At 75.1% G+C, this 56,300-nt stretch carries 48 protein-coding genes (2 of these 48 running past the window's edge); 30 read left to right on the top strand and 18 right to left on the bottom strand.

The genetic code is table 11. From position 1 onward, the window contains the following. From ABT048_RS10750 to ABT048_RS10735, 4 genes are all read right to left on the bottom strand, one after another. Nucleotides 1-30 carry the 5' portion of a DoxX family protein gene (locus tag ABT048_RS10750; RefSeq protein WP_350520990.1) on the bottom strand. Its footprint begins 495 nt before the window's first position, so the window shows 30 of its 525 coding nt (coding positions 1-30); it begins with the start codon at nt 28-30; its stop codon lies beyond the left edge, outside the window. A 56-nt stretch (nt 31-86) separates the two neighbouring features. Then, complete coding sequence (locus ABT048_RS10745) at nt 87-749, bottom strand: hydrolase (RefSeq protein ID WP_350520989.1); 663 nt, start codon at nt 747-749, stop codon at nt 87-89. Nucleotides 750-931: 182 nt separating this feature from the next. After that, nucleotides 932-2,803: an amidohydrolase gene (locus tag ABT048_RS10740; protein WP_350521080.1), complete on the bottom strand. Its 1,872-nt coding sequence runs from the start codon at nt 2,801-2,803 to the stop codon at nt 932-934. Nucleotides 2,804-3,145: 342 nt separating this feature from the next. Then, the gene (locus ABT048_RS10735) at nt 3,146-3,982 is read right to left on the bottom strand and encodes an alpha/beta fold hydrolase (protein ID WP_350520988.1); all 837 of its coding nucleotides are present in this window, start codon (nt 3,980-3,982) and stop codon (nt 3,146-3,148) included. Between the two features lie 321 nt (nt 3,983-4,303). Here ABT048_RS10735 and ABT048_RS10730 point away from each other — a divergent pair, with 321 nt between their 5' ends. Together ABT048_RS10730 and ABT048_RS10725 are read left to right on the top strand one after the other, a co-directional pair. After that, a complete protein-coding gene (locus ABT048_RS10730) occupies nt 4,304-7,708 on the top strand; it encodes a right-handed parallel beta-helix repeat-containing protein (protein ID WP_350520987.1) in 3,405 nt (1,134 codons plus the stop codon). 262 nt (nt 7,709-7,970) lie between these two features. Further along, on the top strand, nt 7,971-8,648 hold the full coding sequence (locus ABT048_RS10725; protein ID WP_350520986.1) for a sigma-70 family RNA polymerase sigma factor: 678 nt from the start codon (nt 7,971-7,973) through the stop codon (nt 8,646-8,648). A 66-nt stretch (nt 8,649-8,714) separates the two neighbouring features. On the opposite strand, the gene ABT048_RS10720 is transcribed toward ABT048_RS10725, so the two are convergent. Next, nucleotides 8,715-11,582 carry an AfsR/SARP family transcriptional regulator gene (locus ABT048_RS10720; protein ID WP_350520985.1) on the bottom strand — a complete coding sequence of 956 codons (2,868 nt, stop codon included), beginning with the start codon at nt 11,580-11,582 and terminating at the stop codon, nt 8,715-8,717. A gap of 259 nt (nt 11,583-11,841) precedes the next feature. Here ABT048_RS10720 and ABT048_RS10715 point away from each other — a divergent pair, with 259 nt between their 5' ends. From ABT048_RS10715 to ABT048_RS10705, 3 genes are all read left to right on the top strand, one after another. Next, the gene (locus tag ABT048_RS10715) at nt 11,842-12,399 is read left to right on the top strand and encodes a hypothetical protein (protein ID WP_350520984.1); all 558 of its coding nucleotides are present in this window, start codon (nt 11,842-11,844) and stop codon (nt 12,397-12,399) included. A 67-nt stretch (nt 12,400-12,466) separates the two neighbouring features. Further along, complete coding sequence (locus ABT048_RS10710; protein WP_350520983.1) at nt 12,467-15,205, top strand: AfsR/SARP family transcriptional regulator; 2,739 nt, start codon at nt 12,467-12,469, stop codon at nt 15,203-15,205. A 391-nt stretch (nt 15,206-15,596) separates the two neighbouring features. Then, entirely contained in the window at nt 15,597-17,918 is a 2,322-nt protein-coding gene (locus ABT048_RS10705) for an ATP-binding protein (protein ID WP_350520982.1), read from the top strand. 94 nt (nt 17,919-18,012) lie between these two features. Here the strand turns inward: ABT048_RS10705 and ABT048_RS10700 are convergent, their stop codons facing one another. Continuing rightward, nucleotides 18,013-19,335, bottom strand: a complete 1,323-nt coding sequence (locus ABT048_RS10700; protein ID WP_350520981.1) for a serine hydrolase domain-containing protein — start codon at nt 19,333-19,335, stop codon at nt 18,013-18,015. A gap of 358 nt (nt 19,336-19,693) precedes the next feature. Here ABT048_RS10700 and ABT048_RS10695 point away from each other — a divergent pair, with 358 nt between their 5' ends. After that, on the top strand, nt 19,694-20,689 hold the full coding sequence (locus ABT048_RS10695) for a phospholipase D-like domain-containing protein (protein WP_350520980.1): 996 nt from the start codon (nt 19,694-19,696) through the stop codon (nt 20,687-20,689). 125 nt (nt 20,690-20,814) lie between these two features. Then, nucleotides 20,815-21,708, top strand: coding sequence for an alkaline phosphatase family protein (locus tag ABT048_RS10690; RefSeq protein WP_350520979.1), 894 nt, complete (start codon nt 20,815-20,817; stop codon nt 21,706-21,708). Nucleotides 21,709-21,718: 10 nt separating this feature from the next. Here the strand turns inward: ABT048_RS10690 and ABT048_RS10685 are convergent, their stop codons facing one another. Beyond that, a complete protein-coding gene (locus tag ABT048_RS10685) occupies nt 21,719-23,110 on the bottom strand; it encodes an MFS transporter (protein ID WP_350521079.1) in 1,392 nt (463 codons plus the stop codon). An 88-nt stretch (nt 23,111-23,198) separates the two neighbouring features. Here ABT048_RS10685 and ABT048_RS10680 point away from each other — a divergent pair, with 88 nt between their 5' ends. Both ABT048_RS10680 and ABT048_RS10675 read left to right on the top strand, forming a co-directional pair. Continuing rightward, nucleotides 23,199-23,726, top strand: coding sequence for a MarR family winged helix-turn-helix transcriptional regulator (locus tag ABT048_RS10680; protein WP_350520978.1), 528 nt, complete (start codon nt 23,199-23,201; stop codon nt 23,724-23,726). Nucleotides 23,727-23,821: 95 nt separating this feature from the next. Then, nucleotides 23,822-24,442, top strand: a complete 621-nt coding sequence (locus tag ABT048_RS10675) for a hypothetical protein (protein WP_350520977.1) — start codon at nt 23,822-23,824, stop codon at nt 24,440-24,442. Nucleotides 24,443-24,479: 37 nt separating this feature from the next. Here the strand turns inward: ABT048_RS10675 and ABT048_RS10670 are convergent, their stop codons facing one another. Continuing rightward, nucleotides 24,480-25,532: a hypothetical protein gene (locus ABT048_RS10670; RefSeq protein WP_350520976.1), complete on the bottom strand. Its 1,053-nt coding sequence runs from the start codon at nt 25,530-25,532 to the stop codon at nt 24,480-24,482. Between the two features lie 233 nt (nt 25,533-25,765). Next, complete coding sequence (locus ABT048_RS10665; RefSeq protein WP_350520975.1) at nt 25,766-26,248, bottom strand: nuclear transport factor 2 family protein; 483 nt, start codon at nt 26,246-26,248, stop codon at nt 25,766-25,768. A 118-nt stretch (nt 26,249-26,366) separates the two neighbouring features. Here ABT048_RS10665 and ABT048_RS10660 point away from each other — a divergent pair, with 118 nt between their 5' ends. The 3 genes from ABT048_RS10660 (at nt 26,367) to ABT048_RS10650 (ending at nt 27,351) form a co-directional block, all read left to right on the top strand. Further along, nucleotides 26,367-26,930 (top strand): TetR/AcrR family transcriptional regulator, encoded by a 564-nt coding sequence (locus ABT048_RS10660; protein ID WP_350520974.1) that lies wholly within the window; start codon nt 26,367-26,369, stop codon nt 26,928-26,930. A 105-nt stretch (nt 26,931-27,035) separates the two neighbouring features. Continuing rightward, nucleotides 27,036-27,179: a hypothetical protein gene (locus ABT048_RS10655; RefSeq protein ID WP_350520973.1), complete on the top strand. Its 144-nt coding sequence runs from the start codon at nt 27,036-27,038 to the stop codon at nt 27,177-27,179. Further along, complete coding sequence (locus tag ABT048_RS10650; RefSeq protein WP_350520972.1) at nt 27,172-27,351, top strand: hypothetical protein; 180 nt, start codon at nt 27,172-27,174, stop codon at nt 27,349-27,351. Before ABT048_RS10655 ends, ABT048_RS10650 begins: the two co-directional genes overlap by 8 nt. Before the next feature lie 7 nt (nt 27,352-27,358). Here ABT048_RS10650 and ABT048_RS10645 read toward each other — a convergent pair whose 3' ends face one another. Both ABT048_RS10645 and ABT048_RS10640 read right to left on the bottom strand, forming a co-directional pair. Then, a complete protein-coding gene (locus tag ABT048_RS10645; protein ID WP_350520971.1) occupies nt 27,359-28,687 on the bottom strand; it encodes a DUF5685 family protein in 1,329 nt (442 codons plus the stop codon). Nucleotides 28,688-28,959: 272 nt separating this feature from the next. Beyond that, the gene (locus ABT048_RS10640; RefSeq protein ID WP_350520970.1) at nt 28,960-29,703 is read right to left on the bottom strand and encodes a class I SAM-dependent methyltransferase; all 744 of its coding nucleotides are present in this window, start codon (nt 29,701-29,703) and stop codon (nt 28,960-28,962) included. 248 nt (nt 29,704-29,951) lie between these two features. Between ABT048_RS10640 and ABT048_RS10635 the strand changes: the two genes are divergently transcribed. From ABT048_RS10635 to ABT048_RS10625, 3 genes are read left to right on the top strand one after another with little or no spacing between them, the layout of a single operon-like run. Beyond that, nucleotides 29,952-30,518, top strand: coding sequence for a helix-turn-helix domain-containing protein (locus tag ABT048_RS10635; protein ID WP_350520969.1), 567 nt, complete (start codon nt 29,952-29,954; stop codon nt 30,516-30,518). Then, on the top strand, nt 30,515-32,029 hold the full coding sequence (locus ABT048_RS10630; protein ID WP_350520968.1) for an MFS transporter: 1,515 nt from the start codon (nt 30,515-30,517) through the stop codon (nt 32,027-32,029). The genes ABT048_RS10635 and ABT048_RS10630 overlap by 4 nt, the downstream gene beginning before the upstream one ends. A gap of 28 nt (nt 32,030-32,057) precedes the next feature. Next, nucleotides 32,058-32,744, top strand: a complete 687-nt coding sequence (locus tag ABT048_RS10625) for an alpha/beta fold hydrolase (RefSeq protein ID WP_350520967.1) — start codon at nt 32,058-32,060, stop codon at nt 32,742-32,744. A 129-nt stretch (nt 32,745-32,873) separates the two neighbouring features. On the opposite strand, the gene ABT048_RS10620 is transcribed toward ABT048_RS10625, so the two are convergent. Continuing rightward, nucleotides 32,874-34,358, bottom strand: coding sequence for a DUF2252 domain-containing protein (locus ABT048_RS10620; protein ID WP_350520966.1), 1,485 nt, complete (start codon nt 34,356-34,358; stop codon nt 32,874-32,876). A 283-nt stretch (nt 34,359-34,641) separates the two neighbouring features. Here ABT048_RS10620 and ABT048_RS10615 point away from each other — a divergent pair, with 283 nt between their 5' ends. Further along, the gene (locus ABT048_RS10615) at nt 34,642-35,064 is read left to right on the top strand and encodes a ribosomal maturation YjgA family protein (RefSeq protein ID WP_350520965.1); all 423 of its coding nucleotides are present in this window, start codon (nt 34,642-34,644) and stop codon (nt 35,062-35,064) included. 7 nt (nt 35,065-35,071) lie between these two features. Here the strand turns inward: ABT048_RS10615 and ABT048_RS10610 are convergent, their stop codons facing one another. Further along, complete coding sequence (locus tag ABT048_RS10610; RefSeq protein ID WP_350520964.1) at nt 35,072-35,854, bottom strand: SGNH/GDSL hydrolase family protein; 783 nt, start codon at nt 35,852-35,854, stop codon at nt 35,072-35,074. Between the two features lie 219 nt (nt 35,855-36,073). On the opposite strand from ABT048_RS10610, the gene ABT048_RS10605 reads away from it, so the two are divergent. Together ABT048_RS10605 and ddaH are read left to right on the top strand one after the other, a co-directional pair. Beyond that, the gene (locus ABT048_RS10605; RefSeq protein ID WP_350520963.1) at nt 36,074-36,967 is read left to right on the top strand and encodes an MBL fold metallo-hydrolase; all 894 of its coding nucleotides are present in this window, start codon (nt 36,074-36,076) and stop codon (nt 36,965-36,967) included. 295 nt (nt 36,968-37,262) lie between these two features. Continuing rightward, nucleotides 37,263-38,102 (top strand): dimethylargininase, encoded by an 840-nt coding sequence (gene ddaH, locus ABT048_RS10600; protein ID WP_350520962.1) that lies wholly within the window; start codon nt 37,263-37,265, stop codon nt 38,100-38,102. Nucleotides 38,103-38,275: 173 nt separating this feature from the next. Here the strand turns inward: ddaH and ABT048_RS10595 are convergent, their stop codons facing one another. Further along, on the bottom strand, nt 38,276-39,457 hold the full coding sequence (locus ABT048_RS10595) for a globin domain-containing protein (protein ID WP_350520961.1): 1,182 nt from the start codon (nt 39,455-39,457) through the stop codon (nt 38,276-38,278). Between the two features lie 108 nt (nt 39,458-39,565). Next, nucleotides 39,566-40,009: an RrF2 family transcriptional regulator gene (locus ABT048_RS10590; protein ID WP_350520960.1), complete on the bottom strand. Its 444-nt coding sequence runs from the start codon at nt 40,007-40,009 to the stop codon at nt 39,566-39,568. Between the two features lie 400 nt (nt 40,010-40,409). Between ABT048_RS10590 and ABT048_RS10585 the strand changes: the two genes are divergently transcribed. From ABT048_RS10585 to ABT048_RS10575, 3 genes are all read left to right on the top strand, one after another. Continuing rightward, nucleotides 40,410-42,023, top strand: a complete 1,614-nt coding sequence (locus ABT048_RS10585) for a choice-of-anchor I domain-containing protein (RefSeq protein WP_350520959.1) — start codon at nt 40,410-40,412, stop codon at nt 42,021-42,023. 167 nt (nt 42,024-42,190) lie between these two features. Then, nucleotides 42,191-42,826, top strand: a complete 636-nt coding sequence (locus ABT048_RS10580) for a helix-turn-helix transcriptional regulator (RefSeq protein WP_350520958.1) — start codon at nt 42,191-42,193, stop codon at nt 42,824-42,826. 64 nt (nt 42,827-42,890) lie between these two features. Further along, nucleotides 42,891-44,021 (top strand): aminotransferase class I/II-fold pyridoxal phosphate-dependent enzyme, encoded by a 1,131-nt coding sequence (locus ABT048_RS10575; RefSeq protein ID WP_350520957.1) that lies wholly within the window; start codon nt 42,891-42,893, stop codon nt 44,019-44,021. A 142-nt stretch (nt 44,022-44,163) separates the two neighbouring features. Here ABT048_RS10575 and ABT048_RS10570 read toward each other — a convergent pair whose 3' ends face one another. Then, the gene (locus ABT048_RS10570) at nt 44,164-44,946 is read right to left on the bottom strand and encodes a glucosamine-6-phosphate deaminase (protein WP_350520956.1); all 783 of its coding nucleotides are present in this window, start codon (nt 44,944-44,946) and stop codon (nt 44,164-44,166) included. A 437-nt stretch (nt 44,947-45,383) separates the two neighbouring features. Then, complete coding sequence (locus ABT048_RS10565) at nt 45,384-45,791, bottom strand: hypothetical protein (RefSeq protein WP_350520955.1); 408 nt, start codon at nt 45,789-45,791, stop codon at nt 45,384-45,386. Between the two features lie 702 nt (nt 45,792-46,493). Between ABT048_RS10565 and ABT048_RS10560 the strand changes: the two genes are divergently transcribed. From ABT048_RS10560 to ABT048_RS10550, 3 genes are all read left to right on the top strand, one after another. Continuing rightward, a complete protein-coding gene (locus ABT048_RS10560; protein ID WP_350520954.1) occupies nt 46,494-47,255 on the top strand; it encodes a serine/threonine protein kinase in 762 nt (253 codons plus the stop codon). Nucleotides 47,256-47,290: 35 nt separating this feature from the next. Then, the gene (locus ABT048_RS10555) at nt 47,291-48,865 is read left to right on the top strand and encodes a serine/threonine-protein kinase (RefSeq protein WP_350520953.1); all 1,575 of its coding nucleotides are present in this window, start codon (nt 47,291-47,293) and stop codon (nt 48,863-48,865) included. Between the two features lie 90 nt (nt 48,866-48,955). After that, on the top strand, nt 48,956-50,056 hold the full coding sequence (locus ABT048_RS10550) for a calcium:cation antiporter (RefSeq protein WP_350520952.1): 1,101 nt from the start codon (nt 48,956-48,958) through the stop codon (nt 50,054-50,056). Nucleotides 50,057-50,707: 651 nt separating this feature from the next. Here the strand turns inward: ABT048_RS10550 and ABT048_RS10545 are convergent. Beyond that, nucleotides 50,708-51,715 carry an LPXTG cell wall anchor domain-containing protein gene (locus tag ABT048_RS10545; RefSeq protein ID WP_350520951.1) on the bottom strand — a complete coding sequence of 336 codons (1,008 nt, stop codon included), beginning with the start codon at nt 51,713-51,715 and terminating at the stop codon, nt 50,708-50,710. A 444-nt stretch (nt 51,716-52,159) separates the two neighbouring features. Between ABT048_RS10545 and ABT048_RS10540 the strand changes: the two genes are divergently transcribed. From ABT048_RS10540 to ABT048_RS10515, 6 genes are all read left to right on the top strand, one after another. Further along, nucleotides 52,160-53,443 (top strand): geranylgeranyl reductase family protein, encoded by a 1,284-nt coding sequence (locus ABT048_RS10540; RefSeq protein WP_350520950.1) that lies wholly within the window; start codon nt 52,160-52,162, stop codon nt 53,441-53,443. Between the two features lie 225 nt (nt 53,444-53,668). Further along, nucleotides 53,669-54,325 carry a TNT domain-containing protein gene (locus tag ABT048_RS10535; RefSeq protein ID WP_350520949.1) on the top strand — a complete coding sequence of 219 codons (657 nt, stop codon included), beginning with the start codon at nt 53,669-53,671 and terminating at the stop codon, nt 54,323-54,325. Nucleotides 54,326-54,489: 164 nt separating this feature from the next. Further along, the gene (locus ABT048_RS10530; RefSeq protein WP_350520948.1) at nt 54,490-55,092 is read left to right on the top strand and encodes a GNAT family N-acetyltransferase; all 603 of its coding nucleotides are present in this window, start codon (nt 54,490-54,492) and stop codon (nt 55,090-55,092) included. Nucleotides 55,093-55,290: 198 nt separating this feature from the next. Continuing rightward, a complete protein-coding gene (locus ABT048_RS10525) occupies nt 55,291-55,734 on the top strand; it encodes an HAD family hydrolase (protein WP_350520947.1) in 444 nt (147 codons plus the stop codon). Between the two features lie 66 nt (nt 55,735-55,800). Next, on the top strand, nt 55,801-56,208 hold the full coding sequence (locus ABT048_RS10520; protein ID WP_350520946.1) for a DUF3040 domain-containing protein: 408 nt from the start codon (nt 55,801-55,803) through the stop codon (nt 56,206-56,208). A gap of 4 nt (nt 56,209-56,212) precedes the next feature. After that, nucleotides 56,213-56,300, top strand: partial view of a PRC-barrel domain containing protein gene (locus ABT048_RS10515; RefSeq protein WP_350520945.1) — the beginning only. 209 nt of this gene lie beyond the right edge of the window; the window shows 88 of its 297 coding nt (coding positions 1-88); the start codon lies at nt 56,213-56,215; its stop codon lies beyond the right edge, outside the window.

Here is a 56,300-nt window from a genome sequence, read left to right as displayed (position 1 = left end):
CACACGGAGGATCAGCAGTCCGGTGTCCATCGTTCCTGTTCCTGTCCCTGGTCGCTGTAGCTGATGCCGAGTCGGTGTGCGCCGGCTCAGCCGGCGGCGTGCTCGCCGATGACGGCCTGCGCGTAGACGACCCCGAGGCCGTACGCACCGGCGTGCTCCTTGACGATCTCCATGACGGCGCCGTAGGTCTCCTGGCGCGCCCAGTCGCGCTGGAGCTCCAGCAGCACCTGGACCCAGGTGACCGGCACCGCGCCGGAGTGCATCATCCGCTGGACGGCGTGCTCGTGGGCCTGCGGGGAGACGCCGCCGGAGGCGTCGGTGACGACGTAGACCTCGTAGCCCTGGTCGATCATGGACAGCACGGGCAGGACCAGGCAGACCTCGGTCCACAGGCCGGCGATGACGACCTTGCCGCGGCCGGTGGCCTTGACGGCCTCGACGACCGCCTCGTCCTCCCAGGCGTTCATCGAGGTGCGGTCGAGGACCTCGGCCTTCGGGAAGACCGCGGCCAGCTGCGGCAGCAGCGGGCCGGAGAAGGACTCGGCGGCGACGGTGGTCAGCACGGTCGGGACGTCGAAGGCCTTGGCGGCCTTGGCGAGGCCGACGGTGGCGTTGATGATGGCGGTGCGGTCGCCGCTGCCGGTGCCGAAGAACATCTGCGGCTGGTGGTCCACGAACAGCACCACGGCGTTGTCGGGGGTCAGCAGGTCGGGGCTGGGGGTGGCGCTGACCTGGGAGACGTCGACCATGAGGGTTCCCTTCGGGTTCTTTCGGTGGATCCTTCGCGCGGTGATCCGCGGAGGAAGTCGGGTGGGTGGTGCGGTGGGTGCTCCGGCGGGCCGCCCGGGGTGTCCGGTGGCCCGACCTGGGTGTCCGGTGGCCCGACCTGGGTGTCCGGCGGGCGGCCCGCCGGAGCACCCGGTGGGGTGCGTCAGAGCAGGAAGCAGGGGTCGAACGGCTGGGACGGCTCCGTCGCCAGGCCGCGGCCGACGCGCCAGCGGCGGTGCAGCTCGGACTCGGCGACGACCTCGCCGAGCAGTTCGGCCTGGCGGGCGCCGGTGCCCCCGCTCCGGTGGGACCGGTAGCCGCCGAAGCGGGCGACCGGACTCCACGCCGGGCTGACCGCGGGAAGCTCCTCGTCCAGGCCCTCGTACTCCGCCGCGGCGTGCACGATCCGGCCGCCGACCACGGTCAGCAGGGACTCGATGTGCGGGATCTCGTGCTCGGGCACCGTGAAGAAGTCGTCGGACAGCACCGCGAGGTCGCCGTAACAGCCCGTCCGCAGCACGCCCTTGACGTCCTGCTCGCCGGTGAGCACAGCGCCAGCCGTGGTGTACATCGCGAGCGCGGTGGCCCGGTCCACCCGGTTCTGCGGGGGCCGGATCGCCGGCCCGCCGACCGTGCGGCCGGAGACCAGCCAGTGCAGCGCGACCCACGGGTTGTACGAGGACACCCGGGTGGCGTCGGTGCCGGCGGCCACGGTCAGCCCGCGGTCCAGCATCGCGCGGATCGGCGGCGCCTCGGCGGCGGCGCCGACGCCGTACCGGCGGGTGAACACCTCGCCCTGGAAGGAGAGCCGGTTCTGCACGGACAGCGCGCCGCCGAGCGCCGCGATCCGGTCGAGGCTGTCCCGGGAGACGGTCTCCGCGTGGTCGAAGAGCCAGCGGTTCCCGGCCGGGAAGAGCCCCTCGGCGGCGAGCTTCTCGAACACCGCGAGGTCCCGCCGGATCGTCTCGTCGTACGTCGCGTGCAGCCGGAAGCCCCAGCCGTGCTCCGTGAGCATCCGGACGGCCTTCTCGAACTCGCCCTCGTAGCCGCCGAGTTCCGGACGCGGCTCGGCGAAGTTCTCGAAGTCGGCGGCGGCCCAGGTGAGGTTCTCGCCGGCGCCGTTCAGCCGCAGCCACTCGTCGCCGTCCCCGGGGCGGACCGACTCGATCCAGCGGGTGAGGTCGTCGAGTTCCTGGCCCGGGGTCTGCGGGAACAGGTGGTAGGCGATGCGCAGGGAGAGCAGGCCCTCCCGGGCGAGCTCGGTCACCGTCGCGTAGTTCTCCGGGAAGTTCTGGAAGCCGCCGGCGGCGTCGATCGCGGAGGTCAGCCCGAAGCGGTTCAGCTCGCGCAGGAAGTGCCGGGTGGACGACTTGCGCTCCTCGGGCGCCAGGGTCGGCGCCTTGGCGAGGGTGGAGTAGAGGATCAGCGCGCTGGGTGCGGCCAGCAGCATGCCGTTGGGCTCCCCGCCGCGGCCCCGGACGATCTGGCCGCCCTTCGGGTCGGGAGTGTCCCGGGTGTAGCCGACGGCCTGCAGCGCGGCGCGGTTGAGGACCGCCGACTGGTAGAGGTGGAGCACGAACACCGGGGTGTCCGGCGCGGCCTCGTTCAGTTCGGCGGGCGTGGGCAGCCGCCGCTCGGCGAACTGCTCCGCCGACCAGCCGCCGACGACCCGCACCCACTGCCCCTTCGGGGTCCGGGCAGCCTGCTCCCGCAGCATCGCCAGGCCCTCGCGCAGCGAGGTCACACCGTCCCAGCGCAGCTCCAGGACGTAGTTCAGGCCGCCCCGGATCACGTGCAGGTGCGAGTCGTTGAGGCCGGGCACCACCCGCCGGCCGAGGGCGTCCACCACGGTGGTGGCGGGCCCGATGAGCGGGGCGACGTCCGCGTCGTCCCCCACGGCCGTGATCAGGCCGTCGCGGATGGCGAGGGCGCCGGCCTGTGGGCGGCGGGCGTCCCCGGTGTGGATCTTCGCGTTGCGGACGACGACGTCGGCAGCGTTCTCGACGGCGCGGGGGACCAGCCCGCCGACCGGCATTGCAGGCACCGCTCCAGCCTCCTGTGAGGGTTCGGACCGCCACCCCGGTTCGGGCGGCGGAGGGGCGTCCGGGCGGGGCGGGGACTCACCGGCCCGGCTCCGCTCCGATCGCCTGAAAGAACGTTAAGTCGCAGGTGGGATGGGTAGTTGGCGCACAGTGCACCGTCTCCGGTCCGCCAGTGAACCGGCCGGGCGGGGCTCCGGGCGGGGCCGGTGGAGCGGGGTCGCGGGGACGCGGGGACGACGGAAGAGCCCCGGGCCTCCCCCCGTCCGGTGGGACGGGGGGAGGCCCGGGGCTCGGTGCCGGGGCGGACGGGCCGCCCCCGGGTCACGACGCGTCGGTCACTTCGCGAGGAAGGCCAGCAGCGCCGCGTTCACCTCCTCGGCGTGGGTCCACAGCAGGCCGTGCGGCGCACCCTCGATCTCCACGTACTCGGCGGAGGGCAGGGCCCGGTGGAAGACGCGGGCGGTGTTCTCGATGGGCAGGGTGCGGTCGCCGGTGCCGTGCAGGATCAGGGCAGGCACGTCGATGCGGGGGATGTCGGCGCGGAAGTCGGTGTACCAGGTGGTCGGTGCGGCCGAGGCGGCGAAGGAGCCGCCGGAGGCCGCGGTGTTCCAGCTGTTGCGGACGGCCTCCTCGCTGATCCGGGTGCCGAGGTTCTCGTCCAGGTTGTAGAAGTCGTTGAAGAAACCGGTGTAGAAGGCGAACCGGTCGGCCTTCACCGCGGCGACGATGCCGTCGAAGAACTCCTGCGGGGCGGCGCCGTCCGGGTTGTCGTCGGTCTTGAGCAGGAACGGCTCCAGGGAGGCCAGGAAGGCGACCTTGGCGACCCGCTCCGAGCCGTACGAGGACACGTAGCGGGCGACCTCGCCGGTGCCCATCGAGAAGCCGACCAGCACGGCGTCCCGCAGGTCCAGGGTCTCCAGCACGGTGTTCAGGTCGGCGGCGAAGGTGTCGTAGTCGTAGCCGGTGGTCGGGTGCGAGGACCGGCCGAAGCCGCGGCGGTCGTAGGTGATCACCCGGTAGCCGGCGTCGAGCAGCGCGGCGCTCTGCCGCTCCCAGGAGCGTCCGTCCAGCGGGAACCCGTGGATCAGCACGACCGGCTGACCGGTGCCGTGGTCCTCGTAGTAGAGGTCGACGGGCGTGGTGTTCTCCTGGCCGACGGTGATGAACGGCATGGGGGTCCTTCTCTCTTGCGTGCTCTTGGTGCCGATGTCTGCCGGCACAGCGTGCGGGCTGCGCCGGGCCACCCACGCTAGGACCGGGTGTGCGCGGGTGTTTGCCGCCGAGAGCACCGCGTCTCGTCCGAGAGTGACTGACGGTCCGTCCGCTCCCGGGCGGAACCCGTCCCGGTGCCGGCGTGCCGGCGCGCGGGCTCCCGCCGGGCGGACACCCCGTGAACCGGCCCGGCCCGGACGGCCGTAGCACCGGAGAGGACGCGCCGCCGGTGCGTCCCCCGACCGGGCCCACCCCGCCCCACGACGAAGGGAACCCCAGGCATGTCGCGCCCGGTGCTGACGGTCTGCGCGGAGCAGCGGGAGCCCGGCTCCCACCGCACGATCGGCGCAGCCCTCCAGGCCGCCCGCAGCGGCGCGGTGATCTCGGTACGCCCCGGCCACTACGACGAAAACCTGGTGCTCACCAAGGCGGTCACCGTCACCGCCGAGGGCGGCCGGGGCAGTGTGCGGATCGGTCCGCGGCACGGCTCGGTGGTCCACGTGCTCACCGACGACGTCCGGCTGACCGGGCTGGTGCTGCACGGGCAGGACGACGAGCTGCCCGCCGTGGACGTCCCGCGCGGCCGGCTCGCCCTGCAGGACTGCGACGTGACCGGCAACGCCTGGACCGCCGTGCTCACCCGCGAGCAGGGCGAACTCGCCATGCACGCCTGCCGGGTGGTCAACCCGGTCGGCGCCGGGCTGGTCGAGACCTCCACCGGTGGCAGCGTCATCGAGGACAGCGTCATCGAACACCTCGGCACCTCCGCCCTGGTGATCGGCGAGCGGGCCGACCCGACCGTACGGCGCTGCGTGCTGCGCGACGCCCGGGGCAACGGCGTGTGCGCCAACGGCGAGGCCCGCGGCACCGTCGAGGACTGCGAGATCTCCGCCACCGACCGGCCCGCCGTGGCCCTGGAGGAGCGGAGCACCACCCGCCTGCTGCGCACCGAGATCCGCGACAGCGCCCTGGGCGTGTACGTCGGGTCCACCGCCCGGGTCGTGCTGGAGGACTGCACCGTCACCGCCGTCCGCGGCCACGGCTACGTGCTCGCCGACGGGACCGACCCGCTGCTGCGCCGCTGCCGCGCCGTACGCCCCCAGGGCCACGGCCTGCACATCGCGGGCCGCTCCCGGGGCACCCTGGAGGACTGCGAGGTGAGCTCCCCCGCCGGGGCCGGCATCCACGTCGGCGAGTCGGCCCGTCCCGTCCTGGTCCGGACGGTGGTGCGCAACGCCGAGGCCGACGGCGTCGAACTCACCGGGGAGAGCGCCGCCGAGTTCGACCGGCTGGAGGTCCGGGACCCGGCGGGCACCGGCATCGTGGTGCGCGACGGCGCCGACCCGCTGCTGCGCCGCACCGCCGTCACCGCCGCGGGCGGCCACGGGATCGAGGTGCTGCGCGACGGGCGCGGCCGGATCGAGGACGCCATCGTGCTCGACTCCGGCAGACACGGCGTCCGCGTCGCCGACGGCGCCGACACCCACCTCGCCGGCAGCCGGGTGCACGGCAGCGGGGCCTGCGGCATCTCGGTCGGCGCCGAGGGCGCCGCCACCCTGAGCGACGTCGAGAGCGCCGACAACGCCCTCGACGGCGCGAGCGTCGAACGCGGCGGCGAACTGACCGCCACCCGCACCGTGCTGCGGGCCAACCGCCGCCACGGGCTGCACCTGGCGGCGGGCGCCCGCGCCGCGCTGACGGCCTCCCGGCTCACCGGCAACACCGTGGACGGGCTGCGCTGCGACTCGGCGGAGCCCGTCCGGCTCACCGGCTGTCTGGCCGCCGGGAACCGGGGCGCGGGCCTGCGGCAGACCGGGCCGACCGACCGGCTCGCGGTCGAGGACCTCGACAGCCGGGACAACGGGTCGCCCGACGCCGTCGGCCCGGTGGTGGTCGCCGGGGTCGGTGGTGCGCCCGGGGCCGCCGCTGTTCCGGATGCCGCCGCCGCCGACCCGGGACCTCGGGGGGCACCGGGGGCGGAGGGGGCGCAGGGGCCGCAGGGGCTGCAGCAGGGGCCGCAGGGTTCGCGGGGTCCGCAGGCCGTCCTGCAGACCCTGGTCGGGTTGGAGGGTGTCAAGGAGCAGGTCGCCACCCTGGTCAACCTCAACAAGCTGACCCGGCGCCGCGAACAGGCCGGCCTGCCGGCCCTCCCGATGAGCCGGCACCTGGTCTTCGCCGGGCCGCCCGGCACCGGCAAGACCACCGTCGCCCGGCTGTACGGCGAACTCCTCGCCGAACTCGGCGTGCTGCGCAGCGGCCACCTGGTCGAGGTCGCCCGCGCCGATCTGGTCGCCCCGGTCATCGGCGGGACCGCCCTGAAGACCACCGAGGCGGTCAGGGCGGCCCTCGGCGGCGTGCTGTTCGTCGACGAGGCGCACACCCTCTCCGGCGGCACCGGCACCGGCACCGGCCCCGACTTCGGCCGCGAGGCCATCGACACCCTGGTCAAACTGATGGAGGACCACCGCGAGGACCTGGTGGTGATCGTCGCCGGGCACGAGGCCGAGATCCGCGGGTTCCTCGCCGCCAACCCCGGCCTGGCCTCCCGGTTCAGCCGCACCGTCGAGTTCCGCGACTACAGCGTCGACGAGCTCACCACGATCGTCGAGCACGCCGCCGCCGGCCACGGCTACGAACTCGCCGAGGGCACCCGTGCGGCGATCGCCGTGCACTTCGAGCGGTTGCCCAGGGGCGCCGCCTCCGGCAACGGCCGGGCGGCCCGCAGGGTGTTCGAGGAGATGGTCGACCGGCAGGCCTCCCGCCTCGCCGGACTGGAGCACTTCGACAACGCCGCACTCACCCGGCTGCTGCCCGCCGACGTCGGCGGGCCGGCCGCGGCCGGGGCCCGGGCGGCCGATCCCGGGGAGCCCGGTCTGCTCGACCGGCTGCGCGCCATGGTCGGCCTCGCCGCCGCCAAGGAACAGGTCGAGGACCTGCTCAACCTCACCCGGCAGGCCCGCCGCCGCACCGACGCCGGGCTGCCCGCCGCCGCCATCGGCCACCACCTGGTCTTCGCCGGGCCGCCCGGCACCGGCAAGACCACCGTCGCCCGGCTGTACGGCGAACTCCTGGCCGAACTCGGCGTCCTGCCCGGCGGCCGGCTCGTGGAGGTCGCCCGCCCCGACCTCGTCGGGCGCTACATCGGCCACACCGCGCAGCTCACCCGGGACGCCTTCGAACGCGCCCGCGGCGGCGTGCTGTTCATCGACGAGGCCTACACGCTGACCCCCCGCCACGGCGCCGCCGGCGACTTCGGCCAGGAGGCCGTCGACACCCTGATGAAACTGATGGAGGACCACCGCGACGAGGTCGTGGTGATCGCGGCCGGCTACCGGGAGGAGATGCAAGGCTTCCTCGCCTCCAACCCCGGCCTCGCCTCCCGCTTCTCCCGCGAGATCACCTTCGACCACTACGCGGACGACGAACTCGTCACCATCGTCCGGCGGCAGGCCGAGGCGGCCGGCTACGACTGCACCCCGGAGACCCTCACGGCGCTCGGCACGCTGTTCCGGGGCGCCCGGCGCGACCGCTCCTTCGGCAACGGCCGGTTCGCCCGGCAGGTGCTGGAGGCGATGATCACCCGGCAGGCCGGCCGGCTGTCCCGCGTGGACGTGGTGGACCTGGACGAACTCGGCCTCCTGCTGCCGACGGACATCCCGACCGAACGGATCGGCGGCCTCGCCTGACGGACGCGCCCTCCGAGGGCAGCACCCTGCCCCTCGCTCCGTGCCCCCCGTGCCACCGCCCCACGCGGCACCGGCGGGCGGCGCGGGTGCCGTGGGCGGGGCGTTGGCGGATCGTTGGCGAGGACTTGGCGGGGTCCGGCAGTGTGCTGTTGCAGTCGCCGCCGGGCCCGTCCGGTCGGCGCCCAGCGGTGCCCTGCCCGTACCGCGCCCCCCTGCCCGACCTGAGAGGTAGCGCGTGTCGAAGCCGTTCGTTGCTCAGCCCATGCCCGTCACCGAGCCCGCCGCGGGCCCGTCGGACGCGGCGGCGGCTGCCACAGACCAGGCGCACCAGGACGGCCGGGACCGCCGCGCCCGCCAGGACCGCCAGGACCGTCCGACCCTCGACCCGGACACGCTCGCCGAGATCCACCGGCTGCACGGCGGCTACCTGCTGCGCTCGCTGCTGCGGGCCACCGGCGGGGACCGCGGCAAGGCCGAGGACATCCTGCAGGAGACCCTGCTGCGGGCCTGGCAGCACCCGGAGGCGCTGAGCAACGGCCCCGAGCAGAGCCGGCCCTGGCTGTTCACGGTGGCCCGGCGGATCGCGATCGACCACTACCGGATGGCCGCCGCCCGCGCCAAGGAGGTGATCGGCGAGCCGCTGGAGGACCGCCCGCTCGCCGAGGACCCGTACGAGCAGGTCGTGGCCGCGCGGGACATCGCGCTGGCGCTGCGCCGGGTGCAGAAGCACCACCGCGAGGTGCTGGTCGAGCTCCACCTGAAGGACCGGTCGGTGCTGGAGGCCTCGGCCAAGCTGGGGGTGCCGCCGGGCACGGTCAAGTCCCGCAACTTCTACGCGATCCGGGCGCTGCGCCCGGTCCTGGCGGCGGAGCACGGGTACGCCCCGGCCGGGAGCCCGTCGTCGTCGGCGGAGAGCGGCGCCGCCTCGGCGGCCCGGTGACGCCGGGGCGCCTCGGCCTCCCGGCGGCGCCCGGCGGTCTCGGCGGGCCGGTGACCGTCCGGCGTCTCAGCGCCCCGGTGACCAGTCCGCCGAGCGGAGGTTGAGCTCCTCCAGGGCGGCGGTGAACTCGCTCCGGTAGCCCGCCTGCCGGTCGTGGGAGCGGAAGCGGTCCAGCGCGGTGCGCAGCCGGCCGCTCACCTCCCGCTGCCGGCCGCGGGCCAACAGGTGGGCGGCGTAGGACTGTTCGGCGAGCGCGTGCAGGTAGAGCAGGCCGGCCTCCTCGCAGGCGGCGAGCAGCCGGTGCCAGGCGAGGTCGGCGGTCTCGTCGCGGACGGTCGGCGGGAGGGCCTGGGCCTCGGTCAGCAGCGACCAGAGGTGGACCTGGGTGACGGGGGTGGGCGGCAGCAGTTCGCGGGCCTCCCGGGAGTGGTGCTGCGCGCCGTCCCGGTCGCCGGTCGCCAGGCTCACCCAGCCCTGGTGGACCTTGGCGTCGACGAGCCGCCGGCGGTTGCCCGAGGCGAGGGCGAGGGCGGTGGCGGAGGCCGCCAGCCGCTCGGCCTCGGCGGAGCTGCCGAGCATGGCGGTGACCAGCGCGAGGGTGGCGAGCGAGCGGACGCGCGCGGACGCGGCCCGCGGCCCGTCGGCGGAGTCGATGGAACCGATGGCGTCGGTGGCGGCCACCGCCTTCCGGGCCGCCTCGGCCGACTCGTGCCGCCGTTCGAGCGCGACGAGGGCCTGCGCCCGGCAGTTGTGCAGCAGCGCGACCGCGACCGGGTCCCCGCACCGCTCGGCGGCCTCCTGGCCCACGACGGCGCGGGCGAGCCAGTCGGCGAAGCGGCTGGCGCCGTAGTAGAGCGAGCCGCTGGTCAGGGCGAGCCGCCAGGCGCGGGCGGGGTCGGTGACGGCGGTGGCGTCGACCAGCGCGCGGACGGCGGGTTCCTCGGCGCGGAACCAGTCGAGCGCGGTCCGGATGTCGCCGACGGACGGGAGGGCCTGCGGTGCGTGGACGGGCGGCTCGGCGTCCTCCTGGCCGGGGTCGAGGAGGAGGCCGCAGCGCTGGAGGGCGGCGAGGTAGTAGTCCGCGAGGCGTTCGCGGAGCAGGCGTCGGCGCGCCTCGGGCAGCTCGGCGAGCAGTCCGACGCCGTACAGGCGGACCAGGTCGGTGCGGCCGTAGCGGGCCGGGGCGGTGCCGGTGAGCAGGTGGTGGGCGGCCAGTTCGCCGAGCGCCCGGTGGGCGGTGGCGGGGTCGGTGCGGAGCAGGGCGGCGCTCGCCAGGGCGTCCACCTCGTCGCCGGGGTGGACGGCCAGGGCGGTGAGCAGTTCTGCGGCGGACGAGGAGAGTTGACGATGCGTCAGATCGAGCTGCGGGCCGATGCCGAGGCCGTCGCCGGCATCCAGGACGGCCAGCCGGCGCTGTTCGTCGTCGAGTTCGGCGACCAGCCCGGCGATCGTCCACTCCGGCTGGGCGGCCAGGCGGGCGGCGGCGATCCGCAGGGCGAGCGGCAGCCGGTCGCAGCGGCGGACGAGGCGGGCGGCGGCGTCCGGCTCGGCGCGCACCCGCGCGGGCGTCAGGGCGCGTTCCAGGAGGTGCCGGGCGTCGCCTTCGGGCAGTGCGGCCAGCCGCAGCAGGGTGGCCCCGTCGAGGGCGACCAGGGCCTCCAGCGATCCCCGGCTGGTGACGACGGCGGCGCAGCCGGTCCCCTCGGGCAGCAGGTCGGCGACCTGGTCCGGGTCGGCGGCGTCGTCCAGGACCACCAGCAGCCGCCGGTCCCTGGTGTGTTCGCGGAAGAGCGCGGCGCGTCCGGCGCGGTCGGCGGGCAGGGCGTCGGCGGGGACGCCGAGCGCGTGCAGGAAGTCGGCGAGGACGGCGTCGGGGTGCGCCGGGCCGGCCGGGGCGAGGCCGCGCAGATCGGCGTGCAGCCGGCCGTCGGGGAACCGGTCACCGGCCCGGTGGGCCCAGGCGGTGACCAGCGCGCTCTTCCCGACGCCGGCGGGGCCGACCACCAGCACCGGGCCGTCCGCGGCGCGGTCCGGGGCGCAGGCCTCGTCGAGCCGGTCGAGCTCGGCCTGCCGTCCGACGAAGTCCACCATGCGGCGGGGGAGTTGCTCCGGGACGCGGGCGGCGGCAGCCGTCGGCGGCAGGGGAGCCGGGGCCGGCCCGTCGTCGGCCAGCACCTCGGCCAGGGCCGCCTGCAGGGCCGGACCGGGCCGGATCCCCAATTCGCGGTCGAGCCGCAGCCGCGCCTGGTGGTAGGCGGCCAGCGCGTCCGCGGGGCGTCCCGCCTGGTGCAGGCAGCGCATCAGCAGCGCCACCAGCTCCTCGCGCAGCTCGTTCGTCCGGACGTGCTGCTCCAGCACCGGCACCGCCGCCGCGCCCATGCCCTGGCGCAGCCGCAGCGACGCCCAGCGCAGCAGGGCGGCGGTGCCGGACTGCTTCAGGTGGTCCACCGCGGCGGTGCGCAGCGGGGTGTCGGGCAGGTCGGCCAGGGCCTCGCCGCGCCACAGCCGCAGCGCCTCCTCCAACAGGGCGATCGCCTCGGCGTCGCCGGAGACGGTGCCGGTGGCACCGGCGAGGTCGAAGGCATCGGCGTGCCCGGCGTGATCTGCGGCCAGGGCGGTCAGCGACTCGAAGCGCAGCGCGTCCACCTCGTCGGCCGGCCCGGTCAGCAGGTAGCCGGACGCCCGGGTGTGCAGCTCGAACGGCGTGTCGGCGAGCACCTTGCGCAGCGCGGCGACGTGCCCCTGCACCGCCGCCCGCGCGCTGGCCGGCGGCCGCTCGCCCCACAGCGCCTCGCAGAACCGGTCCACGGTGACGACGCGTCCGAGCCCCAGCGCCAACAGTGCGAGGACGGCCCGGCGCTGGGCCCCCGCCAACGTGCTGAAGCCGTCCGCCCCGGCCCGCAACTCCACCGGGCCGAGCAGCCGAATCCGCACCAGGTACCCCCACGATCGCCGCTCACCCCACCCGGAGTGGGCTCGGGGTGGAGCAGTGTAGTGCGCGAACCGGTCCGGTCCGCGGCAGGTCGTCGCCCCTGCCCCCGGTTGACGTGGTCGGGGCCCGGACCGGTTGCGTCGGTCGCCGAGGGGCGCCACTCCTCGGCCCACGCCGATCCCGGGCCCACGAGGGGCGCCAGCGCCGGCCCCGGTCCCGGTCCGGACCGTTCGTGTCGGACCGGCCGGGTACCGTGCGGCCATGGTGGAACCACGGAGCACGGACCCACGCGCCCGGTTCGAGTACCTGGCGCAGCAGGTGCGGGACGAACTCGCCGCCGCCGGGCTGCCGGTGGCGGTCCCGGGGGCGGCCCCGGAACTGTCCGTCGGCGCGGACGTCGGCGTGTCCGGGAACGGCACGTGCTCCAGGAGCGGCACGCGCTGCGACGACGACACGCGCTGCGACGACGACACGCGCTGCGACACCGGCACGGGCTGCGACGACGAGGAGCCGAGGGTGCTCGTGCTCTGGCGGGTGAGCCCCCGGCTGCGGCACTGCGTGCAGGCGGACGTGAAACGGGTCGGCGAGGTCACCCCGGCGATCCGGCAGTCCGGAGAGGTCAGGATCGCGATGGCCGCCGCGATCACCGCGATCCTGTCCGCGGCCGGCTTCACCGCCCGGGACACCGCCGACGAGTTCGTACCGTTCACGGTGCGGGTCCTCGCCGGGCCGGAGCCGGGCCCGGAGTCGGACGTGTGGCCGGCCTGGTCGGAGCACCGGGCCCCGCCCGGCGGGGCGGAGCGGTCCGCAGGATCATGAACGGCCGGGGCCGGCCGTCGGGCCTATCCTCGGACCGGAGTCCGCAGGTGGGGGAGGGGAGGGACGCGTGCACATCGATCTGCTCGGGCCGATGCTCGTGCGGCGGGAGGACGGGACGGAGGTGACGCCCTCGGCCCCCAAGCGGCGTGCCCTGCTGAGCGCGCTGGCCGTACGGCTGAACCAGACGGTGGCCACCGAGGAACTGATCGAGCTGGTCTGGGACGGCGCGGCGCCGCCCACCGCGCGGGCCGCACTGCAGGGGCACGTCGCGGCGCTGCGCCACCTGCTGGACGACCCGGCGCTGGTGCTGGACACCCGGGGCTCCGGGTACCTACTGGCCGGTGATCCGGAGCGGGTCGACGCGCTGCGCTTCGTCCGCCTCTGCGAGGAGGCCGACGTGCTGCTGCCCGGGCCCGGAACCCCCGGGGAACCGGCCGCGGAGGACCCGGTGCTGCCCCTGCTGCGCGCCGCCCTGGACCTGTGGCGCGGCCCGGCGCTCGCCGACTGCGGCTCCGTCCGGCTGCGCGAGCGGGCCCTCCCGCACCTCACCGACCTGCGGCTGCGCGCCCTGGAACGGCTGGCCGACGGGCGCCTGCGGGCGGGCCGCGGCGGCGAGTCGGCCGCCGAACTGGCCGAGGCTGCCGACGCCCACCCGCACCGGCAGACGCTGACCGCCCGGCTGATCCGCTGCCTGGAGCAGGACGGTCGGCGCGCGGAGGCCCGCGAGCGGTACGAGCGCGCGCTGGCCCGGCTGTCCGGCCCGCCCGGACCGGAACTGCGCCGCGCCGGTGAGCCGTTCGGGGCCCGGCCGGACCCGGTCGACCGCCGCTTCGTCGGCCGGGGCGCCGAGCTCGCCCGGCTGGACGAGGCCCTGCCCGCCGCCCGGGCCGGCCGCCCGATCCTGGTCACCGGCCCGGCCGGGGTCGGCAAGACCGCCCTGGTCCGGCAGTGGGCGGCTCGGCACGGCGCCGGGCACTTCCCGGACGGTGTCCTCCGGGCCGAGCTGCGCGGCTTCGACCCGGACGGGCCGCGCGAACCCGCCGACGTGCTGGGCGAGTTCCTCACCACCCTGGGTGTCGCCCCGGACGCCCTCCCCGCGTCGACCGCCGAACGATCCCGCCGGTACCGCGAGTTGGTCGCCGGTCGGCGGATGGCGATCCTGCTGGACGACGCCGCCTCCTACGAGCAGCTCGCCCCGCTGCTGCCCGACCCGCCACCGCCGACGGACCCCGGGCGCGGGAGGCCAGGGCTCGGCGCCGGGGATCCGGATCGCGAGGGCGGGGGTCCCGGGCCCGTCGCCGTCGTCACCAGCCGTGGCCGCCTGCTGCGGCTGCTCGTCCGCGAGGGCGGCCTTCCGCTGCCGCTGGGCCCGCTCACCTGCGAGGACGCCACCGCGCTGCTCGCCCGCACGCTCGGACCGGAGCGGACTGGGGACGACCCGGACACCGCCGCGGAACTCGCCGAACTGGCCGAGCACTGCGACCGCCTGCCGCTCGCGCTGCGCCTGGCGGCCGCCCGGCTGGCCGCCCGGCCCGACTGGTCCCCGGGCGACCTCGCCCGTGAACTCGCCGGTGAGGAAACCTGGTTGGCCACGCTCGCGGGCACCGGCGCCATCTCCGCGCGCGGCCCGATCGGCCTCATCGCCGCCCTGGACCGGACGTGCCGGACCCTGCCGCCCGACGCCGCCCGGCTGTTCACCCTGCTCGGCCTGCACCCCGGCGCGGTGATCGACACCGACACCGCCGCCGCCCTCGCCGACCTCCCGCCCGCCGCCACCCGCACCCTGCTGGCCGGGCTGGACGCTGTCCACCTGCTGGAGGAGACGGCCCCCGGCCGCTACGCCCGGCGCGAGCTGGTGCGCCGCCACGCCGCCCGGCAGGCCGCCGAACTCACCTGCGACGAAAGGTTCGTGGCGCTCGACCGGCTGATCGCCCACTACCTGGACGTGACTGCAGACCGGACGGCCGGGTGCACGTCGGCGGGGTGCCCGACGGCCGGCGCCGGTGAGCGGGCGGCGGCCTGGTTCCGCCGCGAGGAGAGCGCCCTGCGCGCCGTCGTGGTCAGCGCCGAGCAGTACGGGCGGACCACCGGATCCTGGCAACTCGCCCACCGCATCTCGCTGTTGTACGAGACCACCGGTCACGAGCCGAGGCACTGGCGGGCCGTCGTCGAGGCCGGGCTGAGCGCCGCGCACGCCGACGGGGACGAGTCGGCCGTGGCCCGGCTCGGCACCGACCTCGCCGTCCTGCACATCGCCCGCGCCGCCCACCGCACGGCCGCCGAGCAACTGGACCTCGCCGTCGCCGCGGCCGATCGGGCCGGCGACCCGGCGCTGCGCCACCACTGCCGCAGCCGGGTGGCCGCCGCACTGCTGCGGGCCGGCCGCTACGAGCGGGCGCTGCCCCTGCTCACCGACCTGGTGGCCGCCGCCCGGACCCCGGCCACCGACCATCTGCTGGTCCCCTCGCTCACCGGCCTCGCCGACGCCCTGGTCCTGGCGGGCGACCCCGGCCCGGCCCTCGCCCACGCGGACGAAGCCGTCCGGGCGGCCACCGCCCGCTCCGGCGGCGCCCCGGCCGTCCTCGCCACCCACAGCCGCGCCCGCGCCCTGCACGCGCTCGGCCGTCGCGACGCCGCGCTCTCCTCGGCCCGGCTCGCCGTCGCCCTCGGCCGCACCGTGGGCGATCCCGCGCTGGAGGCCCGCTCGTACGGCCTGCTCGCGGACCTGCTGGACGAGCTGGGCCGCAGCGCGGAGGGCGCCGAGACCCGGCGCCGTGCCGAGCCGCCGACGGCGGGCGGCAGCTGACGGACGGCCCGGAGAGCAGCCCGGCGGCGGGGAACGGGAACCCGGAGTGAACCGCGCCCCGCCGTCGAGCCGTTGTCCAAGGAGCGGAACCACAGGCGGAACTACCGGCAGTTCCGGCGGGTGGAGCCGCCCGCGCACCGGGCCGTCCGGCCCCCGGGCAGTGCGCCCGGACCGGCGTGGGACGCCGACGAACGATCGGGTGCGAGGATTTCTGCCGCCCGGCCGTACTTCTGCCCGGCGGTTCCCGTCGGGCGCGGGGGCCAGGCGGAAGTGCGAAACGCGCGGACGCGTGAACGGGCGAACGTACGAACGCGCGGACGCACGGACGGGCGAACGCGCGGACGTGCGGAACCGGCAGGACCGGCAGGACCGAGTGAGTGAGGTGGCGGGCATGGCGACCGGGGTCGACGGGACGGGCACCGACGTGGGCGGGTTCAGCCGCCTGCTGGCCGGGCACCGGGTGGCGGCCGGCCTGACCCAGGAGGAGCTGGCCGCAGCGGCCGGGGTCAGCCTGCGCGCCCTCGGGGACATGGAGCGCGGCCGCACCCGCGGGCCGCAGCGGCGCACCGTGCAGGCCCTGGCCGTCGCCCTCGGGCTGGACGGCGGGCAGGCGCAGGAGCTGGACCGTGCCGCGCAGTCCGGGCGCCCGCGCGGGGTCCGGCCGGGCCGGGCGGGCGTCCCGGCCCAGGCCGCGCCCCGGGAGCCGGTCCACCGGGCGTCACCCGGCGTTGCGGGCCAGAGCGCCCTCGCCCTGCCCCGCGACATCGCCGACTTCACCGCCCGCGAGGGCGCCCTGGCCGCCCTCGTCGGCCTCGCCTCGGACGACCGGCCCGCCCACCCCCGGGTGGTGCTGGTCAGCGGTCAGCCCGGCCTCGGCAAGACGGCCTTCGCGCTGCACGCCGCCCACGTCCTGGCCGGGCGCTTCCCGGACGGCCAGCTCTCCCTCGACCTCGGCGGCATGTCCGCGCAGCCGCTGTCCGCCCGCGACGCCCTCGGCCAGGTGCTGCGCGCCCTCGGCGTCGAGGATGCGGCGGTGCCCGCGGGGACGGAGGAGCGGGCCGGCCTCTACCGGGCGCTGGTGCGTGAGCGGCGGTTGGTCCTGGTGCTGGACGACGCCGCCGACGAGAGCCAGGTGCGCCCGCTGCTGCCCGGCTCCGGACCGGCCGTGACCATCGTGACCAGCCGCAACGCGCTGCCCGGCCTGGAGTCGGTGCACCGGCTGGGCCTGGACGTGCTCGCCCCGGCCGAGGCGGCCGGCCTGCTGGCCCGGATCGCCGGCCGGGAGCGGATCGAGGCCGCGCCCGACGCCACCGCCGAACTGGCCCGGCTCTGCGGCTACCTGCCGCTGGCGCTGCGGATCGCCGGGCAGCGGCTGGTCGCCCGGCCGCAGCAGTCGGTCGCCCACCTGGTGCGCCAGCTGGCCGTCGAGGAGAACCGCCTGGACCTGCTGGAGACCGGGGACCTGGCGGTCCGCCCGGCCTTCGAGCTGTCCTACCGCCGCCTGCCCGCCGAGTCCCGGCTGGTCCTGCGGCGCTGCGCGCTGACCGCGGGCCCGGACTTCACGGCGGTCGTCGCCGCCGCCTACGCCGGCCGGGCGCCGGGCCGCACCGAGCTGGTGCTGGAGCAGCTGGTCGACGCCGGGCTGGTGCAGCCGGCCACCCCGGACCGCTACCGCCTGCACGACCTGGTGCGGCTCTACGCGAGCGAGCGGCTGGCCGTCGACGAGACGGCCGGGGAGCTGGCCGAGGCCCGTAACCGGGCCGGGCGCTGGATCCTCGACCGGGCCGCCGGCTACGGGCTGCGCTTCGACCCCGAGCACGGCGGGGCCGCAGCCGCGACCGCCGGTTCCGCGCACCTCACCGAGGCGGCCCGCTGGCTGGAGGACGAGCACGCGGAGTGGCTGGCCGCGCTGTACCAGGCGGAGCAGGCCGGCCGGTACCGGGAGGTGGTGGACACCGCCGAGGCCATGCACTGGTTCTCCGACCGGCTGCTCAGCTGGGGCATCTGGGCGGAGGTGTTCCAGCTCTCGGTGGACGCCGCCCGCGCGCTCGGCGACCGGCGCGCCGAGGGGGTGCACGTCAACTACCTGGCCTGGACGTACGTCACCTGTCTGCACCGCTACCAGCGCGGCATCGAACTGGCCGCCGAGGGGCTGGAGCTGGCCCAGGAGTCGGGTGACCGGGAGCAGCAGGGGTGGGCGCTCACCTACCTGGCCTCCGGCCTGCGCTACCTGCGGCGGCACCGCGAGGCGACCGACGCCTTCCACCGGGCGGCGGACGCCTTCGCCGAGCTCGACAGCCGCGCGGCGATGATCGGCCGGCTGGTCACCCTGCGCGGCGCCGCCAACTGCCTGCGGGACTCCGGCCGGGCCGAGGAGGCGGTGGACGTCCGCAGGCGGGCGCTGGCCGGTGCGCTGGAGCTGGTGGAGCGCTGGTCCGCGCCGCTGATGAACCTGCTGGCGGCCATGACCGCCCACGAACTGGGCCTGGACCGCGCGGCGTTGAAGCGCTGGCCGGCCGCCGAGAAGGCCTACCGGCAGGCCCTGGTGCACTACGAGGCCGTCGGGCGGCCGGACAGCATGACCAAGACGCTGACCGAGCTCGGCACCGCGCTGATCGAACAGGGCCGCCCCGAGGAGGCCCGGGAACTGCTCACCGAGGCGCTCACCGACCTGAGCGCGGACGGCCCGCGGCCGGCGCCGCCCCGGCACTGACCCCGGGTGCCCGTTCCCTGCCCGCAGTCGGAGGGAACGGGCACCCGGGGGATCGGGCCGCCGGGGGATCGGGCCGCCGGGGTCGGATCCGGGGTCAGATCCGGGTGTCCTCCACCACGGGCAGCTGCGCCACCGGGGCGCTGCCCGGAGCACCGGCACCGTTGGCGTCGGCAGCCGGGAGGTCGGCACTCGGAAGGTCGGCACGCGGCGCGAAGGCCGTCCGCGGTGCGACCGCCGGCTTCTTGCCGCAGAAGGCCGGCTCCAGCGTGTTCATCAGCCCCTGGGTCACCGCGCCGTTGTTGGAGGCGTTGGCGAAGACCACCACGCTGCGCCGCCCGTCCTGGGTCACGAAGGACTGGGTCTGGAAGCCCTGCACGATGCCGCCGTGGCCGTACACGTCCCCGCAGGACAGCGAGATGCGGCGCAGGCCGAGCCCGTAGGAGATCTTCGCGGTGGGCGTCGGCAGGGCGGCGGTCATCTGGCGCACCGAGTCGTCCGAGACCAGCCCTCCCGCGCCGCCGGCCAGCAGCGCGGTGAGGAAGCGGTCGAGGTCCCCGGCGTCGGAGATGACGGCGCCGGCGCTCCAGACCCAGGAGCCGTTCTGCTCGGTGGAGTCCAGCAGCGGCTTGCTGCGGTCGTCGTTGGTCAGGTAGCCGGTGACGTGGGCTCCCTGGATCCGCTGGTCGGGCACCACGAAGGAGGTCTTGCGCAGGTGGAGCGGCTGGATGATCCGCTCGTTCAGCACCTCGGCGTACGGCTGCCCGGTGAGGTGCTCGACCGCCAGGCCCATCAGCACGAAGTCGGTGTTGGAGTAGGAGTAGCGGCTGCCGGGGGTGTACTGCGGGCCGTGCTTGACCGACATCGCCACCAGCTCGCGCGGGTCGTACTCCTTGGTGCGGATGCGCGCCTCGAACGCGCTGGTGGTCTCCTCACCGGCCTGCTCCAGCAGGTCGTTGGTGTGGTCGTAGATGCCCGCCCGGTGCTCCATCACCTGACGGCCGGTCATGGTCCAGCCCTCCGGCAGGGTGCCCTCGGGCAGGTAGTCGCGCAGCGGCTTGTCGAGGTCGATCCGGCCCTCCTCCGCCAGCTGCATCACGAGAACGGCGGTGAACATCTTGCTGTTGCTGCCGACCCGGAACCTCCACGAGGAGTTCATCGGGGTCCCGTCCAGGTCGGCCTTGCCGACCGACACCGAGCGGGTGCTCTCCTTGTCGCCGTGGTCGCGGATCACCGCGAAGGCACCCGGGGCGCCGGCCCCGGTGGTGGCCTGGAGGGCGGCGAGCACGCCGGGGACGTCGGAGGCGGGCGCGTCGGCGGTGCCCCGGTCGGCGGCCACGGCGTGGGCGGCACCGGTCGCCACCAGGACGGCAGCGGTGGCGGCCACCGCGAGGGGACGCAGAAGGCTGGTCTTCGCCATGTTCCTCGGTTCTCTCGTCAGCTGACGCGGCGTCGGGCCGCGCCGATCGAAGATCACTATCACCGGCCGGGACGGTCGAAGGCAACGTGAACCGGTTCGCCCGCATCGCCCGTTACGGACACCGGCGTGTCGGCCGCACCGTTCGTTTCCCGCTCCGGGGCCAAGGTTTCACCTGCTGTCGTCTACCCGCGTTGACGGCTGCACATCATGCTGTTCGGGCGCCTGACGCGCGTTCCGGTGCGCTCCCCGCGCCGGCCCCCTGCCCGCCGGAACCCCTCACCCGACGCCCCGCCCCAGCGCCGCCCTGCCCCGCCCCAGCTTCCGCTCGCCAGCCCCTCGCCGACCACGGAGCTTCCCCATGCCCCTGTCCTCCCTGGCGCGCCGCGCCGGCGCCCTGCTGCTCGCCACCGCCGGTCTGATACCGCTGTCCGGCAACGCCCACGCGGCCACCACGGCCTCCGCCGGGTTCACCGTGATCGTCTTCCCCGACCAGGACCACACCGTGGTCGACAACCTCATCAGCTCGGCGACCCGGTCCGTCGACGTCACCATGTACGAGCTGCGCGACACCACCGCCGTCAACGCGCTGATCGCCCGTCAGCGGGCCGGGGTGAAGGTCCGGGTGATCCTGGACGGCGCGCACACCTCCGTCAACGGCTCCGCCTTCTCGGCCCTGCGGGCCGCCGGGGTCGGCGTGACGTACTCCTCCACGGCCTTCGTCTACACCCACCAGAAGACCGTGACGGTGGACGGCGCCACGTCGTTGATCATGACGGGCAACCTGGACTCCACCTACTACGCGAACGACCGCGACTACGGAGTCGTCGACACCGACGCCAACGACGTCGCCGCGATCGAGCGGGTCTTCGCCGCCGACTACGCCAAGACCGCCGTCACCCCGACCGACGGCGACAACCTGGTCTGGTCGCCCACCGACTCGCAGTCCCGGCTGCTGGCCCTGATCAACGGCGCGCGGACCAGCCTCGACCTGGAGCAGCTGGAGTTCGGCGACCCTGCCCTGGTGGACGCCGTCGCCGCGGCCGCCGCGCGCGGCGTCAGGGTGCGCGTGGTCGGCATGAACCCGAGCTCGTACGCCGACGACTTCGACCAGGTGACCGCGGCGGGCGGCGCGGTCGTCACCTACTCGTCGACCACCGGTCTGTACGTCCACGCCAAGGCGATCGTCGCCGACTACGGCACGGCCTCGGCCAGGGTGTTCGCGGGCTCGGAGAACTTCTCCGACAACTCGCTGAACCACAACCGCGAGCTGGGCCTGATCACCACGGACTCCGGGGTGCTCGACACCATCGAGTCGACCGTCGCCCGCGACTTCGCGAACGGCACGCCGTACTAGACGTCACCAGCCGTCCTCACGCGGGCGGTTGCGCCGGCAGCGATGCGCGCACCCGCCGTACGGGAGACGTTCCCACACCCCAGGCCGAGCGGCTCGCCGGGCCGCTCCTCACCCAAGGATTTGTCATGACTTCGTCCACAAAGCCCAAGAGCCCCCGCTCCCGCCGCACCGCCACCGCGATCGGCTCCGCCGTCGCCCTGGTCGCCGCCTCCGCCGGCCTGTGGGCCGCGACCGCCACCACCGCGCAGGCGGCCGCCCTGCCCACGCCCGACCACATCATCGTCGTGGTGATGGAGAACCACGCCTACACCCAGGTCATCGGCAGCAGCAGCGCCCCGTACCTCAACTCCCTGAAGGCGGGCGGCGCCAACCTCACCCAGTCCTTCGGCATCACCCACCCGAGCGAGCCGAACTACTACGCGCTCTTCTCCGGCTCCACCCAGGGCCGCGTCGACGACAGCTGCGTGAAGGTCGGAGGCTTCCAGAGCGCCAACCTGGCCTCCGAGGTCATCGCCGCCGGCAAGACCTGGGCCAGCTACAACGAGACCCTGCCCAGCCAGGGCAGCACCGTCTGCAGCAGCGGCAAGTACGCCCAGAAGCACAACCCGTGGTTCGGCTTCGGCAACGTCCCGCTCAGCAGCGCCAAGACCTTCGCGCAGTTCCCGACCGACTACAGCACCCTGCCGAACGTCTCCTTCGTGGTGCCGAACCTCTGCAGCGACATGCACGACTGCTCGGTCAGCACCGGCGACACCTGGATCAAGAACAACCTCGGCGCCTACGCCACCTGGGCGCAGACCCACAACAGCCTGCTGGTCGTCACCTTCGACGAGGACAACAGCCTCTCCGGCAACCGGATCCCGACCGTGGTCTACGGCGCCCACGTCACCCCCGGCAGCAGCTCCGCCACCACCTACAACCACTACAACGTGCTGCGCACCCTGGAGGACCTGGCCGGCACCGGCAGCCACGCGGGCAACGCGGCCTCCGCGAGCGACATCACCGGCATCTGGAACTGAGCGGTGGCGGTCAGGGCGTGATCCGGGCCTGTGCCCGATCCTGATCCCGTTCCTGACCCCGCTCCCGTTCCTGATCCTGAACCCGGGCCGGTGGCTGTGCGGCCGCCGGCCCGGGCGCGGTTGCGGCCGCATTGCCGTTCCCGGCTGCGTTCCCGTTGCCGTTCCCGGACACGGGCCCGGACGCGGGCCGCGTGCCGTGCCGGCGGACCCCTGGCACGGCGGCCGTGCCCGCGCAGACCAGCGTCACCAGCGCCGCGGCCGCCAGCAGCGGCACCCGGCTGCCCCAGGCGTCGGCGGCCAGCGGTGCCAGGACGTACCCGACCGGGGCTGCGCCCAGCGAGAGCAGCCAGTCGTACGAGGTGACCCGGGCCAGGGTCGCGGCCGGGAAGTCCTGCTGCACCACCGTCGACCACACCGGGTTGAGGAAGCCCAGCCCGGCCATCGCCACCGCCTGCGCGGCCACCACGACGGGCGCCGGCGTCGGGACGGCGAGCGCGAGCAGCGGCAGCCCGTACAGCGCGAGGGCGAGGTTGCCGGCCAGCACCGGGCGGCGCGGGCGGAGCCGTCCGGCGATCAGCGAGCCCACCAGCAGGCCCACCGCCCCGGCCTGGGTCACCGCCACCCAGGCGCCGTCGCCGCCGAGGCGGGTGGCGGCGATCAGCGGGCCGAGGGTGAGCAGTACGGCGCTGGCGCCGTTCCAGATCCCGTGGGCGATCAGGCTGGTCCAGTACCAGTCCCGGGCGCGCACCTCGCTCCAGCCCTCGGCGAGGTCCCGGCGCAGCGAGCGCGGTCCGCCCGGGGTGCGGTCGGTCTCGTCGGCCGCGCCGGCGGGTTCGACGGTGAGCCGGGTGAGCAGTGCGGCGCTGAGCACGAAGGAGGCGCCGTCCAGCAGGAACGCCCAGCCGGGCCCCGCGGTGTACACCAGCACCCCGGCGAGGGCCGGGCCGGCCAGGCGGGCGGCGCCGCTCGCGGTGCCGAGCAGGGCGTTGGCCCGCAGCCGGTGCTCGCCCGGGACGGTGGCCGCGACCAGCGGCGAGGCGGTGGGCATGGCGAAGGCGGAGGCGGCGCCGCCGACGGCGGAGGCGATCGCGATGTGCGGCAGGCTCGGGTGCCCGCCGAGCAGTTCCAGGCCGACGAGCAGCTGGGCGACGGCCCGCACCAGGTCGGTGGTGAGCGCGACGAGGCGCGGGTCGAAGCGGTCGCCGGCCACGCCGCCGAACGGCAGCAGGAACAGTCGCGGCACCATCGCGCAGCCCAGCACCACGGCGAGCGCGGCCGAGGAGCCGGTGGCCCGGGTGACGGCGATGGCGAGGGCGGCGGGGACGACGGCGTCGCCGAGGGTGGAGATCGTGCGGCCGAGGAAGAGCAGGCGGAAGCCGGGCAGGCGCAAGGGGTGTTCGATCACGCGGCGCACTGTATTTCGGTACCGAAATTTTGGCAACGAATATTTTGGTGCCTACCCGTTGCCTGAGGGTTTGTAGACTCCTGACATGGCCGAACACCTCCACCAGCACGACACCCCGCCCCGCGACTGGACGGACGGCCACGTCGACCGCTGGCAGCCGGTGCTGCCCGACCTCGACCCGGACATCGAGGCCGCCGTCACCCGGATGTCGCGGCTCACCCGTCACCTCGGCCGGGTCCGCGAACAGGGCGTCGCCGACTACGGCCTGCACAAGCACGAGTTCGACACCCTGCACGTCCTCGCCGGCCTCGGCGGCCACGCCGCCCCCTCCGACCTCCGCGCCGACCTCAACCTCGCCCCGGCGTCGATCACCGGCCGCCTGGAGACCCTGGAACGGCGGGGCTTCGTCGTGCGCACGCCCTCGACGGCGGACCGCCGGAAGGTCGACATCGAGCTGACGGACGCCGGTCGCGCCGCCTGGCACGAGGCCCTCGACGTGGTCGGGCGGGAGGAGCGCCGACTGCTCGGCGTGCTCTCCGCCGACGAGCGGCGCACGCTGGCGGACCTGCTGCGGAAGGTGATGCTGGTCCAGGAGGAGGCGGGGGAGGGTTAGGGCCCGCCGCGCCGGCCCCGGCTCGGCTTCGGTCCCTGCGCCGGTCCCGGCCCGGGGGTCGACCCGGCGGGCCCGGGCCTGGTATCGATAGGGCCGTGCGATTCGAACTTGTGCCGATGCCGGACGGTGTGGGGGCGCGGCCCCGGGACGGGCGGGGGTACCCGGTGCCGGCGATCACGCCGTGGCACGGGGGTGAGCCCCAGTTCGCGCTGACCGACCACGGGCGCAGCGCCAACTGTGCGCTGGAGCGCCGCTGTTCGGTGTGCGGCGGGTTCATGGAGCGCGGACCGGTGTGGCGGGTCGTGGGGCCCGCCGAGAGCGCCGCGATCGCCGGGGCGCTGGCGGACGGGCGCCCGTACCGGAACCTCGCGCCGACCATGGAAGGCCCCGGGCACCGCGCCTGCATGCTCTACGCGTCGATGGTCTGCCCCTACCTGGCGCGCCCGAACGCCCGCCGGCAGGTGACCGCCGAGGACACGGCCGACGCGCTGACGTCGGCCGCCGTCCGCGGGGCGGCGCGCGGCGGGCTGGGCGCGGTGGTCGGGTTCGGCGACTACGAGTACGCCGTCACCGAGAGCCGGGTGCTGTTCCGCTTCCTCGACCTGGTCGAGTACCTGCCGCACGAGTCGGCCGACGAGCACCTGGCCGAGCTGCGCGCCGAGTTGGCGCAGCCCGGCCGGGTGCGGCAGCCGGGAGCGGGGCCGGCGACCGGGTGATCGCCGCTGCCCGCTCCCGCTCGCGGCCGGGCCCGGCTCACGGCCGGAAGGCGGGCAGGCCCTTGATGGTGGAGACCTGGGTCGGCGCGGCGGAGCCGTCGGCGGGCAGCGTGCTGACGCCGTCCGGGGTGCGGGCCGCGATGGTCTTGCCGTCGGGGGACCAGGCGGGCTCGGTGTAGTCGGTCGTGGCCGAGGGGGTGAGGTCCTTCTCGGCCTTCTGGTCGAACTGGGTGGAGCGGGTGAACAGGTGGTCGTGCCCGTTCACCGAGCGGACGAAGACCAGGTGCTCGCCGTCGGGGGAGAGGGCGGGCTGGGAGCCCTTGCCCAGGTCGCGGGTCGAGGGCCGGATGTAGTCGTCGTAGATGTACACCTCGCCGGCCGGGGTGTTGGCGTAGGCGATCTCGCCGCGGTGGCCGCCCGCGTTGGCCCAGGTGTTGCCGGTCTGCGGCGGCTGCGGCATGTCCTCGGAGCCGCCCTCGGAGTTGTGCGGGGTGAGCACCTCGGGGGTGGCGCCGGGGGTCTTGGTGGGGACCTTCTCCAGCTTCAGCGCGCCGCCCTTGCTGCTCGCGAAGACGATGGTGTCGAAGCGGTCGAGGGCGCCGGGGACGGTGGTGACGCCGGGGTCCGTGGTGGCGTGCTGCCAGGTGGGGTGGGACCAGGTCTCCCCACCGGGGTTCTTGGCGAGGGTCACCTTCCCGGTGCCGTCCGGGTTGGCGGTCACCAGGTCGCCGTTGCCGTTGACGAACGCGGCCTTCTTGCCGTCGGGGGACCACGCGAGGTCGCGGACGGTGGTGCCGAAGTCGACGGTGGCGCCGTTCATCGCGACGGTCTGGGTGCCCGTGCTGATGGTGAGGTGGTTGGCGGCGGAGGTGCCGTTGACCTCCTTGCCGCCCGGCGCGGGGCTGCCGGGGTGGGAGCCCGTCCCGGGCGAAGCCGTCCCCGGCGCCGCCGAACCGGGGACGGCGCCGGTCGGGGCCGCGGTGGGACCGGAGTCCGGGCTGTCGGGCCCGCAGGCGGAGAGCAGGACCGCGCCGACGGTGGTCATCAGGGCGATCGCGGCGGCGGTGCCGAATCTGTTGCGCACGGACATTCCAGGTCCCCCTCGGGTGCTGTTCGCTTACGAGAAGGAAGCGTCCCAGGGCCAGGTCAATGACCGGTTCGCGGTGTGTCACAGCCGTGGAACAGTGTGGCCGGAGGCCCTGACGCCCTGTTGCGCCGTGCCGCCCCGATGCCCTGCCGGGGCTGCTGCGCCGGGCCGCCGACGCGGCGTCAGCAGCCCCCGGCCGAGGGCCCGTCAGGGCCGTCAGGGCCCGGGTGTGCGCCTCAGAGGCCGAGCGCCGTGAGGCCCGGGTGGTCGTCGGGGCGGCGGCCGGGCGGCCAGTGGAACAGGCGCTCCTCGGGCGTGATCGGCAGGTCGTTGATGGAGGCGTGGCGGTGCGCCATCAGTCCGTCCGGGGCGAACTCCCAGTTCTCGTTGCCGTAGGAGCGGTACCACTGCCCGGCGTCGTCGTGCCACTCGTAGGCGAAGCGGACGGCGATGCGGTCGCCGTCGTACGCCCAGAGCTCCTTGATCAGCCGGTAGTCGAGCTCGCGCTGCCACTTGCGGGTGAGGAACGCGGCGATCCGCTCGCGGCCGGTGAGGAACTCGGCGCGGTTGCGCCAGCGGCTGTCGGGTGTGTAGGCGAGGGCGACGCGCTGCGGGTCGCGGGTGTTCCAGGCGTCCTCGGCGGCCCGGACCTTCTGCCGGGCGGTCTCCTCGGTGAACGGGGGCAGGGGCGGGCGCTGCCCGTCGTGCTGGTCGGCCATGCGTGAACTCCTCGGGACGGGTACTCCACGGGATGGGTACTCGACGAGTGAGAACGATCGTTCTCGCGTCAGTGGTTACGATAGGAGAACTATCGTTCTCGCGCAAAGGGCACGGCAGATGGAGCACGAAGACCCGCGGACCCGCATCCTCGACGCGGCCGAGGAGCTGTTCTACGGGCAGGGCATCCAGGCGGTCGGCATGGACGCCGTCCGGACCGCCTCCGGCATGACGATGCGCCGCCTGTACCAGCACTTCCCGTCCAAGAACGACCTGGTCGAGGCCTACCTGCTGCGCCGCGACGGCCGCTGGCGGGAAAGCCTCGCCGCGTACGTCTCCCGCACCGGCGGACCGCCCCGGGACCGGCTGCTCGCGGTCTTCGACTGGCTCGGCCAGTGGTTCGCCGAACCCGACTTCCGCGGTTGCGCGTTCGTCAACTCCTTCGGCGAACTGGGTGCCACCACGCCCGTGGTGGCGGCCGTCGCACGGCACCACAAGGAGGAGTTCGCCGGCTATCTCGCCGGTCTGACCGAGGCCGCCGGCGCCCCGCCCGCCACCGCCGTGCACCTCACCCTGCTCGCCGAGGGGGCCATCACCACCGCGGCCGTCCACGGCGACCCGACGGCCGCCGCCGACGCCAAGGAGGCCGCCCGGCTGCTGCTGGACACGGCCCTCGCGGGCTGAGCCGGTCGCCTCGGCCGGAACGGGCCACGAGCCCCCGGGTGGGGCCGGGTCCGGCTCCAGGGGACGTTTATCGGCCATTGATCGTCGCCGCCTAGCCTCGGGCGCATGGACGACAGAACGGCCGAGTGGCCGGGAGCAGCGCCCGAGGGGCGGATGACGGAGCAGGACACCGAGCGGTTCCGGCAGTTGTTGGCGAGTTTGGAGCACTCGCTGGTGGCGGACCGGGAGGCGGCGGGGCGCGATGCCTGAGCTCGCCGAGTGGCGCCCGGTGGCGGTGGTTCCGCTGTGGCGGCGCGGCGAGGGCGGGGGTGAGCGGGCGGAACGCGAGGGCGTGGACCGGCCCGGGGTGCTGCGGGGGCACCCCGGGCCGACGTCGGTCGATCAGGAGGGGGCGGCGGGCGCCGCGGCCGAGGTCGACTGACGGGGGGTCAGCAGTCGCAGCCGCAGTCGCATCCGTCGCAACCGTCACAGCAACTGCAGCAGTCGCCGCACCCGTCGCACCCGCTGCAGCAGTCACAGCAGTCGCAGCAGTCGTGCCGCTCGCAGAAGCCCTTGCGGCGCTCGCGGCTGAACGGGTCGTTGTGGTCGCAGCAGAGCAGTTGGCACGTGCAGGCCATCAGTGCCCACACCGCGCACCCGGCGAGCAGGTTGCGCGGGTGCGGCGGCTTCGAACCGGGCGGGGTGAAGCCGGGACCCTGCGGCACCCACGGCGGCATCGGTGCGCCGGGGTCCTGGCCGGGCGGTGCCTGGTGGGGCGGCGCCTGGTGCGGGTGGTCGGCCACGGCGCCGCCGGTCGGGCCGTGCCCGGTGCCGTGGTCCTTGCCGTGTCCGGCGCTGTGCCCGGTGCCGTGGTCCTTGCCGTGTCCGGCGCCGGCCTTGGTGCGGCAGCTCGCCGCGTGCCGGGCTCCGAAGACCCGGTCGACGGCCTGCTCGGTCTCGTGCGCGAGCAGGACGTGGACCAGTGCCCGGTCGCTCAGCTCGACCTCGCCCAGCGCGAGCCGGATGCCGTGGACGGCGTCCCGGCACAGCCGTTCGGCCTCGGCGCGGTCGGTGCCGGTGGCGGTGAGCGGGTTCCAGGCGCCGGACGCGGCGTCGGCGGCCTGGTCCTCGGCGGCGTCGAGGAGGTGGGCCAGCCGGCCGAACAGCCGCCCGGCCTCCGCGAGCGGGGTGGCGTTGCCGGGGCGTCCGGCGATCACGGCCGTGTGCGCGAAGGCGGCGGCGGTGGCCGTCTCGGTGGGCTCGGTGACCAGCAGGACGGACCCGCCGGGCTGCAGCGAGCGCTCCAACTCACCCTGCCGGGAAGCCGCTTCGAGCAGGACGGCGGTGTCGAAGCCGACCGTCGAGGCACTGCCGGCGCTCTGCCGGTCCCACCGCCGGGTGACCGCGCGGGCCCCGGCGGCGACCGGGCGGCGGGCGAAGACGCCGTCGCGGTCCTCGACGTGGTCGCGGATCTTCACCGAGGCGAGGGCGAGCGAGACGGCGGCGGCGAGCCGGGCGCCCTCGCCCTTGGCGACGGAGGCGGTCCGCATGCCGCGCAGCGGGCACGGCCCGGCCGTGCGTCGCCAGGAGGAGTCCTCCCGGGCGGCCTGGGCCTCGACCAGGACGGAGATGATCAGACCGTCGTAGTTGGTGGCGGTCCGGGCGAACTGTCCGTGGTCGTCGCGCAGTGCGAGGCAGAGCCCGCACAGGTGGGCCATCCAGGAGGTCTGCAGCCGTTCCGACAGCCGGTGCTTGCACGGTCTGATGATGCCGAACACGATCGTCCCCGTCCCCCTCGCGCTGTGGCCGCTGACCGGCCACGATTCGCCGCACATCATATGATCAGCGGCGCGCCTGGGCCGAGCCCGAGACGAGGCCGGACCCCGGTCGAGGGCCGACCCCGGTCGAGGCCCGAGCCCCGGGGATCAGGAGGCCCCTGAGCAAGTGGCCGGTTCCCCGGCGGGGACGATCGTGCCGGCGGGAGCTCCGGGTTCGCCGGGTACTCCGGGTGCCCCGGTACTCCCGGCGGTCCGGGCGGTCCGAGCGGTCGTCAGGCGCGGCAGCGCAGCATCTCCAGCGGCGGGTACGCGAGGAGGTCCGCCCAGAAGTCCTCGCCGTGCTCGCGCAGTCCGGCCTCGGACACCTGCAGCGGCACCCACTCCAGCCCGCCGAACCCGGCGGCCCGCAGCGACTGCTCGTAGACCTCGCGGCGCGGGGCCGTGGCGACGATGCTGATCGGCTGCGGGTTGAGGAGCGCCGTGACCCGGATCCGCGGGCCCGTCTCGCTCTCCTCGCCGAGCGGCTCGCAGCGGAACCCGTACGTCTCCAGGGACGGACAGTCGAACCGGTAGTCCGGGTTCTGGGCGAGCAGGAAGAACTCCCCGCCGGGCGCCAGGTTCCGGTGGACGTTGCGGCACATCCGCTCCATCTCGGCGACGGAGCCCGCGTAGTTGAGGCACTGCACGCCCAGGGCGACGTCGAAGCGCCGGTCGAGCGGCCGCAGTTCGGCGACGTCCCCGACCTCGTAGCCCACGCCCAGCGGGTCGCGCTGCTCGATCCCCCGGGCGGCGGCGATCATCTCGCCGGAGATGTCGACCCCGAACACCTCCGCGGCGCCGCGCCGCTTGAACTCCCGGCTGTAGAAGCCGGTGCCGCAGGCCAGGTCGAGGACCGACCTGCCGCGCACGTCCCCGACCATGCCCAGGAAGCTCGGCACCTCGCCGAAGCGCATCAGGGGCAGGGACTTGAAGCCCTCGAACGCCTCGCCGATCCCGTCGTACTGCTGCACGCCCATCGCGTCGTCCTTCCGTCGGATCCGTGGTCGCGGCCGCGTCGTCGGGACGGGTCGCGGCCCCTGGCGGGCAGTCAACCGCACGCCGGCCAGGGCGCCGTACTGGTCGAAGCCACAAAGATGGGCGGCGTCCCGGGCCGGTCGGACGGGCGGGAGTACGGGCGGGAGTACGGGACCGGCGTGGCCGCGTCGCCGATCGGGACCGGGATATCCGGGGGAGTGGATCTCATATCCGGGATAGCATCGCGAATATGGGAATCGATACGGCCGTCGACGAGCGGCTGGCGCAACGGCTCGCCGAGCTGAGGCTCGAACGAGGGTGGACGTTGGAGGAGTTGGCGCGGCTGGCGGACATCAGCCGCTCGACGCTGTCGCGGGTGGAGCGGGCGGAGGTCAGCCCGACGGCGGCGCTGCTCGGGCGGCTGTGCGCCGTCTACGGGCGGTCGATGTCGCGGCTGCTCGCCGAGGTGGAGGCGGCGGGCCCGGCCGGGCTGGTGCGGGCCGGGGAGCAGCAGGTGTGGCGGGACGACAGCACCGGCTTCGTGCGCCGTTCGGTCTCCCCGCCGCACGGCTCGCTGCGGGCCGAGATCATCGAGGGGCGGCTGCCCGCCGGCGCCGACATCGCGTACGACCGCGCCTGCACGCCCGGCCGGGAGCACCACCTCTGGCTGTTCGAGGGGGCGTTGGAGCTGACCGTGGACGGCACGGCGCAGCTGCTCGCCCCCGGCGACTGCCTGCGCTACGTCGGCGCCACCAGCCGCTTCCGCAGCCTCGGCCCCGGCGACGCCCGGTACGCCCTGGTGGTGGTCGAGCCGTGAGCGCCACCGGCCCGATAGCCGGGCAGCGCTTCGACGCCGCCGGGCGCCGCGTCCTGCTGGTCTGCGTCGCGGGCGGCTTCACCACGCTGCTCGACCAGTCCGTGCTCAACACCTCCATCCCCGCGCTGCGCGAGAGCCTGCACGCCGGGCCCGCCGACCTGCAGTGGATCGTCGCCGGGTACTCGCTCGCGTTCGGCCTGGCGCTGATCCCCGGCGGGCGGCTCGGCGACGTCAAGGGCCGCAAGTGGTTCTTCGTCTCCGGGCTCGCCCTGTTCACGCTGGTCAGCCTGGTCTCGGCGACCGCGACCGAGCCCGCGGTGTTGATCGCCGCCCGGCTGGTGCAGGGGGCGGGCGCGGGCCTGGTCAACTCCCAGATGATCGGCACCCTCCAGGACGTCTTCGAGGGCCAGCTGCGGGCCCGCGCCCTCGGCATGTACGCCGTCACCGGAGGGCTCGCCTTCGCCCTGGGCCCGCCGATCGGCGGCGCGGTGCTGGCGGCGGTCGGCCCCGAGCACGGCTGGCGGCTGACCTTCCTGCTCAACGTGCCGTTCGGCCTGGCCACCGTCGCCCTGGCCGCCCGCCACCTGCCCAGGCCCCGCCCCAGCGCCCGGCACGCCGATCTCGACCTGGTCGGACTGCTGCTGGTCGGCGCGCTCACCCTCGCCCTGATGCTGCCGTTCGTCCGGCCCCCCGGCTGGACCGGCTGGGCGGCCTTCGTGACCGCCGCCGTCCTCCTGCTCGGCGCGCTCGCCGGGTGGCAGCGCCGCTACGCCCGCTCCGGCGGCCACCCGCTGATCCACCCCGCGCTCACCCGCTCCGCCCCGTACGCGCTCGGCACGGCGACGGCGATGGCCCAGTTCGGCTCCTCGCTCGCGGCGTCACTGGTCCTGACCATGTTCCTCCAGGACGGCCTCGGACTCTCCCCGATGGGCGCCGCGCTGGTCGCGCTGCCCTCCGCCGTCGCGATGGGCGTGGCCTCCGCGCTCGCCTGGCGGGTCGTCCAGCGCTTCGGCCGACGCACCGTCACCGTCGGCATGGCCGGCTCCGCCCTGGCCATGCTCGCCGGCGGCCTGGTCGCGCACTGGGCGTCCGCCGCCGTCCTGCCCTGGCTGCTGGCGCTGCTGCAGCTCCTCGGCGGCGCCTCGATCGGCCTGATGGGCTCCACCAACCAGGCCTTCGTGCTGCGTCACGCACCCGCCGAGGCGGCCGGGGTGAGCGGGGCGATCCTGCAGATGGCGCAGCGGATCGCGGCGGCCGTCGCCGTGTCGGCGCTGTCCGGCGTCTACCTGCGGGAGACCGCCGGGGGCGGCGGGCACCGCGCCGCCTACCTCACCGCGAGCACGGTCTGCGCGGCGGTGGCCGGCGTCGCCGTGCTGGCCTCGGTCCTCGCGGGCCGCGCCACCGCCCGGGAGCGGCACGGGGAGGAGCGGCACGAGGACGAGCAGCACGGGGAGGAGCGGCACGGGGAGGAGCCGGTCGCGCTGCGCCCGGGGCGAACGCCGGTCCGCTGACCGGCCCGCGGTCCGTACGGTGGTCGCCATGACCGACGTACGGACCGTGGACCTGCCCGATGTGACGCTCGCCTACCGTGAGAGCGGGCCCGCCGACGGCCCGCCGCTGGTCCTGCTGCACGCGCTCGGCGAGCGCGCCTCCGACTGGGACGTGGTGCTGCCCGCTCTCGCCCCCGGCCACCACGTCCACGCGCTCGACCTGCGCGGCCACGGCGACAGCGGCCGGCCGGGCGCCTACGGCCTGCCGGAGATGCGCGACGACGTGCTGGCCTTCCTCGACGCGCTCGGGCTGGACCGCGTCGACCTGGTCGGCCACTCGATGGGCGGGGCCGTCGCGTACCTCCTCGCCCAGGCCGCGCCGCAGCGCGTCCACCGGCTCGTCCTGGAGGACATCCCCGCCCTGTACCCGCGCCCCGCGAGCGCGCTGCCGGACGAGCCGGACGAGGACGTCCACTTCGACTGGGCGATGGTCCGGGCCGTCCGGGCCCAGCTCGACGACCCCGACCCGGCCTGGCGGGAGGGGCTGGCGGGGATCACCGCCCGCACCCTGGTGGTGGCGGGCGGCTCGGCCAGCCACGTCCCCCAGGAGCGGATCGCCGAACTCGCCCGGCGGATCCCGGACTGCCGCCTCGTCACGATCGAGGCCGGGCACCTGGTGCACGGTGCCCGGCCCGAGGAGTTCGTCGCCGTGGTGGCGCCGTTCCTGTCGGAGTGACCACCGGCGTGGACCGCACGTGCGGTCCACGCCTCCGCTCGGGGCGGCTACCCGGCCCGTCGGAACGGCCGGCGCGACCTCGGGGCGGCTACCGTCCCGCCGGAACGGCCGTGCGACCGGTCGGGTTGGCTACACGCCGTGCTCGACGGGCAGCCGCCCGCTGCGCACCGCCGTGAGCAGGTCGGCGTGGTCCGCCTCGGTGCGGTCCGCGTAGGCGACGGCGAAGGCCGCGACCGCCTCGTCCAGCGCCTCGCCCTTGCCGCAGTACCCGGCCAGCAGACCGGGGTCGGCGGTGTGGGCGTGCGCCCGGGCCAGCAGCGCGCCGGTGATCCGCGCGTAGTCGTCCAGCTGCGAGGGCTGCAGCGCGGCCGGGTCGACGCTGCCCTTGCGGTTGCGGAACTGCCGCACCTGGTAGGGGAGTCCGTCGACGGTCGTCCAGCCGAGCAGGGTGTCGCTGACCACCTGCATGTGCTTCTGGCCGAGCACCACCCGGCGGCCCTCGTGGCCGTCCTGTTCCGCCTGCGGCAGGTACGGCAGCAGCGCGGACGGGCGGGCCTCCTTCACCTGCAGCACCAGCGGCTGGTCCCGGTGGTCGGTGAGCAGCACCACGTACGAGCGGGTGCCCACGCTGCCGGTGCCCACGACCCGGAACGCCACGTCCTGCACCCGGTACCGGGACAGCAGCGTGCGCACCTCGGCGGGCACCGTCTCCACGTACGCGCCGAGCGCGTGGGCGACGGCCCGGGCGGTCGCGTCGGTCACCTCGGTGAGCACCGGGGGAGCGGCCGTGAAGCGCCAACCGCCGTCCGGCGTGCGGGTGGTACTGCGCGCCGCGAACTTCGCGCTGGTGTTGCCGAGCGCCTTGGCGCCGACCTTGCGCAGCACGTCCGCGAGGTCGTGCGCCTCGGCGAAGGACACCAACTGCTCGTCGGCGACGGCGTTCCAGGCGTCCAGGGCGGGCAGCTTGGCCAGCGTCCGCATGGTCCGGCGGTAGGAGCCGGCCGCGTGCTCGGCGGCCTCGCGCGCGGTGCTCTCGCGCGCGCCGGTCTCCCGGGCGGCCAGCACCAGGCTGGCGGCGAGCCGCTTGAGGTCCCACTCCCAGGGGCCGTGCACGGTCTCGTCGAAGTCGTTGATGTCCATGACGAGCTGGCCGCGCGCGTCACCGTACAGTCCGAAGTTGGCGGCGTGCGCGTCCCCGCACAGCTGGGCGCCGACCCCGGTCACCGGCGTGCCCGCGAGGTCGGCCGCCATCAGGCCGGCCGATCCGCGCAGGAAGGCGAACGGCGTGGCGGCCATCCGTCCCACCCGGATCGCCACCAGCTCGGCGATCCGGCCGGCGTTCGACGCCTCCAGCGCCTCCACGGCCGTCGGCCGCCCGGCGGTGACGGCGAACTCCGCGTGCCGCTCCCGGGGCATCCGCGCCCGCAGCTCCTTGCCGCGCTCCCGCGCCTGCCCGTCCTGGGCCGGGGCGAACCCGGCCACCGCGAACCCGCGCCGGGCCCGCCCCTCCGGGCCGCCCGCACCGGGCGCACTGCGCTGCGCCACGACGCCCGGCAGCCCGCCCCGGTCCCCCGTCGCTGCTCCCGGCTCCGCCCCGTCCACTGCCTCGGTCATCCGCGCCACCGCGCCCCGCCCGTCCCTTCCGGTCCTTACCCGCCCGCGACCTGCGCGGATGGTGATTCATCGGGGGGAGTGACGTCCGGGGCCGCGCGGTGGTTCCGGCCGGGCGGGTGGGGTTGGTCTCGCCCCCGGACCGGCGGCCGCACCCGACCCGTTCCGGCTGCTCTGCCTGCTCTGCCTGCTCTGCCCGATCTGCCTGCTCTGCCCGCTCCGCCGGGCCCGGGCGCGTCGGGTGGTGCGTGCGGCGCCCGGCCGGGCGGCCGGTAGCGTGGGCCGGATGGACGATCTTCGGGGGAACCTGCGTGCGCGTACGGCCGCAGGCGCGGCAGCAGTGGCGACGGTGGCCGCGGGCCTGGGCGTGCGGGCGGTGGCGGACGGGGACGTCACCAAGTACGCGGGGGACGCGCTCTACACCGTCCTGCTGTACTGCCTGGTCCTGCTCGCCGCGCCGCGGGTGCGCCCCGTCCGGGCCGCCGCGTGGGCGGCCGGGCTGAGCTGGGCGGTGGAGCTGTTCCAGCTCACCGGCCTGCCGGACGCGTGGGGCCGCCGCAGCGTCCTGGCCCGGCTCGTCCTCGGCTCGACGTTCAACCCGCCGGACCTGCTCTGGTACCTGGTCGGCGCGGCCGGTGCCGCGCTGCTCCACCGGGCGGCGCGGGGCGTGCGTCCCGCGGCGGCCGGTGGAGCGGCCCGACAGGGCTGACGATCCGTCAGAGTGGCATCAGGTCGGGCCGCTTGGGCTCGACGTGGTCGCCCGAGGACTCGCCGCGCAGGCGCCGGCCGACCCACGGGATCAGGTGCTCACGGGCCCACTGGAGGTTCTCGCGCCGCTGGTCGGCGGAGGTGAGCACGGGGGCGTCCGGCCACGGCGCCTCCGGGTCCTGCCCGGTGGCCAGGCCCAGCGAGCGGGCGGCCAGCAGGGCGACCCGCTGGTGGCCCTCGGGGGACAGGTGCAGGCGGTCCTCGCTCCACGCGCGGCGGTCCTGCACCGCGCGCAGCGACCAGAGGTCGGCCACCTTGCAGCCGTTGCGGTCGGCGACGGCCCGCATGTGCCCGTTGTAGGTGGCGATCTTGCCGCGCAGGTGCTTCAGCAGCGGAACGTCGCGGGTGTCGAAGCCGGTGCAGATCAGCACCGTCCCGGCGGATTCGGCGAGTTGGACGACGGCCGCCTCGAAGCGCTCGGCGACCTCGTCCGGGTCGGCGCCCGGCCGCAGGATGTCGTTGCCGCCGGCGCAGAAGGTGACCAGGTCGGGCTGGAGGCGACGGACCTCCGGCACCTGCTCGGCCGTGATCTGGTCCAGCAGCCGGCCGCGCACCGCGAGGTTGGCGTAGCGGAAGTCGCCCGGCGGACGCCCGTCGGCGAGCATCGCGGCCAGGCGGTCGGCCCATCCGGCGAACCTGCCGTCGACACCGGGGTCGTTCAGGCCTTCGGTGAAGCTGTCCCCGAGGGCGGCGTACGAATTGAGGTCGAGGGTCTCCTGGAGGTTCGGCATGAAAGAGATAGTTCACCTAATCAAGTGACCTACGCCACCGTAGGTGACCGTGGCGGCACGTGAGATGGACCACGTACCCTCGTCGGCCCCGCGCGGCGGCTCAGAGCGCCGTGCCCGGCAAAGCACAAGAACCGCACCCCCTTCCGCTTTCGGGCCCGTGCGGCCGATGCTTCGAGGGAGCGGCCGCCCCGGCCGCCGTCCATCTGGGGGAAGACATCCATGGCCACGAACCCGCGTTCCGACGTGCCCGAGAACTGGTCGATCGACGACCGCTGCACCAACTGCGACGTCGCCCGCCAGCTCGCCCCCGACCTGGTCCGCGAACACGCCGGCCGCTCCGAGCTGGTCCGCCAGCCGCGCGACGCGGCCGAACGCCGACAGCTGCTGGCCGCCGCCCACGCCTGCCCGACCCGCTCCGTCCGCCCCGGCTTCGGCCGGCTCGACCCGGCCGACGACCCCTTCCCGCTCGCCCTCGACGACGGCGTGCTGCTGCTCGGCCACAACTCCCGCCTCACGGCGGGCGCCAACTCCTACCTCTGCCGCCGCCCCACCGGCTGGGTGATGGTCGACACGCCCCGCTACAGCGAGGAGCTGGCCGCCCGCTACGCCGCGCTCGGCCCGGTCACCGACGTCCTGCTGACCCACCGTGACCACGCCCGGCACGGCCGGGAGTACGCCGACCGGCTCGGCGCCCGGCTCTGGATCCACGAGGGCGACCTCGACGCCGCCCCCGACGCGGACCGGGTGCTGCGCGGCACCGAGCCGGTGGAGATCGGTCCCGGCCTGGTCGCCCACCCGCTCCCCGGCCACACCCGCGGCAGCGTGCTCTTCGTCGCCGACGAGCGGTACTGCTTCAGCGGCGACAGCCTGTACTGGTCCCGCACCACCGGGGACGTGGAGGTGCACGAGGCCATCACCTGGTACTCGATCGAGGAGCAGGCGGCCTCGCTGGAGCGCAGCCTGGGCGTGCTCCGCTTCGAGTGGCTGCTCCCCGGGCACGGGGAGCGGCGCCGGATGCCCGCCGAGGAGGCGGACCGCCGGCTGCGTTCGCTGGCCGAGCGCTGCCGCAAGCTGCGGTCCGCGCCGGTGGACTTCGCCGCGGTCCGCTGGTAGCGGGCCCCGGGGCGCGGCAGGGTGCGGGTCCTGCGGCGCCGCTGGTACGGGCACCGAGGCGCCGCTGGTAACGGGCCCCGCGCCGCCGCGCCGACCGCGGTCCGCGCGCGGACCCGCCGGTAGCACCGGAGGACACGTGCGCCGGTGCTCGCGCCGGGTGCGCGGGGGCGTGCGTCCACCGGGGGCGCCCGCGCTGGTGTGCGAACGGTGCCGCCGGGGCAGCCGCCTCTGCAACAGAGAGGTGTTCCGTACCGGCGGAACCCCGAGCTCCCCGCGATCCAAGGACGGTTGAGCCATGCCCACGCAGACCCCGGAGCGCACCGCCCGGCCGCGGCGCTACCTGATGTGCAGGCCGACGCACTTCACCGTGGACTACGCGATCAATCCGTGGATGGATCCGTCCCAGCCCACCGACACCGCGCTCGCGCTCCGCCAGTGGGAGCGGCTGTACTGGACGTACCGCCGCCTCGGCCACACCGTCGAGCTGATCGACCCGCTGCCCGGCCTGCCCGACATGGTCTACGCCGCCAACGGCGCGACCGTGCTGGACGGCCGGGTGCTGGTGGCGACCTTCCGCCACCCGCAGCGCGCCGCCGAGTCGGACGCCTACCAGGCCTGGTTCCGGGCGCGCGGCTACCGCGAGGTGCGCCGCGCCGGGCAGGTCAACGAGGGCGAGGGCGACCACCTGGTGGTGGGCCGCCGGGTGCTCGCCGGGACGGGCTTCCGCAGCTCGCGCGCCGCGCACGCCGAGGCGGGCGAGCTGTTCGGCGTCCCGGTGGTCAGCCTGACCCTGGTCGACCCGCGCTTCTACCACCTGGACACCGCGCTGGCCGTGCTCGCGGACGACCACGTCATGTACTACCCGGAGGCGTTCGACGCCGACAGCCGCGCCGCGCTGCGCACGCTCTACCCGGACGCCGTCCTCGCCGACCGCGCGGACGCCGAGGCGTTCGGGCTCAACGCGGTCTCGGACGGGCGCCGGGTGCTGCTGCCGGAGACGGCCAAGAACCTGGCGGGCCGGCTCGCCGACCACGGCTACGAGCCGATCCCGGTGGACGTCTCCGAGCTGCTGAAGGGCGGCGGCGGGGCCAAGTGCTGCACCCTGGAGCTCAGGCCGGCCCCGGCCCCCGCGTGAACCGGACCGGCAGGGCCTGATGCCGTGCGGCATCCGGAGCGGTACGGCACCCGAAGCCGTACGGAACCCGGAGCCCGTGGGGAACCCGCAGCACTGCGGCACCGGCCCGCCCGTCGTCGTACGGGCGGACCGGTGCCGGTGCGGGGAGCCCGGTCAGGCCGGGGTTCCCGGGATCAGGCGCCGAGCCAGAGGTCCGGGCCGAACACCTCGTAGTGGATGTCCGCCGCCGGGACTCCGGCGGTCAGCAGCTGCTCGCGCACGGCGCGCAGGAAGGGCAGCGGGCCGCAGAGGTAGGCGGTGGTGCCGGCCGGGATCTCGACCGAGGCGAGGTTCACCAGTCCGGTGCGCTCGGCCGGCCACTCGCCGAGCGGCCGCTCGTAGAAGACGTGGGAGGTGGCGTTCGGCAGCTTGGCGGTCAGCTGCTCCAGGTCGGCGCGGAAGGCGTGGCTGAGCTGGTCGCGGTCGCCGTGCACCGAGACGATCCGGCGGGTGGAGCCGGTGGCGGCGAGGTGGTCGAGCATCGCGGTCATCGGGGTGTTGCCGATGCCGGCCGAGGCGAGCAGGACCGGGCCGTCGCCCTCGGCGAGGAAGACGTCGCCCATCGGGGCGGAGAGCTCGACGGTGTCGCCGGTGCGCAGGTGGTCCTGGAGGTGGCCGGAGACCTCGCCGCCGGCCTCGCGCTTGACGGTGAAGCGCAGCGCGCCGTCGGCCCCGCCGGAGAGGCTGTACTGGCGGATCTGCCGGGCGCCGTCGGGCAGTTCGGTGCGCACGGAGACGTACTGGCCGGGGCGGGAGGCCGGCACGGGGCGGTCGTCGGCCGGGCGGACGAGGTAGCTGGTGACGCTGTCGGTCTCCTGGTAGCGGGTGACCACGGTGTAGGGGCGCCACAGGTCGGCCGGGTCGCCGCCCGCGGCGGCCTCGGTGCGCAGCCGGTCCTCGACGGCGATCAGCGCGTTGGCCATCAGCCAGTAGACCTCGTCCCAGGCGGCGGCGACCTCGGGGGTGACGGCCTCGCCGAGGACCTCCACGATCGCGGCGAACAGGTGCTCGTGGACGATCTTGTACTGATCGTCGGCGATGCCGACCGAGACGTGCTTGTGGGCGATCCGCGCGAGCATCGCGTCGGGGCGCTGGTCCGGGTGGGCGAGCAGCGCGGTGGCGAAGGTGGCTATCGAGCCGGCCAGCGCCTGACGCTGGGTGCCGTTGGCCTGGTTGCCGCGGTTGAAGAGGTCGCGCAGCAGCTCGGGGTGGGCGGCGAACAGCCGGTCGTAGAAGCGCGGGGTGATGTCGCCGATGGCGGCGCCCACGGCGGGCAGGGTGGCTTCGATGACCTCGGCGGACTTCGCGGACAGCATCGGTCGGGCTCCTAACTGGTATCTGAGATTCGTATTTAAGGCCGTACGGTACCGAGCGGCCGCAGGGGCGCGGACCGGTCGGTGGAGTGGATCGGTCGGTGGGGCGGGTCAGTCGGTGGGGCGGATCGTGAGGCTGAGCAGGACCGGTCCGGTGGGGGCGGCCACCAGATCGTCGATGCAGTACGGGTCGAGCGTGGCGAAGAACGCCTCCTGGGCGTTGCGCAGCACCCCGCGCAGCCGGCACGCGGCCCGCAGCGGGCACGGCGGGTCGTCCTCGCAGCCGACCACGTCGCCGACGCCTTCCAGCTCCCGCAGCAGTAGTCCGAGCGAGCCGGTCCGCCCGGCGAAGGTGATCATCAGCCCGCCGCCGCGACCGCGCCGGGCCTCCACCACCCCGAGGTGCTGCAGGCGGCTGACCACCTTCGCCGCGTGGGTGTACGGCACGCCGACCGACTCGGCCACCTCGCGGGTGGTCGGGGTGTCGCCCTCGGCGAGGACCGCCAGCCGCATGGCGATGCGGAGGGCGATGTCGGTGCTCTTGGTCAGCCTCACGTTCGAAACGCTATCGAATGCGACTCCACAATTCCAATTTTCTGCACGACCCCGACCGGAGTGGTCCGGAAGCTGCCCGAAGAACCGGTCGAATCTGAACAGTTGGCGACATTAGCGGTCACTCCCTGACGGGTGGTCAGGGCGGCTTCTACGCTTCGTGCGGCCCGGGGCCCGCCCCGCGCGTGACGCACGGCACAGCCGCACCACCCGTACCGCACCACCCGTACCGAGCAGCACGGCCCGTGCCGCACCGCACCACCCGTACCGCACCACCCGTACCGAGCAGCACGGCCCGTGCCGCACCGCACCGCCCGTACCGAGCGCCACCCCGACCGCCGACCGCCGACCGAACGGAGAGACCGTGAGAACACGCCGAGCACCCCGTCGAACCCCGACGGCCGTGACCGCGATAGCCGCGGCCACGGCCGCACTGCTGTCCCTGCCCGCCACCACCGCCGGGGCCGCCGCCCCGCCGCCGGCCGTCACCGCCCAGGTGCCGGTGGCCCCCTACCCGGCGGGCGTCGCCCTGGCGCCGGACGGCGGCCACGCCTACGTGACCAGCCAGAGCAGCGGCACCGTGAGCGTTCTGGACACCGCGAACAACACGGTGTCCGGCAGCTTCACCGCCGGCACCGGCTCCTACGCGGTCGCCCTCGCGCCGGACGGGCACCGCGCCTACCTGACGCACCACCTGGACAACACGGTCAGCGTCGTGGACACCGCGACGAACACGGTGACCGCGACCGTCCCGGTCGGCACCCAGCCCTGGGGCCTCGCCCTCTCCCCGGACGGCTCGCGCGCCTACGTGAGCAACGCCTCCGCCAACACGGTGAGCGTGCTGGACACCTCCTCGAACACCGTGACCGCGACCGTCCCGGTCGGCGCCGAGCCGCACGGGCTGGCCGTCTCGCCCGACGGCAAGCGGCTGTACGTCGCGGCCTCCGGTGACAAGGCGGTGAACGTCGTCGACACCGTGGGCAGCGCGGTGAGCGCCACCGTTCCCGTCGGCCACAGCGCCTTCGGCCTGGCACTCGCCCCGGACGGCAGCCGGCTCTGGGTGGCCGACGGCGACGACAGCACGGCCGCCGTGATCGACACCGCGGCGAACACGCTCCTCGGCACCGTCCAGGTCGGATCCGGCCCGTACGCCGTCACCGTCGCCCCCGACGGTGCGACCGCGTACGTGTCCGACTACGCCGACAACACGCTGAGCGTGGTGGACACCGCCACCCGCACCGTCACCGCGACCGTTCCGGTCGGCGCGAGCCCGTACACCCTGGCGCTGGCCGCCGACGGGCGGCACGGCTACCTGGCCGACTTCGCCGGCAACGCCGTGCAGGTGCTGAACTTCCCGCTGCCCGTACCGGCCGTGACCGCGATCGCCCCGAGCAGCGGCTCCGGGACGGGCGGCACCGTGGTGACGATCACCGGCACCGACCTGAACGGCGCCACCGCGGTGACCTTCGGCGCGGCCGGCCCGGCCACCGCGTTCAGCTGCACCAGGACCAGCTGCACCGCGACCGCCCCCGCCACCACCGTGACCGGCCCGGTGGACGTCCGGGTCACCACGCCCGGCGGCACCAGCGCGGCCGTCGCCGCCGACCGCTTCACCTACGCCGCGCCCAGCGCCCACCTGGCCGTGGCGCTCACCGCGACCCCGGTCACCCAACTGCTCGCCAGCCGCGTCGACTACACGGTCACGCTCACCAACCAGGGCCCCGACCCGATCACCGCGGCCACCGTCACCGCCGGCCTGCCCAGCGGCCTGACCACCACCTCCACCGACTGCACCGTGGCCGCCGGGAAGCTCACCTGCACGCTGGCCGCCCCGCTCGCCAAGGGCGCGACCGTCACCCGGCACTTCACGATCCAGGTCGGAGTGCTCTCGCTGATCCGCAGCTGGGACGTCACCGTGGCCCGCACCGCAGGCACCCCCGCCGACCCGTCGCCCACCACCAGCCGGGACACCCGCAGCTGCTCCTCCGTCCTCGGACTGTCGATCACCTGCACGTAGCACCCGCCTGTACGTAGCACCCGCCTGCACCCAGTACCCGCCGTCGAACCGCGGCGCGGAGGCCCCGCCGGAACCCGGGAGTCCTGCCGGACCCCGGGCCCGTCCGGCGGGGCCTCCGCCGTCGGCGGTCCTGGACGAAGTGTCCGGGCCGGACGTACAGTCCGAACATGCCCTCGGAGAACCCCGACCCGCGCGTCCGGACCTTCGCCCCGGCCTGCCGCGCGGTGGCCCTGCTGCTCGGCCCGTACGCCGAGGTGGTGCTGCACGACATCGCCACCGACCGGGTGCTCGCCATCTGGAACCCGATGACCCCCCGCGCCCCGGGCGACCCGTCGATGCTCGGCGAACTGGACGAGGTCGACCCCACCGCCCCCGACGTCTACGGCCCGTACGAGAAGGCGCTGCCCGACGGCCGCCGGCTCTCCGCCGTCAGCGCCGTGCTGCGCGACGACGCCGGACAGCCCTCGGCGGTGCTCTGCGTCAACCTCGACCGGGGCCCGCTGGAGCAGGCCGCCGCCCTCCTCGCCGGCTTCGCCGCCCCCAGCGCACCGCGCCCCGAGCCGCTCTTCGAACGCGACTGGACGGAGCGGATGAACGACGTGATCGCCGGCCACGCCCGCGCCCGGGGGCGCCCGCTGGAGCGCTTCACCCGCGAGGACCGGCTGGCCGTGCTGCGCGAACTCGACCAGGCCGGGGTGTTCGCCGTCCGCCGGGCCGTCCCGGTCGTCGCCACGGCGCTGCGGATATCCCGCTCGACCGCCTACAGCCTGCTCGCCGAGCTCAAGCACCCCGCCGGCCCGTAAGGCCGTAGGACCGCAAGGCCCGACGGCCCCGCAGCACCCCAGGCCCCAGGAAGGAACGGCCCCCATGCCCCAGCTCCCCGACTTCCGGCTCGAAACCCACCTCTCGCGCTGGGAGTTCACCGCACCCCACCACCTCACCGCCTCCGACGCCCAGACCATGACGATGGCCGAGCTGCTCGCCCTGGCCGGCCCCGAGGACCGCGAGGCCTGGGACACCCTCGCCCTCGGCTACACCGAGACCTTCGGCGACCCCGGGCTCCGCCGGGCGATCGCCGGGACGTACGAGCGGGTCGACGAGGACGACCTGATCTGCTTCGCCGGGGCCCAGGAGGGGCTCAACCTCGCCATGCAGGTGCTGCTCGAACCGGGCGACCACGCGGTGGTGGTGACCCCCGGCTACCAGTCCGCCGAGACCGTCCCGCTCTCCCTGTGCGAGGTCACCGGCGTCGCCCTGGACGACCGGAGGGACTGGGCGCTCGACCTCGACGCCGTCGAGGCGGCGCTGCGCCCGAACACCAGGGTGCTGTCGGTCAACTTCCCCAACAACCCCACCGGCGCGCTGATCGACGCCGCCGACTTCGCCCGGCTCGTCGAACTCTGCGACGAGCGCGGCATCCGGCTCTTCTCGGACGAGGTCTACCGCGGCCTGGAGCAGGATCCGGCCCGCACCCTGCCGCAGGCCGCCGACCTCTCCGAGCGGGCCCTCTCGCTCAACGTCACCTCCAAGTCGCTCGGCCTGCCCGGCCTGCGGATCGGCTGGATCGCCTGCCGGGACCGCGAGGTGCGCTCCCGCCTGGAACGGGCCAAGCACTACACCACGATCTGCAACTCGGCGCCGAGCGAGGTGCTGGCCCGGATCGCGATCACGGCCCGCGAGCGGATCCTGGCGCGCAACCGCGGCATCATCGCCGAGAACCTGCCGCTCTTCGACGCCTTCTTCGCCGAGTTCGCCGACCTCTTCGAGTGGCGGGCCCCGGACGGCGGCTGCGTCGCCTTCCCGCGCTACCTCGGGGCGGACGGGGTGGAGGACTTCTGCGCCGGGCTGGTCGAGCAGGCGGGCGTCATCCTGCTGCCCGCGAGCACCTTCCGCTCCGAACTGACGCCCACCCCGACCGACCGCTTCCGCCTCGGCATCGGTCGGCGCGACCCGGGCCCGGCCCTGGAGGCCTTCGCCGGCCGGCTCCGCAAGCGCTGACCGGCTCGGGCCCCGCCGGGCGGCGTGTGGCGGACCGCCGCGCCCGGCGCTGGCGCCCGCGCGCCCGAACGAGCCGGGGCGCCGGCCACCGAGGGGATCGGTGGCCGGCGCCCCGGCCGTCACGGCTGCGCCGCGGGAGCGCTCAGAGCTTCTGCCAGGACGGCTTGGCCGCGTAGGTGTCGCGGAAGTAGTCGGCGAGCTTGAGGCGGGAGGCGGCGGCCTCGTCGACCACCACGGTCGCGTGCGGGTGCAGCTGGAGCGCCGAGGCGGGGACGACGGCGGACAGCGGGCCCTCGACGGCGAGGGCGACGGCCTCGGCCTTGGCCTCGCCGGTGGCGAGCAGCACCAGGTGGCGGGCCTCCAGGATGGTGCCGATGCCCTGGGTGATGACGTGGTGCGGGACCTCGTCGATGCTGTCGAAGAAGCGCGCGTTGTCCTCGCGGGTCTGCCGGGTCAGGGTCTTGATCCGGGTCCGGGAGGCCAGCGAGGAGCAGGGCTCGTTGAAGCCGATGTGGCCGTCGGTGCCGATGCCGAGCAGCTGGAGGTCGACGCCGCCGGCCTCGGCGAGTGCACGGTCGTAGGCGGCGGCCGCGCCGGCGATGTCCGCCGCATTGCCGTCCGGGCCCAGGAAGGAGTCCTCGGTCAGACCGAGCGGCTCCACGACCTCGTGCAGCACCACGGAGCGGTAGGACTCCGGGTGGCCGGCCGGCAGGCCGACGTACTCGTCCAGCTGGCAGATGCGCGCCCGGGAGGCGTCCAGCCGGCCGTCGCCGACCCGGGCGGCGAGGGACTGGTAGATCGGCAGCGGGGTCGAACCGGTCGCCACGCCGAGCAGGGCGTCGGGCTTGTCGGTCAGCAGATCGGTGATCGCCGCGGCGATGAGTTCGCCGGCCGCCCGGGCGTCTGGGACGATCACGATTTCCATACTGGGTCCACCGTTCTGAGGCGCGTCTGAGGTCTAGACCTCCGAGGTCTAGACCAGTTTGCCGTGAACGGGTGCCCCAGGTCCACCCGGGGCCCGGTCGGAGCCGGTCCGTGGCCTGCTGTTCTCCCGCCGGGCTCCGGGGTGGGGACTCCGCGCGGTGGTGGCCGGGTGGTGGCCGGGTGGTGGCCGGGTGGTGGGTGGCCGGGCCCCGGCGCGGGGCCTGGGTGTCGGCCCGGCCCGGGCCAGGGCGTCGGACGAGCCCGAATGCCGACGGGTCCCAACTCCGACAGGCCCGAACGCCGACGGGCCGGTCGCCGGGAACGGGGGTCCCGGCGACCGGCCCCGAGCGGGGCGGCGCCCCGGCTCGTCCTGTCGTCACCGCTGCCGTTCGGTCGTGCCGGCGGCGGCGCGCGTGCTGCCCGTCAAGGGCCCCGTGATCAGAACGGGTTGGTACAGGTGGTGACCTGCTTGGCCGCGTCCAGCGCCGGGCCGGCGGTGGCGCAGATCATGTGCAGGTCGGTGGTGACGACGCGCGGGGTGACGGCCTTGGCGGAGCCGAACCGTACGGTGGTGGCCGAGGCGGCGGTCTCCCACGGGCTGCCCCACGCGGCCTGGGTGCGGACCTCGACCTTCACGATCGTCAACTGGCCCGGGTCGGCGGTGACCTGGGCGACGCCGACGAAGCCCTCGCCGTCGGTCTGGTGCGAGACGCAGGGGCGGTTGAGCACCGTGACGCAGGCCACGGCGTCGGTCTCGGACGTTGCCGTGGCAGCCAGGGCCGGGCCCGCCGTCAGCCCGGCGATCCCTGCCACCGTCATCATCACAGCTGCGATCCGAGTGCGCATGATGCGAACCTCCTTGGAAATTAAGGGAATCTCACTCCTTGGGATGAGTGTTGCACACATTGTGGACGTCGCGTGTGTGCGTTGCGTCACACTCATGGTGACCATTCAACTACATGCTGCAACCATTCACCGAGTGTTCGGTATCCGGACAGCTGCCGATCTGACGGATGATCAGTTCGTGCGCGATGGCACCGTCCGGCGTTCTGCCTCCGCCCCGCCGTCCGGCGGTGCCGGGGTGCCGGTCCGACGCGCAGCATCTCCCCAGCTCAGCACCGGTTTTCCCGGGTGAACGGGGTGGGATCGCCCGGCCGAAACCGTTGCCCGACGCTTCGCGGTCCGCGGGTCGTCCCGGGCCGCGCCCGGAAGGCGCCCGGGTCGCCGTACGGGGGTGGACGGACACGGTGCCCGTGCTGCCGAAGGGGTCCGTGCGGTCCGGACGGCGGCGGATCGGCGTGTCCTCCACGCCTCCTTGACCGTCTCTTGGATCACCCTTTGCCTCTCTGGTCACGTGGGTGCCCGGCGCGGCACGGCCCCCGAAACGGTCGCCGGAGCGCGTCGCCGACGTGCTCCTCGCGGTGAGTGGACGGCAACTCCCGGCGGGCCGGGCGGGGTTGGCGGTGTCCCTTCACTCGTCCGGGTGGCGGTTTGCCTCCGGGGCGAATCGGGCGGATACCATCGATCCGATCCCACGGAGGTGGCTGCGTGGACACGGTCATCGTGCAACTTCCCTGTCCGGGGCCCGAGATGGCGCCCCGAGAAGCGCCCGGTCTGGTGCGGATGGGCCCCGGCGAGGCCGCGGTGTTCGGCCGCGGCGAGCCCGGCCGGCCGGTCGCCATCCCACTGCCCGACCAAGGTGTCTCCCGCCGCGCGGGCGAGGTGGTCGCGGCCGAGGACTACTGGCGGCTGTCCAACTTCAGCGGCTCCGCCACCTACGTCGTGGAGAACCTGGAGGGCGCGGGCGAGCACATCAAGGTCGCCCCCGGCCGGCTCGGCGCGCCCGTGCCGTTCGAGCTCTCCCGGGTGCTGCTGCCCGCGCTGGGCGAACCCGCCTCCTTCAAGGTCTTCGCCCCGCAGCACGCCTACCTGGACGGCCGGCCCGGCGGCGCCGACGGCGAACACACCGTCAGCCCCTTCGCCCTGGACCCGACCGCCAAGTACTTCCTGGTGCTGCTCGCGCTGTGCGAGCCGCGGTTGCGCTCGCCCTCCGCCGCCGTCGTCCCGGGCGTGACCGAGGTGCTGGCCCGGCTGCGCGCCCTGCCCTCCTGCCGCGGGCTCACCCGCTCGGCGGTGAACTACCACATCGACTACCTGGTGGAGACCAAGCTGCGGCTCCGCGAGCCGTACGAGGAGGGCCCGGGTGGCGGCAAGCGCGAGGAACTCGCCGCCCTGGCACTGAAGTTCGACCTCGTCCGGGAGGAGCACCTGGCCCTGCTCCCGCCCCGGCGCGCGGCCGCCCGGCCGTGAAGCCCGCCGCCGGGCCCGGGCCGGAGCCGTCCGGGATGCACGGGCCGTCCGAGCAGCCAGGGGCGCAGGGGCCGTCCGAACAGCCCGAGCCCTCGGAGGCGCGCCCGCCGGAAAGCCGTGGGCCGGAGAGCCGTGGGCCGGAGGGCGGCCCGCCCTTCGACGTCCCGGACGGCTACCCGATCGCCGGCTACCGCCTCGGCGCGTTCCTCGGCGCGGGCGCGTGGGGCAGCGTCCACGCCGCCGAGGGCCCGGACGGCACCCGGGCCGCCGTCAAACTGCTCGGGGCCGCCCGGTTCAGCCCCGGTCAGCGTCGGACGGTGGCGCAGATGGCCCGCAGCGAGCAGCGCTTCAGCCGCCGCGCCGACCACCCGAACCTGATCCGCACCCTCGCCGTGGTCACCGTCGAGGACCCGGACCACCCGGCCCTGGACGGCGCCGTCGCCCTGGTGATGGAGCGTGCCGCCCGCAGTCTCCAGGATGTGCTGGCCGCCGCCCGACCGGGCACGGCGGTGCCCGGCGCCGAGCGCGTCCTCGCCGAGGTCTGCGCGGGGCTGACCCACATGCACCGGGCCGGCTGGGTGCACGGGGACCTGAAACCGGCCAATATCCTCCTGATGCCCGACGGCAGCGCCAGGATCGCCGACTTCGGCCTCACCGCCGAGCTGGAGGGCACCCACGCGTACGCCCCGCCGCTCGGCTCGCCCGACCACGTCCCGCCCGAGTGGTGGTCCCAGCGCACCGGCGCGCGCGGGGTCGCGGTGCGCCCCAGTGCCGACGTCTGGGCCTTCGGGGTGATCGCCCACCAGCTGCTCACCGGCGGGCTGCACCCCTTCCTCGGCGCCACCGCCCGGGCCCGCTCGCTGGCCGCCCAGGCGTACGCGCGCGGGGCCGCGCCGCTGCGGCTGGACGAGGCGCTGCCCGCACCCTGGCGGCCCGTGGTCGCCGCCTGCCTGGCCCCCGGGCGGGAGGAGCGGGCCCGCGTCGACCTCGCCGCGCTGGTCGCCCGGGCGACCGCCGGTCCGGCCCGGCGTCGCCGCGCCGCGCTGCGGGCCGGTGCGGGTGCGCTGGCCTGCGCGTTCACCGTCCTCGCACTGACCGGGGGGCCGGAACCCGCCGGCCCGGGCGCCCACCGCGGCCCGCCCCCGCTGCCCGGCGCGATCCCGGCGGACTCGGACGTCCCGGTCGCCTACCGGGACATGATCCTGAACGCCGCCCGCCGCTGCCCCGAGCGGGAGGTCACCCCGGTGCTGCTGGCCGCGATGCTGAAGGCCGAGAGCGGCTTCGACCCGAACGCCGCCCGCCCGGAGACCGGCGAGTACGGCATCGCCATGTGGACGCCCGCCGTCTTCGACGCCTGGGCCAAGGCGGCCACCCACGCAGGCCCCAAGTCCTACCTGGACCCGGGCGACGCCATCGCCGCGATGGGCAACTACGTCTGCTGGCTGGACCAGCAGCTCAAACGGGCCGGGTTCACCCGCGACCTGCCCGCGCTGGTCTCGGCCGCCTACCGGACCAGCGACAAGACGGTGGAGTCGGCCGGGGGAGTCCCGGACCGGGTCCGCGCGCATGTCGACAAGGTGCTCCGCTACCTCGCCGACTACGGAGGGTGAGGGCGGGGGTCGGGACGAGTTGTGCCACATCCATACGCATCCCGGCGCGGGCACCCGGGCGAGCGGCCGGCGGTCTGGGATCCTCGCGGCATGATCACGAAGCTCCGTGCGGCTGCCGTGCAATGGACCGTCGTCGTTCCGGTGGTGTCGTTCGTCGTCCTCGCCCTGACCTGGCACGAGGACCTGCCCGGCTGGGTGGTGGGCGTGGTCGCCTGCTTCCTGGTGGGCGCCGTGCTGGCCGCCGTGCACCACGCCGAGGTCATCGCGCACTGGTCGGGGGAGCCGTTCGGATCGCTGGTGCTCGCGGTGGCGGTCACCGTGATCGAGGTCGCGCTGATCGTGACGCTGATGGCCGACGGCGGGGACAAGTCCGCCACTCTGGCCCGGGACACCGTGTTCGCCGCCGTGATGATCACCTGCAACGGGATCCTCGGCCTGTCCATCCTGGTCGCCGCGGTCAAGTACCGCACCGCCGTGTTCAACGCCGAGGGCACCGGCGCCGCACTGGCCTGCATCGCCACCCTCGCGACCCTCAGCCTGGTGCTGCCGACCTTCACCACCAGCTCGCCGGGCCCGCAGTTCTCGACCACCCAGCTGGCGTACGCGGCCACCGCCTCGCTCGTGCTCTACGGGCTGTTCGTGACCACCCAGACGGTGCGGCACCGGGACTACTTCCTGGCCGTCACCCCCGAGGGCCGGGTGCTGGACGAGGAGGACCACGCGAGCCCGCCCACCCTCCGGGCCGCCGGGGTCAGCCTGCTGCTGCTCGCCGTCGCGCTGGTCGCGGTGGTGGGCCTGGCCAAGGGCGTCTCGCCGACCATCGAGAAGGCGGTGGACGACGCCGGACTCCCGCACTCCGTCGTCGGCGTGGTGATCGCCATGATGGTGCTGCTGCCGGAGACCATCGCGGCGCTGCGCGCGGCCGTCCGCAACCGGGTGCAGACCAGCCTCAACCTGGCCCTGGGGTCCGCGCTCGCCAGCATCGGCCTGACCATCCCGGCGGTCGCGATCGCCTCCACCTGGCTGTCCGGCCCGCTCGTCCTGGGCCTCGGCCCGGCGCACATGGTGCTGCTGGCGCTGACGGTCGTGGTGGGCATCCTCACCGTGATCCCGCGCCGGGCGACGCCGCTGCAGGGCGCGGTGCACCTGGCGGTGCTGGCGGGGTACGTGGTGCTGGCGGTGAACCCGTGACGGCCGGTCGGCCGTAGTCCGGGGTGGAAGCTCCTGGCCCGTTCCCCCGTGGGCCAGGGGCTTCCGGTCTTTCGGAGCCGGAGCCGGTGCCGGTGCCGGTGCCGGCGTCGGCGTCGGTTGAGCGGGCGGAGCGGGCGGTGAACCGCCGGCGGCAGGTCGTCCGTTCTGGAGGGCGGAAGCCCCTGGCCGGTTCCCCCATGGGGCCGGGGGCTTCCGCCCTCCAGAACCGTGGCCGTGGAGCCCGTGGAGCCCGTGGAGCCCGTGGCGTTCGTAACGCCGTGGCATTCGTGGTGCCGGCGGTGAACCCCGGGCGGCGGGCCGGCCGTAGGTCAGATCGAGGGCCCCTGGTCCCACCCCCGTGATCCGGGGCCCTCGTCGTCGGCGGCGCCGTCGGCCGTGGCCCGCGCGGGCCACGGGCGCCGCCGTACGACACGGAGCCCCTGGCCCCGCGGCTGCTCGCGGGGTCAGGGGCTCCGTGGTGCCGCGGCTCAGACGCGGCGGGTGCCCGGGGCGGGGTCAGCGCCCCGGGCGGGCTCGGTGTCACGGGGCAACAGTTGCCCCGGCACCAGGTGCATCGGCACCGGGTGCGCTGGCATCCGGCGCCCCGCCTGAGGCATGCCCGGGGACGGGCGGGCCTCAGGCGGAGGTGCCTCAGGCCGAGGTGCGGCGACGGCGGGCGAAGACCACGGCGCCGGCGCCGGCGGCCAGCAGGACGGTGCCGGCGCCCGCGTACAGCAGGGTGCCGTCGCTACCGGTGGTGGCCAGCTTCTTGCCGTCCGAGGGGGCGCCCGGGATCGGGGTGGGGACGCTGACCTTCTTGGGCAGCGGCAGCGGCGCGTCCGGGTTGACCGGGGTGTCGGTGGTCGGGGTGTGCACCGGCACGGTGGCGGTCGGCGGGGTCGACGGGCCCGCGCTCGGGACGTCGGTGGGGGCGGCGGTCGGCTCGCCGGTCGCCGGGGCGGTGGCCGCCGGGGTGGTGGGCGCCGGGGTGGTGGGCGTGGCGGTCGGGGTCTCCGACGGCTTCGCGGTGGCGGTCGGCGTGGCCGGGGCCGAGGGCGTGGCCGGAGCGGACGGGCTGTGCGCCGGCGTGGTCGGCACGGAGGTCGGGCTGCCGGTCGGGGCCTTGGTGGGCGTCTTCGTCGGGGTCGGCGTCCCGGTCGGCGAGGGCTTGCCGGTCGGGGCCGGGGTCTCGCCGCCGCAGTCGACCTTGAAGACCTTCTGCTTGGGGTTGTTGAGCTTGGTGTCCTCGGGCAGCTCGCCGTTGACCAGCTCGACGGACTGCCAGTACAGCTTGTAGTGGCCGTCCGGCAGGTGGATGTCCTCGGTGCGGACGTGGCCGTGGCCGTCGACCGGGATGTCGCCGTACGCGACGAGCTTCTCGTTCGGTCCGCCGCCGACGGTGGTGATCGCCCAGATCACGTCCTGGTTGGCGTCGAAGCCGAAGGAGTCCAGGTAGAAGGTGCAGACCTTGGGCTCGTTGCGGACGTCCTCCTGACCGGTGGCGGCGTCGTGGATCTTGACGGTGCCGTTGTTGCCGGGGGCACCACCCTTGCCACCGCCACCGGCGACGGCGTGCGCGGCGGCGGGGGCGAGCAGCATCAGGGCGGCGGCGGTCGGGACGGCCACCAGGGAGCGCGCGGCGGTGGAGCGGATGTGCATGGGTGTTCCATCGGGTACGGCAGGCCGGGACGCACCTGCGCGGTGGGAGGGAGCCTCTGGTCGGCCGTTCGGCCGGAGCCGGTGCCGTACGACGTGAGGGGCACAAAAGTTCCCGCAGAGAGAAACGTGACGCAAGGGAGGTTTGGCCGAAATGCGTTGCTCTGGTCGGTTGGTCCCGACTAGTTCGTTACAACGATCCGATCACCCGGTTGTCATGGAATCGTGTGCGCTCCAGTCGGTGAGGCGGTCGGCGCCGGTCAACTCCGGGACCCGATCCGGCGGGTGAACCCGTGACACCGACGTGGCCGGTATTGACCGGTCCCCGGGCGCGGCCTGCGTGTCGGGGCGGCGGGCGGGCGCCAGGTTTCTCTATCGTCCGTCTGGAACCGCCCAGTCCGCTGACTCCGCTGCACGTGCAGCCGAGCCGACCCGTGGGAGAGTGCGATGCCCGGCCCCGAGCAGACCGCCGAGGAGAGCGCCGACGTCATCGTGGTCGGCGCCGGCCCGTCCGGCTCCACCGCTGCCGCCCACCTGGCGCGGACCGGCCTGGACGTCCTGCTGCTGGAGAAGTCCGCCTTCCCGCGCGAGAAGGTCTGCGGCGACGGCCTCACCCCGCGCGTCGTCAAGCAGCTCACCGACCTCGGCATCGACGTCTCCGAGGAGGCCGGCTGGCTGCACAACCGGGGCCTGCGGCTGGTCTCCGGCCGGCGCTCGATGGAGTTCGACTGGCCCGAGCTCTCCGCCTTCCCCGGCTACGGACTGGTGCGCCGCCGCGCCGACTTCGACCACCTGCTCGCGCAGAAGGCCGCCTCCTACGGTGCCCGGGTGATCGAACGCGCCAATGTGGCGGGCCCCCTGGTCGACGAGCGGACCGGCCGGATCACCGGAGTCACCGCCAGGCTGGGCGAGGACCGCAAGCCCGTCGCCTACCGGGCCCCGGTCGTGGTCGCCGCCGACGGCAACTCCACCCGGCTGTCCGTCGCCATGAAGCGCTACCGCCGCACCGACCGTGCGATGGGCGTCGCCTACCGGACGTACTTCACCACCCCGCGCCACGAGGACCGCTACCTGGAGGCCTGGCTCGACCTGCGCGACCCGAGCGACCGGACCCGGCGCCTGCTGCCCGGCTACGCCTGGGTGTTCGGCATGGGCGACGGCACCGCCAACGTCGGCCTCGGCGTCCTGGACACCGCCGGCACCGACGTGGACTGGCGGGAACTGCTGCGCCGCTGGTGCGAGGAGCTGCCGCCCGGGTACGGCTACAGCCCCGACGGCGTCACCGAGCCGATCCGCGGGGCCGCCCTCCCGATGGGCCTCAACCGCCGGCCGCACTACGCGGACGGCCTGTTGCTGGTCGGCGACGCGGGCGGCACGGTCAGCCCGGGGACCGGCGAGGGCATCGCCTACGCGATGGAATCCGGCCGCTACGCCGCCGAGACCATCGTCCAGGCCCTGGCCCGCCGCACCGACCGCGGCCGGGAGCTCGCCCTGCGCGCCTACCCGCGGACGCTGCACTCCGCCTACGCCGGTTACTTCGCACTCGGCCGCCTGGCCGCCGACCTGCTGGGGCGGCCCAAGCTGCTCGGTGCCGCCGGGGCCGCCGGCCTCGGCCGCCCGGCGCTGCTGAAGGTGGCGTTCCGGCTCATGGTCAACCTGACCGAGCCCAACTCCAAGGACTCCCTCGACCGGCTGCTCCACCTGCTCGGGCGGGTCGCGCCGGGGCGTTGACCGCGGGACCGCCGAACCGCCCATCCTCGCGGGTGGGCGGTCGTCGTGTCAGGGCTTCGGCCGAATCGGCAGAGGCGAACGGGCTGATGTCAGGGTCATGTTGACGAACGATCAGGTGATCCGATTGCCTGGTGTCGAATCAGCCACGAAGAGTGAGCGGAACGCCCCCTCCGCACACCCCTCCGCGGCTCCCACCCGACCGCCGACCCGTCCGACGGAGACACCGTGCGCCTTCGCCTTCGCCTGCTCGTCGCACCTCTCGCCGCGGCCGCCGCCGTGCTCGCCCCGAGCATCCCCGCCGCCGCGGCCGCCCCGTCAGCCGCCCCCTCCGACCAGTGCTCCGCCGCCTTCCACCACGACGACGCCCGCCTCGGCCCGCAGGACCTGCCGACCACCGGCCGCGTCGGCCGCCAGCTGACCGGCTACCGGCGCACCGGCGGCGCGAGCGAGCAGGCCTTCCTCGCGCACTACTACGACGAGGCCGCCAACGGCGGCAAGGGCGGCTGGATCTACCCGCCCGCCGACGGCTACGTCACCCTGCCCGACGGCAGCCCGATCGAGTTCGACATCACGCTCCACCCCGACCAGAACATCGACCGCTACGGCAGCGAGTACGGCTCCTTCCTCGCCCCCGAGGGCCTGCCCTACGCCAACCGTGCGATACCGCCGCAGAGCCTGGACGGCACTCCGCCGGCCGCCTGCAACTACCACGACTACAAGGTGGTCAAGGCGTTCACGGTGCACGCCGGCCCGATCGCGCCCTGGTTCGACCAGCCCGGCTGGGGCCTGCAGTACCAGCTCGACGCGGCCCTGCTGCCCGCCGGCCCGGCCAGGCTGAACGTCCTCTGGCTGGTGGAGAACGGCTACCTGACCCGGATCTGAACCGCCGTCATGACCGCTCGGCGCGGGGCCCGCGCCCTGCGCCGCGCGGTCACCCCGTCCGTCGGTGCGCGGTCACCCCGTCCGTCGGCGCGCGTGCACTCCGCCCTGCGGCGACCCGGATTAATCGTTGGCGGCCCCGGGCGAGCGGACGATAGGAAGAGCGGGTGACCACCACCAGCGACCCCACCACCGACCGGCGCGTCTTCCGCCCCGCCGTCCTCGACCTCGGCGACGCCCTGCTGCACCCCTGGGGGCGGGCCCTCGACGTGCCCGGCGGGATCGTCCCCGCGCTCGTCGCGGCGTCGACGGACCCGGAGATCGCCCGCTGGAACCCGCTGAGCGCCACCGATCCGGCCGCCGCCGAGGCCTACCTGGACCGCTGCGACGCCCACTGGGCCGACGGCACCATGGCCGGCTTCGCGGTCACCGACGCCGCCGACGGCACCCTCCTCGGCAACGCCTTCCTGCGCTGGAGCAACCAGGCCGACGGCGTCGCCATGATCGGCTACTGGCTGCTCGCCGCCGCCCGCGGCCGGGGCCTGGCCACCCGCGCGGCCACCGCCGTCACCCGCTGGGCCGTCGAGACCGCCGACGCCCGCCGCATCGAGCTGTTCCACGCCGTCGGCAACGACGACTCCTGCCGGGTCGCCGAGCGCGCCGGCTTCCCGTACGAGGGCACCCTGCGCGCCTCGTGGCGCTTCGAAGGGCGCGACTACCAGGACGAACACCTGCACGCCCGGCTGGCCTCGGACCCCTTCGCCGACTAGGGCCGCCCCACCCGGGCGCGGTCACTCCCGTCCCGCCGCTTCCTTCCCGCTGCTTCCGTCCTGCCGTGCCCGTCCCGCCGCGGTGCCCGTTGCACCGCTCCCGGAAGCCCCGGTCCGGCAGGCAGCGCGCCGGGCGGAGGAGCGGCCTAACCTGGAAGGGCGCATACGGCGCGTGGCCTGCGAACGGAAGCGGTGGCCATGACGGTGATCTCGGCGGCTCTCTTCGGTACCGACTGGCGGCCCGCGCCGCCCGGTGGCGCGGACCTGCTGCGTGAGTGCGCCGCCCGGGGCTGGACGGTCGTGCTGACCGGGCCGGGACCCGCCGGGGCCCCGGCCCTGACCGTGGCCGACCCCGGGATCGATCCGGTCCGGGCCGCGCTGGACCTGCTGGACGGCACGCCCTCGCACGCGGTGGCCGTCGCGGGGAGCGTGCGCGAGGTACGGGCGGCGTGGCGGGCCGGAGTGCCGTGCGTCGCCCTGGAGACCGGCGGTGACGCCGGTCCGGAGCTGCGGGCGGCGGGCGCGGCAGAGGTCCACCGCGACGCCGCCGCCCTGTTGCGCGTCCTGGACGACAGCCTGCTGGCCCGTCCCCGGGCCTTCGGACCGGTGGGCGCCGGAACAGGCGGTGCCCGGAACGGTTAGCGCCGGCCCGCACCGGGAAACCGAGCCGGTGCGAGCACGTCACCGGAAGTGTCGGAGGTGACCGAGATGGACGGTCCCGCTTTGAGCGGATGGGAGCGGCGGCTCCTTGAGGAGATCGAGTCCGATCTGCGCCAGGACACGCGGCTCGACCGGAAGCTGAGCACGATGGGCGCCAAGCGGCCCAGCCGGGTCCGGCGCGTGCTCCGCGCCGTCGGGCGCCGGGCCACCGCGGGGGTGGTGCTGACCGTCCTGGTGATGACGGCGATCTGCCTCGGCGTGGGCGCGCGGACCCCGACCACCGCCGTGCTGGCCGCGCTCGCCGTGGTCTGGGCGGCCACCGTGGCGGCCGCGGTCGCCACCTCGGAGCTGCTGCGCCGTCGCAGCGCCGCCCGCGAGGGCCGGATCGAGACCGCCGACGCGGAGGAACGCCGCGAACGCCGTGAACGGCGGCCCTGGGACCGACCGGAGGCGTGACGCGATGACCACCGACCTCTGGGAGCACCGCCCGGGCTCCCATCCCGCCGCCGACCCGGGCCTGGTCGGGTACGAGGTGCAGGCCACCGACG

This window comes from Kitasatospora sp. NPDC096140, from assembly GCF_040303045.1.
In the GTDB taxonomy this organism is placed as follows: domain Bacteria; phylum Actinomycetota; class Actinomycetes; order Streptomycetales; family Streptomycetaceae; genus Kitasatospora.
Note: the sequence above shows the minus strand (reverse complement) of the source record. Positions and strands in the feature narration are given on the sequence as shown.

Coding starts and splice junctions, on each gene's coding strand:
- ABT048_RS10680 (WP_350520978.1), top strand. CDS start 23,199: ATGGCCGAACACCTCCACCAGCACGACACCCCGCCCCGCGACTGGACG.
- ABT048_RS10545 (WP_350520951.1), bottom strand. CDS start 51,715: ATGCACATCCGCTCCACCGCCGCGCGCTCCCTGGTGGCCGTCCCGACC.
- ABT048_RS10635 (WP_350520969.1), top strand. CDS start 29,952: ATGGGAATCGATACGGCCGTCGACGAGCGGCTGGCGCAACGGCTCGCC.
- ABT048_RS10575 (WP_350520957.1), top strand. CDS start 42,891: ATGCCCCAGCTCCCCGACTTCCGGCTCGAAACCCACCTCTCGCGCTGG.
- ABT048_RS10520 (WP_350520946.1), top strand. CDS start 55,801: ATGGACGGTCCCGCTTTGAGCGGATGGGAGCGGCGGCTCCTTGAGGAG.
- ABT048_RS10650 (WP_350520972.1), top strand. CDS start 27,172: ATGCCTGAGCTCGCCGAGTGGCGCCCGGTGGCGGTGGTTCCGCTGTGG.
- ABT048_RS10705 (WP_350520982.1), top strand. CDS start 15,597: ATGGCGACCGGGGTCGACGGGACGGGCACCGACGTGGGCGGGTTCAGC.
- ABT048_RS10740 (WP_350521080.1), bottom strand. CDS start 2,803: ATGCCGGTCGGCGGGCTGGTCCCCCGCGCCGTCGAGAACGCTGCCGAC.
- ABT048_RS10525 (WP_350520947.1), top strand. CDS start 55,291: ATGACGGTGATCTCGGCGGCTCTCTTCGGTACCGACTGGCGGCCCGCG.
- ABT048_RS10735 (WP_350520988.1), bottom strand. CDS start 3,982: ATGCCGTTCATCACCGTCGGCCAGGAGAACACCACGCCCGTCGACCTC.
- ABT048_RS10580 (WP_350520958.1), top strand. CDS start 42,191: ATGCCCTCGGAGAACCCCGACCCGCGCGTCCGGACCTTCGCCCCGGCC.
- ABT048_RS10725 (WP_350520986.1), top strand. CDS start 7,971: ATGCCCGTCACCGAGCCCGCCGCGGGCCCGTCGGACGCGGCGGCGGCT.
- ABT048_RS10625 (WP_350520967.1), top strand. CDS start 32,058: ATGACCGACGTACGGACCGTGGACCTGCCCGATGTGACGCTCGCCTAC.
- ABT048_RS10655 (WP_350520973.1), top strand. CDS start 27,036: ATGGACGACAGAACGGCCGAGTGGCCGGGAGCAGCGCCCGAGGGGCGG.
- ABT048_RS10695 (WP_350520980.1), top strand. CDS start 19,694: ATGCCCCTGTCCTCCCTGGCGCGCCGCGCCGGCGCCCTGCTGCTCGCC.
- ddaH (WP_350520962.1), top strand. CDS start 37,263: ATGCCCACGCAGACCCCGGAGCGCACCGCCCGGCCGCGGCGCTACCTG.
- ABT048_RS10605 (WP_350520963.1), top strand. CDS start 36,074: ATGGCCACGAACCCGCGTTCCGACGTGCCCGAGAACTGGTCGATCGAC.
- ABT048_RS10555 (WP_350520953.1), top strand. CDS start 47,291: ATGCACGGGCCGTCCGAGCAGCCAGGGGCGCAGGGGCCGTCCGAACAG.
- ABT048_RS10550 (WP_350520952.1), top strand. CDS start 48,956: ATGATCACGAAGCTCCGTGCGGCTGCCGTGCAATGGACCGTCGTCGTT.
- ABT048_RS10665 (WP_350520975.1), bottom strand. CDS start 26,248: ATGGCCGACCAGCACGACGGGCAGCGCCCGCCCCTGCCCCCGTTCACC.
- ABT048_RS10690 (WP_350520979.1), top strand. CDS start 20,815: ATGACTTCGTCCACAAAGCCCAAGAGCCCCCGCTCCCGCCGCACCGCC.
- ABT048_RS10745 (WP_350520989.1), bottom strand. CDS start 749: ATGGTCGACGTCTCCCAGGTCAGCGCCACCCCCAGCCCCGACCTGCTG.
- ABT048_RS10670 (WP_350520976.1), bottom strand. CDS start 25,532: ATGTCCGTGCGCAACAGATTCGGCACCGCCGCCGCGATCGCCCTGATG.
- ABT048_RS10620 (WP_350520966.1), bottom strand. CDS start 34,358: ATGACCGAGGCAGTGGACGGGGCGGAGCCGGGAGCAGCGACGGGGGAC.
- ABT048_RS10660 (WP_350520974.1), top strand. CDS start 26,367: ATGGAGCACGAAGACCCGCGGACCCGCATCCTCGACGCGGCCGAGGAG.
- ABT048_RS10615 (WP_350520965.1), top strand. CDS start 34,642: ATGGACGATCTTCGGGGGAACCTGCGTGCGCGTACGGCCGCAGGCGCG.
- ABT048_RS10700 (WP_350520981.1), bottom strand. CDS start 19,335: ATGGCGAAGACCAGCCTTCTGCGTCCCCTCGCGGTGGCCGCCACCGCT.
- ABT048_RS10610 (WP_350520964.1), bottom strand. CDS start 35,854: ATGCCGAACCTCCAGGAGACCCTCGACCTCAATTCGTACGCCGCCCTC.
- ABT048_RS10595 (WP_350520961.1), bottom strand. CDS start 39,457: ATGCTGTCCGCGAAGTCCGCCGAGGTCATCGAAGCCACCCTGCCCGCC.
- ABT048_RS10715 (WP_350520984.1), top strand. CDS start 11,842: ATGGTGGAACCACGGAGCACGGACCCACGCGCCCGGTTCGAGTACCTG.
- ABT048_RS10730 (WP_350520987.1), top strand. CDS start 4,304: ATGTCGCGCCCGGTGCTGACGGTCTGCGCGGAGCAGCGGGAGCCCGGC.
- ABT048_RS10570 (WP_350520956.1), bottom strand. CDS start 44,946: ATGGAAATCGTGATCGTCCCAGACGCCCGGGCGGCCGGCGAACTCATC.
- ABT048_RS10640 (WP_350520970.1), bottom strand. CDS start 29,703: ATGGGCGTGCAGCAGTACGACGGGATCGGCGAGGCGTTCGAGGGCTTC.
- ABT048_RS10540 (WP_350520950.1), top strand. CDS start 52,160: ATGCCCGGCCCCGAGCAGACCGCCGAGGAGAGCGCCGACGTCATCGTG.
- ABT048_RS10565 (WP_350520955.1), bottom strand. CDS start 45,791: ATGCGCACTCGGATCGCAGCTGTGATGATGACGGTGGCAGGGATCGCC.